At 68.5% G+C, this 41,817-nt stretch carries 36 protein-coding genes and 5 pseudogenes; 11 read left to right on the top strand and 30 right to left on the bottom strand.

The features are described 5' to 3' along the window. Positions 1 to 180: 180 nt before the first annotated feature. From P3T27_RS39030 to P3T27_RS39020, 3 genes are read left to right on the top strand one after another with little or no spacing between them, the layout of a single operon-like run. A complete protein-coding gene (locus P3T27_RS39030) occupies positions 181 to 1,188 on the top strand; it encodes an IS21 family transposase (protein ID WP_280686097.1) in 1,008 nt (335 codons plus the stop codon). Beyond that, entirely contained in the window at positions 1,185 to 1,994 is an 810-nt protein-coding gene (gene istB / locus P3T27_RS39025) for an IS21-like element helper ATPase IstB (protein ID WP_280686096.1), read from the top strand. The genes P3T27_RS39030 and istB overlap by 4 nt, the downstream gene beginning before the upstream one ends. Continuing rightward, positions 1,984 to 2,622, top strand: a complete 639-nt coding sequence (locus P3T27_RS39020; protein ID WP_280686095.1) for a hypothetical protein — start codon at positions 1,984 to 1,986, stop codon at positions 2,620 to 2,622. Before istB ends, P3T27_RS39020 begins: the two co-directional genes overlap by 11 nt. A gap of 58 nt (positions 2,623 to 2,680) precedes the next feature. On the opposite strand, the gene P3T27_RS39015 is transcribed toward P3T27_RS39020, so the two are convergent. From P3T27_RS39015 to P3T27_RS38985, 7 genes and pseudogenes are all read right to left on the bottom strand, one after another. Further along, positions 2,681 to 3,181, bottom strand: coding sequence for a diadenosine tetraphosphate hydrolase (locus tag P3T27_RS39015; protein ID WP_280686094.1), 501 nt, complete (start codon positions 3,179 to 3,181; stop codon positions 2,681 to 2,683). Between the two features lie 1,748 nt (positions 3,182 to 4,929). Then, positions 4,930 to 5,694, bottom strand: a complete 765-nt coding sequence (locus P3T27_RS39010; protein ID WP_280686093.1) for a hypothetical protein — start codon at positions 5,692 to 5,694, stop codon at positions 4,930 to 4,932. Between the two features lie 42 nt (positions 5,695 to 5,736). Then, positions 5,737 to 6,996, bottom strand: a complete 1,260-nt coding sequence (locus P3T27_RS39005; RefSeq protein ID WP_280686092.1) for an IS110 family transposase — start codon at positions 6,994 to 6,996, stop codon at positions 5,737 to 5,739. Positions 6,997 to 7,154: 158 nt separating this feature from the next. After that, positions 7,155 to 7,694 carry a hypothetical protein gene (locus tag P3T27_RS39000; RefSeq protein ID WP_280686091.1) on the bottom strand — a complete coding sequence of 180 codons (540 nt, stop codon included), beginning with the start codon at positions 7,692 to 7,694 and terminating at the stop codon, positions 7,155 to 7,157. A gap of 70 nt (positions 7,695 to 7,764) precedes the next feature. Next, positions 7,765 to 8,706 (bottom strand): annotated as a pseudogene (locus P3T27_RS38995) (IS701 family transposase); the annotation flags it as partial. Continuing rightward, positions 8,686 to 10,364 (bottom strand): annotated as a pseudogene (locus P3T27_RS38990) (ISAzo13 family transposase); the annotation flags it as partial. The pseudogenes P3T27_RS38990 and P3T27_RS38995, both read right to left, overlap by 21 nt. A 52-nt stretch (positions 10,365 to 10,416) precedes the next feature. Next, positions 10,417 to 10,737 (bottom strand): annotated as a pseudogene (locus P3T27_RS38985) (transposase); the annotation flags it as partial. A 576-nt stretch (positions 10,738 to 11,313) separates the two neighbouring features. Here P3T27_RS38985 and P3T27_RS38980 point away from each other — a divergent pair. The 4 genes and pseudogenes from P3T27_RS38980 to P3T27_RS38965 form a co-directional block, all read left to right on the top strand. Continuing rightward, positions 11,314 to 11,535: pseudogene (locus P3T27_RS38980) on the top strand (IS6 family transposase); the annotation flags it as partial. A gap of 66 nt (positions 11,536 to 11,601) precedes the next feature. Continuing rightward, a complete protein-coding gene (locus P3T27_RS38975; protein WP_280686090.1) occupies positions 11,602 to 11,892 on the top strand; it encodes a hypothetical protein in 291 nt (96 codons plus the stop codon). Between the two features lie 144 nt (positions 11,893 to 12,036). Then, on the top strand, positions 12,037 to 12,612 hold the full coding sequence (locus P3T27_RS38970; protein ID WP_280686089.1) for a TetR/AcrR family transcriptional regulator: 576 nt from the start codon (positions 12,037 to 12,039) through the stop codon (positions 12,610 to 12,612). Between the two features lie 83 nt (positions 12,613 to 12,695). Next, positions 12,696 to 13,481, top strand: coding sequence for an SDR family oxidoreductase (locus P3T27_RS38965; RefSeq protein ID WP_280686088.1), 786 nt, complete (start codon positions 12,696 to 12,698; stop codon positions 13,479 to 13,481). A gap of 624 nt (positions 13,482 to 14,105) precedes the next feature. Here P3T27_RS38965 and P3T27_RS38960 read toward each other — a convergent pair. The 4 genes from P3T27_RS38960 to P3T27_RS38945 all read right to left on the bottom strand — a co-directional run bounded on the left by P3T27_RS38960 (position 14,106) and on the right by P3T27_RS38945 (position 17,663). After that, the gene (locus tag P3T27_RS38960) at positions 14,106 to 14,597 is read right to left on the bottom strand and encodes a hypothetical protein (protein WP_280686087.1); all 492 of its coding nucleotides are present in this window, start codon (positions 14,595 to 14,597) and stop codon (positions 14,106 to 14,108) included. Between the two features lie 265 nt (positions 14,598 to 14,862). Continuing rightward, positions 14,863 to 16,125: an MFS transporter gene (locus P3T27_RS38955; RefSeq protein WP_280686086.1), complete on the bottom strand. Its 1,263-nt coding sequence runs from the start codon at positions 16,123 to 16,125 to the stop codon at positions 14,863 to 14,865. 2 nt (positions 16,126 to 16,127) lie between these two features. Continuing rightward, complete coding sequence (locus P3T27_RS38950; protein ID WP_280686085.1) at positions 16,128 to 16,739, bottom strand: helix-turn-helix domain-containing protein; 612 nt, start codon at positions 16,737 to 16,739, stop codon at positions 16,128 to 16,130. 264 nt (positions 16,740 to 17,003) lie between these two features. Further along, a complete protein-coding gene (locus P3T27_RS38945) occupies positions 17,004 to 17,663 on the bottom strand; it encodes an MFS transporter (RefSeq protein ID WP_280686084.1) in 660 nt (219 codons plus the stop codon). Between the two features lie 82 nt (positions 17,664 to 17,745). Between P3T27_RS38945 and P3T27_RS38940 the strand changes: the two genes are divergently transcribed. Next, a complete protein-coding gene (locus P3T27_RS38940; RefSeq protein ID WP_280686083.1) occupies positions 17,746 to 18,465 on the top strand; it encodes an IS6 family transposase in 720 nt (239 codons plus the stop codon). 173 nt (positions 18,466 to 18,638) lie between these two features. Here P3T27_RS38940 and P3T27_RS38935 read toward each other — a convergent pair whose 3' ends face one another. Together P3T27_RS38935 and P3T27_RS38930 are read right to left on the bottom strand one after the other, a co-directional pair. Continuing rightward, on the bottom strand, positions 18,639 to 19,343 hold the full coding sequence (locus P3T27_RS38935) for a DUF6461 domain-containing protein (protein WP_280686082.1): 705 nt from the start codon (positions 19,341 to 19,343) through the stop codon (positions 18,639 to 18,641). 61 nt (positions 19,344 to 19,404) lie between these two features. After that, the gene (locus tag P3T27_RS38930; protein ID WP_280686081.1) at positions 19,405 to 20,250 is read right to left on the bottom strand and encodes a hypothetical protein; all 846 of its coding nucleotides are present in this window, start codon (positions 20,248 to 20,250) and stop codon (positions 19,405 to 19,407) included. Here P3T27_RS38930 and P3T27_RS38925 point away from each other — a divergent pair. Both P3T27_RS38925 and P3T27_RS38920 read left to right on the top strand, forming a co-directional pair. After that, complete coding sequence (locus P3T27_RS38925; RefSeq protein WP_280686080.1) at positions 20,234 to 20,812, top strand: hypothetical protein; 579 nt, start codon at positions 20,234 to 20,236, stop codon at positions 20,810 to 20,812. The two genes, P3T27_RS38930 and P3T27_RS38925, sit on opposite strands and share 17 nt — an antisense overlap. Before the next feature lie 285 nt (positions 20,813 to 21,097). Continuing rightward, entirely contained in the window at positions 21,098 to 21,817 is a 720-nt protein-coding gene (locus P3T27_RS38920; protein ID WP_280686079.1) for an IS6 family transposase, read from the top strand. Positions 21,818 to 22,280: 463 nt separating this feature from the next. On the opposite strand, the gene alr is transcribed toward P3T27_RS38920, so the two are convergent. From alr to P3T27_RS38895, 5 genes are all read right to left on the bottom strand, one after another. Beyond that, positions 22,281 to 23,357: an alanine racemase gene (alr, locus tag P3T27_RS38915; RefSeq protein ID WP_280686078.1), complete on the bottom strand. Its 1,077-nt coding sequence runs from the start codon at positions 23,355 to 23,357 to the stop codon at positions 22,281 to 22,283. A gap of 61 nt (positions 23,358 to 23,418) precedes the next feature. After that, on the bottom strand, positions 23,419 to 24,654 hold the full coding sequence (locus tag P3T27_RS38910) for an MFS transporter (protein WP_280686077.1): 1,236 nt from the start codon (positions 24,652 to 24,654) through the stop codon (positions 23,419 to 23,421). A 35-nt stretch (positions 24,655 to 24,689) separates the two neighbouring features. Next, positions 24,690 to 25,460, bottom strand: a complete 771-nt coding sequence (locus tag P3T27_RS38905; RefSeq protein WP_280686076.1) for an alpha/beta fold hydrolase — start codon at positions 25,458 to 25,460, stop codon at positions 24,690 to 24,692. A 10-nt stretch (positions 25,461 to 25,470) separates the two neighbouring features. Further along, positions 25,471 to 25,692 carry a phosphopantetheine-binding protein gene (locus tag P3T27_RS38900; protein ID WP_280686075.1) on the bottom strand — a complete coding sequence of 74 codons (222 nt, stop codon included), beginning with the start codon at positions 25,690 to 25,692 and terminating at the stop codon, positions 25,471 to 25,473. Between the two features lie 12 nt (positions 25,693 to 25,704). Continuing rightward, entirely contained in the window at positions 25,705 to 26,007 is a 303-nt protein-coding gene (locus tag P3T27_RS38895; protein WP_280686074.1) for a hypothetical protein, read from the bottom strand. 6 nt (positions 26,008 to 26,013) lie between these two features. On the opposite strand from P3T27_RS38895, the gene P3T27_RS38890 reads away from it, so the two are divergent. Continuing rightward, positions 26,014 to 26,580 (top strand): hypothetical protein, encoded by a 567-nt coding sequence (locus tag P3T27_RS38890; RefSeq protein WP_280686073.1) that lies wholly within the window; start codon positions 26,014 to 26,016, stop codon positions 26,578 to 26,580. A gap of 68 nt (positions 26,581 to 26,648) precedes the next feature. On the opposite strand, the gene P3T27_RS38885 is transcribed toward P3T27_RS38890, so the two are convergent. The 12 genes and pseudogenes from P3T27_RS38885 to P3T27_RS38830 form a co-directional block, all read right to left on the bottom strand. Then, positions 26,649 to 27,500 carry a hypothetical protein gene (locus P3T27_RS38885; RefSeq protein ID WP_280686072.1) on the bottom strand — a complete coding sequence of 284 codons (852 nt, stop codon included), beginning with the start codon at positions 27,498 to 27,500 and terminating at the stop codon, positions 26,649 to 26,651. 50 nt (positions 27,501 to 27,550) lie between these two features. Beyond that, positions 27,551 to 28,186 carry a 3'-5' exonuclease gene (locus P3T27_RS38880; protein WP_280686071.1) on the bottom strand — a complete coding sequence of 212 codons (636 nt, stop codon included), beginning with the start codon at positions 28,184 to 28,186 and terminating at the stop codon, positions 27,551 to 27,553. 209 nt (positions 28,187 to 28,395) lie between these two features. Then, a pseudogene (locus tag P3T27_RS38875) lies at positions 28,396 to 29,737 on the bottom strand (ISL3 family transposase). Positions 29,738 to 29,777: 40 nt separating this feature from the next. Further along, entirely contained in the window at positions 29,778 to 30,116 is a 339-nt protein-coding gene (locus tag P3T27_RS38870; RefSeq protein WP_280686070.1) for a hypothetical protein, read from the bottom strand. A 211-nt stretch (positions 30,117 to 30,327) separates the two neighbouring features. Then, the gene (locus tag P3T27_RS38865) at positions 30,328 to 30,777 is read right to left on the bottom strand and encodes a hypothetical protein (protein WP_280686069.1); all 450 of its coding nucleotides are present in this window, start codon (positions 30,775 to 30,777) and stop codon (positions 30,328 to 30,330) included. 64 nt (positions 30,778 to 30,841) lie between these two features. Beyond that, positions 30,842 to 34,972 carry a GDSL-type esterase/lipase family protein gene (locus P3T27_RS38860; protein ID WP_280686068.1) on the bottom strand — a complete coding sequence of 1,377 codons (4,131 nt, stop codon included), beginning with the start codon at positions 34,970 to 34,972 and terminating at the stop codon, positions 30,842 to 30,844. A gap of 148 nt (positions 34,973 to 35,120) precedes the next feature. Continuing rightward, positions 35,121 to 36,344: an ABC transporter permease gene (locus P3T27_RS38855; protein WP_280686067.1), complete on the bottom strand. Its 1,224-nt coding sequence runs from the start codon at positions 36,342 to 36,344 to the stop codon at positions 35,121 to 35,123. After that, positions 36,341 to 37,015: an ABC transporter ATP-binding protein gene (locus P3T27_RS38850; RefSeq protein WP_280686066.1), complete on the bottom strand. Its 675-nt coding sequence runs from the start codon at positions 37,013 to 37,015 to the stop codon at positions 36,341 to 36,343. The genes P3T27_RS38855 and P3T27_RS38850 overlap by 4 nt, the downstream gene beginning before the upstream one ends. Further along, positions 37,012 to 38,232, bottom strand: a complete 1,221-nt coding sequence (locus tag P3T27_RS38845) for a peptidoglycan-binding protein (RefSeq protein WP_280686065.1) — start codon at positions 38,230 to 38,232, stop codon at positions 37,012 to 37,014. Before P3T27_RS38845 ends, P3T27_RS38850 begins: the two co-directional genes overlap by 4 nt. Before the next feature lie 132 nt (positions 38,233 to 38,364). Then, positions 38,365 to 39,051: a hypothetical protein gene (locus P3T27_RS38840; RefSeq protein ID WP_280686064.1), complete on the bottom strand. Its 687-nt coding sequence runs from the start codon at positions 39,049 to 39,051 to the stop codon at positions 38,365 to 38,367. A 309-nt stretch (positions 39,052 to 39,360) separates the two neighbouring features. Then, positions 39,361 to 39,840 (bottom strand): hypothetical protein, encoded by a 480-nt coding sequence (locus P3T27_RS38835; RefSeq protein ID WP_280686063.1) that lies wholly within the window; start codon positions 39,838 to 39,840, stop codon positions 39,361 to 39,363. Between the two features lie 446 nt (positions 39,841 to 40,286). Then, a complete protein-coding gene (locus P3T27_RS38830; protein WP_280686062.1) occupies positions 40,287 to 41,450 on the bottom strand; it encodes an ISAs1 family transposase in 1,164 nt (387 codons plus the stop codon). Positions 41,451 to 41,817: the final 367 nt, after the last annotated feature.

Genomic DNA, 41,817 nt, shown 5'->3' with positions numbered 1-41,817 from the left:
CGGTGATCATGAAGCGTAGAGAACTCCATGATCGGGCGAACCGTGCCTGCCCTGCTACTGCCGATTAGCTCGGCACCTACTGGCGGACGCCCTTACTCGACGTTCACGGAGGCGCTTCGCCGCTACCAGGTGCGGCCGCACTGCGAGCCGTGCCAGGCGTCGAAGGGCCGGGACCGGGCCGTGATCGCGCACCCGCCCGGGGAGGAGATCCAGTTCGACTGGGTCGAGCTGCCCGACCCGCCAGCCGGCTGGGGTGTCGGCGCGCACGCCCACTTGCTGGTCGGCGCGCTCGCGCATTCGGGCCGGTGGCGGGCGGTGCTGGCGGACTCGGAGGACTTCCCGCACCTGATCCAGGCCCTCGATGCGGTGCTGCGCAAGCTCGGCGGGACCGCGAGGCGCTGGCGCTTCGACCGGATGGCGACGGTCTGCTACCCGTCGAGCGGGCAGGTCACCCCGGCGTTCGCCGGGGTCGCGAAGTTCTACGGGGTCCAGGTCGCGATCTGCCCGCCACGGCGGGGCAACCGCAAGGGCGTGGTGGAGAAGGCCAACCACAGTGCCGCGCAACGGTGGTGGCGAACGGTCCCGGACGCCCTGACCGTCGAGCAGGCCCAGTCCGGCGTCGACAAGCTCGCCATCCGGATGGACGACCGCCGCCGCAACGTGGACGGGATGAAGGTGACAGTTGCCGAACTCGCTGCTGCTGAACCGATGTTGGACCTTCCGACGCTGCCGTTCCCCGCCGATCTGGAGGCCACCCGGACGGTCAGCCCGCAGGCCCTGGTCTCCTTCGAGGGCAACCTCTACTCGGTCCCGCCTGGGATGCCGGGGATGCAGGTCATCGTCCGACACCGGCTCGGCGAAGACTACCTCCACATCGTCACCGCCGGCCGGGCGGTGGTCGCCCGCCACCAGCTCGCGCCGCGCGGCGCCGGGCGGACGATCCGCGACGCGGGCCACGTGATCGCGCTGGAGCGGGCGGTCCTCGCACAGGTCAGCGACCGGGCGCCCTGCAAGACCAAGACTCGTCGCCCGCTGTCCGCCGCGGCGCTCGCGGAAGCCGACCGACTACGGGGCCAGGCCGCCGGCGCGAACCCGGCCGAGCGGGTCGTGATCAACCTCGACACCTATGCCGCCGTGGCCGACCGGCTGCGGACCGCTCCGACACCTGAGGAGGAACTCGGCAAGTGAGCACCCCACCCACGCAGATGAGTGAAGCGCGCCGCTATTCGCAGCTGCGGGCCCACCTGTCCTACCTGAAGCTCAACGACGCGTTCGACGCCCTCCCGCGGGTGCTGGACCAGGCCCGCTCCGAGAACCTGTCGATGACCGCCGCCCTGGAGCGGCTGCTGGAGATCGAGGTCGAGGCCACCGAGGCCCGGCGCCTGGCGGCCCGGGAAAGGTTCGCCTGTCTCCCGGAGCCCTGGACGTTGTCGGACTTCGACTTCTCCGCCCAGCCCGGCGTCGACGAGAAGCTGATCCGCGACCTGGCCACCCTCCGCTTCCTCGACGACGCATCGAACGTGCTGTTCGTCGGCCCGCCCGGGGTCGGCAAGACCATGCTGTCGGTCGCGCTCGGCCGCGCGGCGGTCGACGCGGGCCACCGCGTCTACTTCACCACCGCGGCCGAGCTGGCGGCCAAGTGCCACAAGGCCGCGCTGGAGGGCCGCTGGAAGACCTGCATGCGCTTCTTCGCAGGCCCCCGGCTTTTGATCATCGACGAGCTCGGCTACCTGCCGCTGCCCGAGGACGGCGCCTCGGCGCTCTTCCAGGTGATCAACCAGAGGTATCTGAAGTCGAGCACGATCCTGAGCACCAACGTCGGCATCGCCGACTGGGCCTCGGCCTTCGGCGACGCGACCGTCGCTGCCGCGATGCTGGACCGCCTCCTGCACCGGGCAGCCGTCGTCGGCATCGACGGCCCCTCCTACCGGCTCCGCCACCACCAGGGCCACGCCGACAACCTTCGCCAGGGAGTGAACGCCCGTGTCTCCTGAACTCGGCACCATCAACGACGAGTTGGAGCGGACCTGCCCCGAGTGCGGGATCGGCTTCACCGTCGAGTCCCCGGCCAGCCGCCGCAAGTACTGCTCGCCGACCTGCCGCGAGCGCGGCACCGCGCACCTGCCCAAACTGCGGAACTGCCCGCAGTGCCGCAAGGAATTCACCACCGACCTGAGCCGGAAGAGGAAGTTCTGCTCGCCCGAGTGCCGGACCGCCTCGCGCCGCAGCGAGGCCCACATGGAAACCCGGACCTGCCCCGTCTGCGAGAACCCCTTCCAGGCTGGGAAGACCGTCCGCACCGTCTACTGCTCGATGGTCTGCCGCCGCGAAGCCGAGCACCGCCGCGACCAGGCCCTGGACGAGGAACGGGCCCGCCGGCTCGGCCAGGCTCCACCACCCGCACCGCCGGCCCGGGTCGAACTCCCCCCGCCGCCTCCGGCCCGCCCTGCCCCGCGGCAGCCCGCAGCGGCGCGCGATCCGTTGGAGCCGACCGCGACCCGGGACTGCCCGCACTGCCAACGACCGATCACCATCGTCGCGTTGCTGGCCACTCCCGAGGCCGCGCGGCCGACGATGCCCCACCTCCGCACCGACGTCATCCCGCTGCGGAGGACCCCTTGAACTGAATCACCGATCGTCAACGAGGGGCGACCGTTGGGTCGTCCCTCGTTGACGTGTCTCATCCCGCGCTCTCTGGCATGGCAGCCAGCTCGGACAGCACATCGAGCTCGTGGCCAATCGCCTCGCGCAAGGCGTCATGCTGCGGTCCGAGCGCGCTTGCGGGATCGCGCCAGTTCTCCGCGGGATACAGCCACACCGGGCGACGGACGAGATCCGGACTTTCCCACTCGAACCGGGGCCACACATGCGCGTGCAGGAAGACGTCGGTATTGCCGAGGATCTCCAGGTTCACTCGCCGGAACTCCGGGTCCAGACGCCGACAGGCCCGCTCCACGGCCTCACCCAGCCGATCCATGTCCGCCAGGAAGGCCATTCGCTTGCTCTGCGGAAGATCGGACAGGCGCTCCACGCCGGGCTCGTCAACCAGCAGAACCGAATACCCCGGCAGGAACTGCACGTCGCCGATCACCGCGAAGCCGGCGTCAAGCCGCCGGAGCACAGTGGGGTTCGCGCCGTTCAGGGCGCTGCCGATCCTGTCGTCCCGCCAATTGTCAATCATGAGAGCGCACCCTACACACGCGTGATCAAGCAGGACTCAGCCGATCGCTCCCGATGGCGGGCGCTCGTCGCTCCCCATATTCCCCACTCCGTTCAAAGCCGGACGAAGTGAGGTGAACAGCAGCGTTGGCCAAAATCGACCAGCCTCATCAACGGACACGGCTGCCGGGGCGAGGTCGGCGGTGGGTGGGGCCTGCCCGGCCTCATCAACCGTGCCCGGCAGCGCCAGCTCCGCCAGCGCCCGGTCATACACCACCGGATCCACTCGACCACGCCCAGGCCGAACCCCCTGCAGAACACGGCCGGCCCGCCGTTCCCGCTGGACCGCCCGGTGGAGCGTCCCCAACGACGGCACCGACCCCGCCGACCCCCGCCCCCGAGTCGCTCCCTGCCCGTGCGGTCAGCTCCCGGTGCAGCGCCGCCACGTTCCCACCCAACTCGGAAAGCCGGGCCCACAACTCGTCCGTGACCGTGAAGGCGTCGCGTCGCGGGGCCTCTTCCACACGGCCCGACTTCCGGGCCTCGGCCAGCCACCGCCACACCGTGCGCACCGACACCCCAGCCGACTCGGCCGCGATCCGCGCGTGCACCGACGACAACTGCCCCGTCTCATCCAGCACGAGCAGACGACCCACCACCACCCGCCGTATCAACGCCCGCTCCCCCGACCGGGACACCAACGGTTTCCCACTGGCCACGGAAACCGGAGAAACCTCCCGCGGACGACGGGACGACGTGGACACGGAATCGGCGGTCATGGACACCAGCCCACTGGCCCACCAGGACGATGCGCACAGGAATGGGCGTCCTCGTGTCAGCCACCCACCAGTCGTGGTAGACGCAAACCGCACACTGCGACAGCAACTTGGTCAACCTATGGCAGCCAAGACTCCGACACCATCACGCAAAAGCCCAGCCCAGCGATCCCTCACCCCCAAACCGCCCGCTGCCGCACAACCCGCTGACACCACCCCACCCACTCACACGCCGTTCCAAGCCGCCCAGGAAATCCCACTCGGCGTCAACGGATCAATTCCCGGAGCAGCAACACCAAACCGAACACCACCGGGCCAGGACGGCGGCCAGGCCGCAGCCGCGGGCAGCACGGCAGCAGGCACGGCGGCGAGCGGCCTGGCGGCCGACCAGGACAGCGGCCAGGGCGCAGCAGCAGGGACCGGCACCAGGCGACGCGGGCGAGCGGCGGGGAACCGCCGAGGCCGGCAGACCGGCCCAGGCCGGTGCAACACGGCACGGCAGCGGCCTGGCCCGTCAAACCGAACGCCAGGCCACCACGCGCCCCCGATCCGATCGAATACAGATCGCCCCAAGAAGCCAATCCAGAAAACAGAATTCCGGAACATCTGGAGAAATTCACACCCGAATACACGGCCGAGACACCCAAACCACCTCAGCCAGCAGGCCGACACGGCACTCGACCCCACCGGCCATCACACATAGTCACCATCTCGGCCCCGATACCAACCCGCAGACTCCCACGCTGGTCCACCAGAATGGTCTAGACAAATCGCGTGCTAGGTGCGGTTTGGAGCTTTTTAGGGGGATTTAGCCCCACCGAACTCAGTACAGGTCACACCCACCCTCGCACGACGCCCCACCGCCGCCTTATCCGCTCCCAGTACACCTGACCAACACTCAGCACAACTGACCAACCGCAGACACCTCACGGTGCCAAGCCGTCAAGTCCGGGCCTGTGGGTGCGGGCTCGGTGTTCGAACGCCTCGCCGGCGATCAGGGGGTGTCCGTGGTGTGGCGACGGGCGAAGTCCCACGGTGCGTTCGCGGCCTCGTACTCCGAGGCGATGCCAAAGACGCTTCCGCAACCCGGGCACTCCGCCCGGCCGAACAGGTGCGTGAGGCCCCAGGCGAGCCTTGTCTGTTCGTCCCGTTCAGCCAGCTCATGCAGCATCCTCCCGACGCCGGTCAGCGCGTCTGCCGTGGCCGGCCGCAGCGGGATCCGGTGGACGTCCCCCAGGTCCCAGTCCCGGATCGAGGAGTAACAGCCGTAGTCGCCGATCGCGATCGTCACGGCTGCGCGGCAGTGCGGGCAGGCGACGGTGTAGAAGGAGTCGGTGAAGTCGTCCAGAGTCTCGAACCACAGGGGCTGGCGATCGAAGGCGAGTATCGCCTGCAGCAAACCGAGATAGGTTCGACTGTCCTGGCCGGGTGCCAAGCGCGCGGTGGCCAGGTCCCGCAGCCGTGCCAGGGTCGGCTCCTGGCGGGCCACCTCTTCGTCGGCGCCGTGGTGGTCTTGGAGCAGGCCGCCCGCTATGGCGCCGGCCAGGTCAAGCGCCCAGTCTCCGGAGGCGGTGGTCTCGGCGATGTCCGCCAGCTGCGGCAGCGCGGCAATGCTCGCTGAGGAGATCGTCCCCTGATGGCACAAGCGCCCCCAGAGTCGGTCGATCGCGTCCTGATCACGATCGGCTGCCCGTTCCAGAAGACCGGGTATCGCAGCCGCCGCGCCGTAGACATCGTGCAGAGTGGACCAGTCGATCATCGGGCGATTCAAGCACGCTGCGGACGGCCACCGTGGATCCGGCTACGCCGCTGCTACAGCGAGCTCCTGCGGGGCCGGGAAGGCGATCTGCTCGTCGAACAGCTGGCGGTTCTTCAGGCAGTGGTGGAGCTGGCCGAGCATGCGGTTGAACAGGTTACGCTGGGCGGCGGCGTGCCAGTCTCCGTGGTCGTCGCGCCGGCGCCGGTAGTGGGCCTTGGCGCCGGGTGAGGCGGTGAGGGCGGAGAACGCCCATAGGTAGCCGGCATGGTTGAGCCGGTCGTTCTTGACCCATCGCCGGGTGATGCTCGACTTCTTGCCCGAGGCCCTGGTGACGGGTGAAGCGCCGGCGTAGGCCTTGAGGCCGCGGGCATCGGCGAAGCGCTGGCGATCGTCGCCGATCTCGGCCAGGACTCGGGCGCCGAGCTGAGTGCCGAGGCCCGGGAAACTGAGGATGATCTCGGAATCCGGGTGCTGCGGGAACGTCTCTTCGACGGCCTGGGCGAGGTCGTCGGAAGCGGTGCATGCGGCCGTGAGCTGGGCCAGGATTGCGAGCGCCTGCCGGCCGAGGGCATCCTCGACCAGAGCGGACTGGTGGGCCCAGTCGGCGCGGAAGATCTCACGAAGCCGCTCGGCCTCGGCCTCGATGCCACGCTTGCGGCCGGCCCGCTTGAGGGCTGCGGTGATCTGAGCGCGGGTCAGACTCGCGGCCTTGGCCGGAGTGGGGGCGATCTTGAGCAGTTCGCGGGCCTCAGGTCGGCATAGGCCGCCTTCCCACTTGGTGAAGGCGTCCAGGGCTGCCGGGTAGTACTCGCGGAGCAGGGAACGGAGCTGGTTGGCGAGCTGTTGGCGGTTCCAGACGGCGTCTTGCTGGGCGCGGGCGAGGACGGCGCGCGCTAGATCGCTGTCCTCGGGCAGCGGCCGGTGTGCGTGCATGTCGGTGCGCAGGATGTTCGCCAGGACCAGGGCGTCGCCGGGGTCCGACTTCTTGCGGGAGACGGCGTGGCGGTCGCGGTAGCGGGCGGCGGCCATCGGGTTGATCGCGAATACCTTCCGCCTGCCGGTCCGAAGGACCGCAACCAGCAGGCCGCGGGAGGTCTCGATCGCGACCGGGATCGGGCTCTCCTCGGTGTCGCCGTACTCGGCGAGCAGGTCCAGCAGGATCTTGTAGCCGGCCGCGTCGTCGGTGATGTGCCGCTTGGCCAGCAGTTGGCCGGTGTCGTCGACCAGGGCGACGTCGTGTGTTCGCTCGGCCCAGTAGATTCCGCAGTAGATCAAGTCGTTTCCTCCCCAGAGCGCGGACATTTGTGCTGGTCACGAGCACATGCGGGCCACGCAGCGACCTAATTCCAGGACTCGGCCGCTTGACCGGTCCGCCACCTCACTAGTACTCCAGCCGTAGATCGTGATCTCGCAGTGTCTGCCACTACCGCGGTCGTGCCGCCGCGCGCAGTGCTCGATCCTCAGGGCCCATAGACGAGATCCGTACCGCCGCTGGCTTCAATCAGCCAGGACAGCGAACCGCTGCCGAACGGCCAGCCGGTGGTGGCCACCTGCACCCAGCCGCCCGACTCATCGGTTCCCGCGTGCCACCACCACCAGCTGCGATCGTCACCCATCCCTTCCTCGGTCGGGTCGAAGTAGTACAGCCATCCCGAGAGCGTCCACGGCCCCTGATCGACAGCCGCTCTCTGCTCCGGCGTCATCGCCCGCCACTGCCGTAGCCATGCCTCGGCATCGAAAGGCTCACCATGCTCCGGCTCCGCGGGTTCGGGCGCGCACCGCTGGATGAACCACGCCGGCAGCAGCTGCGGCCAGCGCTCAAAAGCAGGCCAGTCACCCACCTGCTCGACCACGCCCGTCAACACCGCACGCGCATTGGAGATGACCTGAGCCGGATCCTCGGCGGTGAACCGGACACGTACGAGGAACGGACGCGGCTGGTCGTCCTCAGCTCCCGGCTCGGATCGAAGGCGCTGCAGCTCGCCCATCGTGATTTCCACGGTGAAGAAGTGTGCACCAGCACCGGCCTGGCCGCACCTCAATACCGCCAGAACCCGGGGACCACGATCTCTACGGCTGGGCACCTGCTTGTCGTCGGTAGTGAGAGGCACGGGCGCGGGCTTGGTGCCGTCGTCGCCAGCGTGACCAGCGAAGTCGGTGCGCGAGGTCGTGAAGCGGGCTGATCAGCGCCGCGAACAGGTGCTGGATCTCGTTGCCGGTCAAGGGGATCAGGCCGTCGGGGGCGGGCCGGTCGCGGCGTTCGGTGGCTGCGGTGACGGCGAGGAACGCGTGGGCCAGCATGGCGAGGGTGACCCAGCGGTGCCAGGAGGTCCAGCGGCGGACCTGGTGCTCGTCCAGGCCGGCCAGGCCCTTGCCGGCCTGGAACGTCTCCTCCACCGTCCAGCGCCGCCCGGCCACCCGCACCAGCTCGGACATCGGCACCGGGCAGGGTGAGAAGCAGCGGTAGAAGGCGAGTTCGCCGGTGCGGCGGTTGCGGCGGACCAGCAGGCACCATTGGCCGACGCGACCAGTCGGGTTGTGGATGTCGATCTGTGCCCAGTCGTAGTACCGCTCGCCCTTCGCGCCCGCTCCGGCCGACAGCCGCTGCCAGGCCGGGATCCGCGCGGCCAGGGCCTTCGCCTGGAACTTCCCGGCTCGCGTGACGACGGGGTGGGTGCTGGAGACGGCCAGGACGTAGCCAGTCCGGCGGTCTTCCAGGGCGGCCCGCAGGTGAGGGTTGTCGCCGTAGACCTCGTCGCCCGCAACCCAGCGCGAGGGGGTTCCCGCTTCCAGGGCCCGGAGGATCATGCGCGCGGCGAGTTGGGGCTTGGTCGCGAACACCAGACCGTCCGGGATGCCCGCGCTCCGGCAGCGGTCCGGGTCCTCGGTCCAGGAGCGCGGCACATACAGGGCCCGGTCGATCGCAGCGTGTCCGCGGGCGGCCGAGTACACGAGATAGACGGCGACCTGGGCGTTCTCGATGCGGCCGGGGGCTTGTTGCTGAATAACTGTCAAGTTTGATCTCCCTCGTGGCCCGCCTCGGACAAGCGGGCTCGGAGCTGTTCCAGGGTGCGGGCGGGTGGTCTGGGCAGTGGGGTGACCACGACGCGGTGCAGGTCCAGGAGCCGGTGGCCGTCTTGGAACTGGTTAGAGAGGTTGGTGCGGCCGACTTCCAACAGCTGGGCCAGGAACGTGCTGGTGATCGCCCTGCGGCGGCGTAACAGCGCCGCCAAGAGCCGGTGGTAGTGGTCCAGGCTGCTGGTCTGCGGGTGGAGATAGCTGCGCGGACGGTGAAAGCGCCGCTGGAAGGCCGCCTCGGCCAGAGCATCCCAGTACGGCTCCGAGGCTGCCACCAGGCGTTCGAAGTCAGTCCGCGGCATGCCGGTCAGGGCTGGATCGCTGAGCATCGCGGTCAAGGCCGGGTCAATCCGCCGGGCGGCCGCCGGTTCCTCTGGGGGCCGAGGTGGAACGGGGGCCAGGCTGTAGTTCCAGTCGCCATGGAACGCATCGGGCGTGATCGGCAGGGCCTGGAACTCGGCGGGGGTGACGACGACGCCCAGTGGGTAGTGGCCCGCGTCCAGCTCGGCGCCGATGGTCAGCCCGCTCCGGGTGGTCGTCGCGGCGATGGTCTCGATGACGACCTCATAGCTGGTCAGTGGTCGACCCCGCCAGTTCGCGGTGATGTGGCAGAACATCCTGTGTTCTATTTTGTTCCATTTCGACGTTCCGGGCGGAAAGTGGCAGACCGTGATCTCCAGGCCGCTCTCCAAGGCGAAGGCGGCCAGGTGCTTCTTCCAGGTCCAGCGCCGGGGATCGTTCGAGCCGCCGGCATCGGCGGTGATCAGCAACCGAGTGGCCTGGGGGTGGTGCACCTGTCCGCGATTCCGCCACCAGCGGCGTATGGACTCGACCGCGAACTCGGCGGTGTCGTGGTCAGTCCCGACGTTGACCCAGCCGGTATTGGTCGCGATGTCGTAGATCCCGTAGGGAATGGCAACCGGCTGGTCGCTGGTGGTGAAGGTGTGGCAGTCAACTCTGATCGGGTCCTTGGCCGGCCGCCAGGTGCGGCCGGGACGGTCGCGGCTGCCGAGCCATTCCTTGGCTTTGGTGTCGACGCTGATCACCGGCTGCCGGTCGTCGAGGAAGGTGGCGGCCGTGGCGTTCAGGTGGGCGAACTGGGCGTCGCGGTCCGGGTGGCTGGCGCCTTCGGTGGTCTTGACGGTGCCCTGCAGGCTGTAGCCCAGGCCGTGCAGCAGGCGCCCGACAGATGCGGCGCTGACCCTGTGGCCCTGCGACGTGAGAGTCGACGCCAGGGCACGCAGCGACAGGGTGGTCCACCGCAACGGGGAGACGGGGTCGCCCCTGGTGTGCGGCTCGATCAACGCCTCCAGAGCCGGAAGCAGGCCGGGGTCGGTGACCGTCAACGGCTTGCGTCCGGCACCCGGAGCCCGGACCCTCCTCACCGGCGGCGGGTCTCCTGCCAGTTCTGTGACGCCGCGCGAGACGGTCGAGGCGCTGGTTCCGGAGGCAGTAGCCACCAGGGTGATCCCACCGTGACCGATCGCCTCAGCCTCGCTGGCCAGGTAAAGCCGACGGCGGCGCTCATCGAGATGCGGCAGGATCCGATCGAACTTGGCCCGTAACACGGTGACGGGCGGACGCACAGTCATGGTCCACCCTCCCACCAACTCCGCCTGAGCAAGCACTAATTGAAATACAAGCCCCGGCCGTGCCGGTGTACTGGCGCTGGACCCCGACGGTCGCCGTGCCCTTCTTCAGATCGCCCGTCTCGTCGACCACGAGCACTGCCTCCGTGTCGTGCAGGTGCTCGACCACGTAGGCGCGTATGTCGTCACGGACCGCGTCGGCGTCCCACTTCGCGCGGTGAAGCAGGTGCTGCATCCCGTCCGGGGTGGCGTCCCCCGCATGCTCGGCCAGGGTCCAACAGTTCTTCCGCGGCAGGTCCGACAGCAGCCCAAGCACCAACGCCGTTGCCCGGCGGCGCGGTTCGACCCGCGCGAACCGACCTCCGATACGGCCCATCAGCTGGTCGAACATCGACCGCCACCGGGCAGGTACTACGCTGTGGCCCGCGGCCACCGCCTGATCTTCGTTTGTCCACACAACTCACGATGATCAACGGTGGCCGCAGCCGTCTCCGCGCCAGCCCTGACCAGCAAGATCACGATCTACGGCTGGAGTACTAGCCGTTCGTGGCACCAGCGCACCGCACGGGCCTCGGTCTCAGCGGGAGCTTGAAACGGCTCGGGCGTTACAAGAGGTCACCATGTGGCGGGCTCGCACCACCAACACCAACGAGTGATCAAGTAGCAGGTGTCGACGGTGGTGGCGGCCGCGAGACGCCGGACAGTGCCGATCTCCGGTGAGGCGTCGAGGCCTGGTCAGAGAAAGGCATCCATCCGGCGTCCATGCAGCCGCCACCATCGAACAGGTCCGGCCCCAGCTACGGGTCGCACCGATCCGCTATCAACGAATTAGGTCAGAGCGCTCACAGGCACCCCCATCGCCCCAGGGAGCCCACGCACAGGAACCAGCGACCCACCTGATAACCCCAGCTCAGACACACCCCGCCTGACCACAACCAACGAGCGCGGACACGAGAACAGCCACCAGCCCACCAGGCAACGCGAACGCGCCATGAAGGGCTTCCGCTCCGCCGGCGCGGCCCAACGGTTCCTGTCCGCGTTCAGCGGCATCTCACCCCACTTCCGACCCCGCCGCCACCTGATGGCCGCCACCGGCTACCGAGCCGAGATGACCGTCCGCTTCGCGATCTGGGAGCAGGTCACCGGAGCCGCCAACCCGCCCACCGCGGCCTGAACACACAGCTGCAACCCGGCCCCACCACACCCCGACACACCCTCAGGCACTCTCGCACCCAACAACGTGACAACGTCGGCCGCCGAGCTGGAGAGCGCGCCGGGCCCGGACGGGTACCCGGTCGAGGCGTGGCGGGCGCTGGTTGCCCAGGGGCACGGCCTGGCCCAGGAGCGGCTGGTCGCGCACCGCGAGCTCGGGCTGCTCGCTCTTCGGGTGGTACCCGGCTACGTCGCCGAGCGGGACGCCGAGGAGGTCCTACACGTCCTGGGCGAGGAGATCGGCAGCAGCGCCGAGGAGTTGCTCGCGTGCCGCCGGTACGCGCTGACCGGCGACGCGCGGGCAACCGAACGGTTCTGATTGTCCTCTGACAGGCGATCTCGGCCGTTTGCCAGGTGATCTTGACGGCACGATCGCGGCTCGCGCGGCGGCCGATCCCCGGGCGGCGCCAGCCCGGGACACGATTATTTGACCCACAGGTCAAATAATCACTACGGTAGCGGCATGGGCAGGCCGAAGAGCTTCGAACCGGACGTGGTGATCGCGCAGGCGATGGAGACGTTCTGGACCAAGGGCTATGCCGGCACTTCCCCGGCCGACCTCGCCGAGGCGACCGGGGTGGCCAAGGGCAGCCTGTATCACTCCTTCGGATCCAAGCGTGAGTTGTTCGCCATGGCGTTGGACCTCTATGGCCGGACGGGCTCGGAGGTGACCGAGGAGTTCCTCTCGCGGCCGGGCACCGCCAAGGAGCGCATCCGCGCGTACTTCGTGCTGCTCGTGGACATGGACCTGGACGGGCCGGCCCGTCGCGGCTGCCTGGCCCAAAACACGGTCGAGGAGTTCGGCGGGCGGGACGAGGAGGCCACCCGCGCGGTGCACCGCATCGAGGAACGCATGATCGGGCTGTTCGCCGCCCGCATCGAGCAGGGGCAGCGGGACGGTGACGTCGACCGGGACGTCGACGCCAGGGCCCAGGCGCTGTTTCTCCAGGCCATCCTTGCGGGGCTGCGGGTCATGGCCAAGACGTTCGACCGGCCGGTTCTGTATCAGATCATCGACACGGCTCTGGCAGGCCCCTGAGGCGCGACGTCTCGGGCGGCGACTTTTTGCGCCCTGATTTTAGACCTTAAGTTCAAGAATTAGTCATTCAAGAGGGGGAGATCATGGATCTCGGCATCAGTGGGAAGACCGCTCTGGTCACCGGAGCGAGTCGCGGCATCGGCCTCGCGATCGCTCGGATCCTGGCCGCGGAGGGGGTCCGGGTGGTGGGTGCCGCCCGAACCGTCACGCCCGAGCTGGAGAAGGTCGCCGTCGCGGCCGTGTCCGTCGACCTGAGCACCCGCGACGGAGCGCGGTCGGTCATCGACCAGGCGCTCGCCGCGGTCGGCGGAATCGACTTCCTCGTCAACAACGTCGGCGGCGACACGGGGAATCTGTCCCTCGACGGGTTCCTGGACGTCGATGACGAGCAGTGGCAGACGATCTTCGACCTCAACCTGTTCAGCGCGGTGTGGACCACCAAGGCGGCGTTGCCGAGCATTCTGGAACGCAAGGGCGCGATCGTGAACATCTCCTCGATCAACGCGCGCATGCCCACCGGCGCGCCGGTCGGCTACGCGGAGGCCAAGGCCGCGCTGAACCAGTTCGGGAAGCGGCTCAGCGAGGAACTGGCGCCGCGCGGGGTCCGCGTGAACACCGTCTCCCCGGGCCCCACGGCCACTCCGGTGTGGACCGACCCGGACGGCTTCGGCGGCAAGGTGGCCGCCGCGTCCGGGGTGGGCCACAGCGACCTGCTCACGGCCCTGCCAGGGCAGTTCGGCATCGCCTCAGGACGTCTCACCGAACCCGAGGAGGTGGCGGACCTGGTCGCATTCCTGCTGTCCGGCCGTGCCGCCAACATCCACGGCGCCGACCACGTCATCGACGGCGGCACCCTCAAGGCCGTCTGACAGGGCTGCGGCGGGCCGCTCAGCGCAGTCGGCAGGGGTTCTGTCGACTACACGGGTCAAGAACGCGGGGGTTCCGACTCAGAAGCCTGAGTCGGACCCCCGACGGGGTGCGGTGGTCGCGGATGGTGATGTGTCCGCCGATGTCGTGCGCCTTGGCGTCGGCCAGGTCGGGTGGGATGAAGGCGGTCAGGTCGGTGGTGATGGCAGCATTCGGGCCCAGGTAGGCGGGGTCGAGGTGGAAGGCGATGCGGGTGCCAGCCCCCGGCCGCGCGGGTACCGGCCGGGCTGGGGCGGTGGGTGTGGTGCCGTCGAGCTGCTGGCGCAGGGGTCCGGGCCAGCGGTTTCGGCGCGCGGAGCAGGGCGGCGGCAGCGGGGACGGTGGGCGCGGCCGGACGGCGGCGACGTCGGCGCCTGGCCTGAGGTGTCGTCATGCCGAAGGCTCTGCCCGCCCCGCCCCGCGGCCGATCCCGGCCGCCACCCGTACGGAGTACGGAACCCGGGGTGCAACAGCGCGTTGCACCCCGGGTTTCCCAGGGGTTCGTGCAAGTCAGGACCGCAACGCGGGGCTTGGCCGAAGGCCTTCGTGTTGCGTGTGTTGCGCCCCGTGTTGCACCCGCCAGCGGGTCAGGTTCGGCGCCACCATGGGCGGCTGCGCTTTGCCTCGGCCTCGGCGGCTTCAACGGCGGCCCGCTCGCGCTCGGCCTCCTCTCGGGCCTTCTGGTCGGCGTCAGCCTGGCGGCAGCCGGCGCACAGCCCGTCGTCGTTCCAGCCCCGTTCCTTCTCCTCCCACCGCTCATCCGAGAACGGCGCCGAGCAGCGGCGACAGGCCGGACGGCGCCTCTCCCGCTCCGCCGTCTCCAGCGCCCGGCGGGCCCGATCCGCCGCCGCCCGCTCGACGGCCAGCAGTTCGGCGACGTCCACATCCGTGTCGCCGAGATAGCGATTCAGGGACGCGACCAGACGACGCAGGGAGTCCAGGTCGAGCTTGTCCTCGCGCCCGAGATTGAGCAGCACATCGGCCTGCGTCGTGCCGCCCACCCGCCGATTCGTGGCCAGCTGCACGTACCGCACGACGCTGCCGTCCTTGTTCCGGCGCTGGGTCTTCCGCACGTACATGCCCGCATGATGCTCCATCAGGCCAGGCCACAGCAGCAGAACCCATGAACTCGCTTGTCCGCAGGACGATCCCGCTCCAGACCACTCAAATCACGCTGACCTGCGAAGACATCCGATCACGCCCGGTCGTGTGCCCGCCAACTGTCGAAGCCGGGTTTCGCAGAGCTCATCAGCCATGCTCAGCCTCGGCGGACACCGCCCTCTCCTACCAGGCCGTCAAGCTACATAACCCCACCCACGGAAGCGACAGGGGAGCCCGAAATCCTTAACTACCCGGCCTTGGGGGAAGGTCCGTCGGCGTCCCTTCGCCGGGCTCTTGCGCCATCCGCGCGGTAACTACTGGTTCGATCAGCCGGTGGGTGGTGCGGGTGGCCAGGTAGAGCGCCGAGGCGACCATCAGGATCCCCATCACCGCGAGCAAGACTCGGTAATCCAGCAGTGCGATCAAAGCCGCGCCAACGGCGATGGCCGCAGTCTGCGGTACTCCTATCAGCACGTTCAACGCGGCATCGGTCCGGCCCATCAGAGAGGGGGGCGTGCGCCGCTGGAAAAGGGTCATGACGCCCGCAACGATCAGAGGCAGGCTGGCACCGATGAGCATGACGCCCGGCGCGACCGCCAGGAGAGATGGGGCTGCACTCAGGAGGAATCCTGCGGCAGCGCAGGTCAGGCCGAGCACCACGGTCCGCCTTTCCCCTACGCGTCGCATGAGCACTGCGGCGGCCACCCCAGCCGCTATCGCACCTGCACCCTGCAATGAGCCGAGGACGCCGAGGAAGGTCGGCGGACGGTGCAGACCTGCGTCGACGACTGCGAAGAGGACTGACTCGCAGAATCCGAAGGCACCAACGGCGAGAACCGCGGCGACGGTGAACTGGCGCAAAGCGGGAGTCCGCGCGATGTAACGGAAGCCAGCGGCGATCTGGCCGCCAGTTTCCTCTTGCTGATCCGACTGCGGGCGATCCTCCCGCTGCCGGATCAGTGCAATGAGCAGGGCTGCGAGAGCGAAGGTCACCGCGTCGCCTACCACCAACGACTCCAGGCCGAATGCCGACAGCACACCTGCACCCAGGAGAGGCGCAATCAGACGCAGGCCTTGCAGCAGGGTCTGCAGGAGGCCGTTAGCATCGCCCAAGTGCTCCGGTGGGATCATTGTCTGGGTGAGCGCAGTGATGGCCGAACTGGTGACGCCGTTGGCCAGCCCGTACAGAGTCATGACGACGTGACAAATCCAGACGCCATGGCGATCGTGCACCAAAAGCAGCGGCAAGACCAGCACCACGGATACCAGATTCAGGACGATCAGCAAGGGCCGGCGACGCAATCGGTCCACCAGGGCGCCGCCCAGGGGAGCGCCCAGGGTACCGAGGATGAAGGCAAAGAAGGTCAGGCCCGCGGCGGAACTGCTGCCAGTGAGTTCCTTGACCCGGATACCGAGGGCAATCCACAAGGCGTTGCTCCCAGTCATGTCGATCACCCTGGCAAGGACCAGCAGGCGGACGTCGCGGGAAGCAAGTAGGGCACGCACGGTCAGTCCTCCAGGGGGCGCAGGGCGTCGGCGGGGAAAGTAAACTGGATCAGTTCCATCGGGATGGCGCCCTCTGGGCGCAGTGACGGATCTTCGAGCCGCTCGCGGTAGCGCAAGAGAGTGGCAGTCAGCTCCGTCTTGAAGGACTCTGCTTCTTCCAGAGTGAGGTAGAAGATCGACTCAGCAGAGCTGGTGATCTTGTTCCAGTGCTCGGGGAAATCGGATCGCATGGCGCCGATTTTGCAGAGCCGTTCCAGCCATGAGTCCCACAGCACCGTGCTGAGCACAGCAGTGGCGATCGTGGTTTCGGGGTCGCCTGCGCGATCGGAATCCTCGATGGTGAAGCCGATGTGGGCACGCCGCCAGGGGCGACTGCGGCCAGTGCCGCCCCCCGCCTCCTCGACGAAGCCGTACTTGGCCAGGGTGCGCAGATGGAAGGCGCAGTTCGTCGGGGACTCACCCACCATCTGTGCCGCTTCGGTCGCAGTCAGCGGCTCGCGCCGACCCAGGGCTTCGAGCAGGGCTAGACGAGTGGGGTGGGCGACAGCCCGCATGGCCTTTGGGTCAGTGAGCCTGCGGTGCTCGCGTGGAGAGGGGCCATCTTCGAAAGGCATGTTTCGAAACTATACGCTCGAAATATGTCTCTTGAAAGCTGCGAGTGTCAACTCCCACCGCTCCGACGGGGAACCGGCATCAACCCGGCGACGTTCAGTGTCTGTCTGACATCCCTGTTCGTGCGTTCTGGGCGTGCGGATGCTGGAGGTTATGGCCTCTGGCGGGGCGTGTCGGCGGCCGTGGCAAAGTCAGGGGTGCGGCCAGTTGAGTCCCGGCTGATGGCCGCCAGAAATCCAGATGGATGGCCGTCGGACCTGCGGTGGTCACTCGGCCTGGTCGGGCAGGGTGCGCATCCGGACCACGGGCACCCACAGCAGCGGCAGGACGCTCAGCACGCCGCCGATGACCGCCAGCCAGAGTGCCGGGCGCAGACCGATCCAGGTGCCGAGCGCGCCGGCGACGAGCGCGCCGGCGGTGCGCACGCCGTTGATGAGGTTGAGGTAGGCGCCCTGTACCCGGGACCGGTAGTGGTCCGGGGTCAGCGCCTGCTGGATCGAGGAGCCGGCGATGTCACAGAGCATCAGTCCCATGCCGGACAGGAGCTCGGCCACCACGACCAGGCCGAAGGCGATCCACTTGTCCTGGGTCCCGAACGGGACCAGGGCGAGCGCACCGGGGAAGACGACCGAGCCGACGATGAACGTCATGCCGATGCCGATGCGCTTGCTGAACCAGCCGGTGACGAACGAACCGAGCAGCGCGCCGATGGCGCCCGGCCCGAGGGTGACCCCGATCATCCCGGGCGTCAGGGCGAGCTCACGCGAGATGAAGAGCAGGAACAGCGTGAAGTAGACGGTGTAGAAGAGGTTGAGGAGGCCACCCGAGAAGAACTTGGCCCTCAGCACGGACGTCCGGAGCACGAAGCACAGGCCGTCCATGATGTGCGAGTCCGAGGTCTTCTTCGTGGGCTCCGGTTCCTGCACCGATATGGACCGCAGCGGTGCTGTCACGTTGATCGGTGAGTGAGATGATCTTCGGGTTAGTCGTGGCCGGGAAGGGCCTGTCGTGGAGAGCGCTTCGCCGGCGTACAGGGGCCACCGGTACCCGGTGGAGATCATCGCGCACTGCGTGTGGCTGTACTTCCGGCTCCCGCTCAGCTTCCGCGAGGTCGAGGAGCTGATGCTCCAACGCGGTGTCGTCGTCTCCCACGAGACGATCCGCCGCTGGTGCCTGAAGTTCGGGCAGGCCTACGCCGACGGGCTGCGTCGCCGCCGGCCGCGCTCCGGTGACAAATGGCATCTCGACGAGGTCTTCGTCGAGATCAACGGCGAGCGGCGGTACCTGTGGCGGGCCGTCGACCGGCACGGCGACGCCCTGGACATCCTGGTCCAGTCGAAGCGGGACACGAGGGCCGCCAAGCGGTTCCTGGCCAGGCTCATGAAGAAGCGGAGCCGTGTGCCGCGGGTGCTGGTCACGGACAAGCTCAAGAGCTACGGCGTCGCCCACCGCGAGCTCATGACCTCGGTCGAGCACCGCTCGCACAAGGGCTTGAACAACCGCGCCGAGAACTCCCACCAGCCCACCCGCCGGCGCGAGCGGGCCATGAAGGGCTTCCGCTCACCCGGCGCCGCCCAACGGTTCCCGTCCGCGTTCAGCGGCATCTCAGCCCATTTCCGGCCCCGACGCCATCTTCTGACCGCCGCCCGGCACCGCCTCGAGACGACCCTCCGCTCCACCATCCGGGATCACGTCACCGAGACCACCGGCCTGCCCACCGCACCCTGAGCCAGGCGCCCCACCCAGCACCCCACGCACCCCGGCACACCCTCAGCCCGACACGCGCGCATCAACGTGACAGCGTCAGCAGGAGGCCGTCGAGCGCGCCGCCCGACGAGTTGGGCACGGGCGGCGCTCGCCGACATGGTGGCTCCGTACCTACGGGTCCGCCACTGGGCGACTCAGCCCAATGTCCAGCCGTCCCGGAGGTTTTCGGCTTCCTCAGTGCTCTGCATAACGTCGAGGGTTCCGATGAATTGGCCGAGGTCAGCGAGCGGTGCGCTGCAGCCGGGAGGTGGGGGTGTCAGGGCGAGTGATTCGCGCCGGGCGTCGGGCATGTAGGCGGTCTGAAGCGGCCCTGTGAGCGTCTCCCACAGGATCTCGATGCCGGCATACCGGGCGACGGCACGCAAGGCCGCCCCCGTCATGGAGGACGCCTGTGGGTTCGGCAGTTCGGCACGGACGGCGTCGTAGAGCTCATAAGGTCCGCTGCCCTGGGGCGGATGGTGTTGGCCGGGCTCGAAGCACTCGAGTTGTCGGCCGTTCCCCAAGCGTTCGACCACGGTCATACCGACCGCGTAGAACAGGCGCACGACCTCGCTGTGCTCGCACAGCCGGGCCAGCACACCAGGCTTCGCCCCCTCCGCCTCCCGGTCCTCGAAACAGAAGGTCCACCCACCAAGCTGTCCTACCCTCAACAGCGCACCGGCCGCCATCGGATACAACGTTCCCGCCTCCGCGGCCGATAGCAGCCGCGCCCGCTCCGCATCCGCACCGTAGGCAGCGACCACCTCCCCCACCGACAGACCCCGCACCAGGTTCAGACAAAACGTGGGCATCAGATCGCTCTGCGCCCACTCCCACCACACCGGTACACGATCGACCACAGGTTCCTCCTCAAAGGAAGGGCTGCGCCCCGGGAACGCTCCGGGGCGCAGCCGCTCGGTATCAGGACGTGACGCTGACGACGAACTTCTCGGCGTCCAGGACGCGGTCGGTCTGCACGAAGCTGCCGTATTTGCCGCCCGCCGCCGAGTTCTGGGTGAGGGGGACGTGGCCGCGGACGCAGGGCTCGTACTTGGTGACGTCGGGTCGGCCCTTCACCGAGTAGAACATCCACTGCCCGTTCTCGAGCTGCGGGACGATGTCCGCGCATCCGGTATGGCCGCCCTGGTAGGTCCCGGCGAACGGGTACTCATCGCAGGAATCGTCAGTGACGGCAGCCACAGGGCTGAACGTTCCGTCTTCGCACGTTACGCGGCGATTGGCCTTCGCGAGATCCTCGCCCTTCATACGCTGCAGCGGATTATCCGTGGCGCCCCAGTGGTCGGACATGTTCTGGATCGCCCAGGCATAGGTGGCGGCAGCGGCGCCGTACTGACTCAACGGCAGCACGAGGTTGGCCCGTATATCCGGGTAGACGCACCCGGGGTACTGCCCGACGGCGTTGTCACAGCGGATCAAACGGCCGTTGGACCAGTTGGCGTTCGGCTGGGTCGGCTGCACGCCGGCCATGGTGACGAACATGTGGTACTTGGTTGTGATCTTGTCGTCGATGCTTCCCGCCGGCAGGTTCTCGGAGTAGGTGACCTGGCCGGAGACCTGCTCGCCGATCCCGAGCGAGCGCTGGCCCGCCCACGGGGTGGGGGCGGTGGCTGTGCACTGTGAGTCGCAGGTCACGTCGAATCCGACGTCGAGCCGGGTGACGTCACCGGTCGCCGACTCCAGCTTGACCGTCACCAGCTCGTTCCAGGTCGTCGAGGTGGCGTTGAGCGTCATGCTGGTGGTGACCACCAGCACTCCGGTACCAACAACGGCGCCCTTGTCGTTCCAGTGGGTGAAGGTGGTCCTCGCCTCCCTCAGGCAGGAAGAGAACCGCTGGTACCACCAGGAACCCGCCCCCGCCAGGCTGCAGACTCCCTCACCGGCTGCGACGGCAGCCTTCGAGGCGGGCTTCTCAGTCCCCTGCGCGGGCGGAGCCGGTTCCACGGCCAGACAGGACCTGCCCTGCGGGCCCGTCCTCGAGGGGGCAGCCGGAGGGCAGCTGTCCGTCGAGGCGTTGAACGGGGCGGACACCGAGGTCTGCTTCATCCCGATCGTCGCGGCACTGAGCGTGCCGACCAGACTCCCGCGCGGCGACGCCTGGGAGGAAGCCGCCGAGGACGGCGAGGCCATCGACACCTGCCCACCGGCAATCACGAGGACCGACAACGCCCCGGCCGCCACCGATCTCATCCACCGGCCTGCATGTAAAGCCATCACTGAATTCCTGATCCCTTCATACCCGGGAAACTCGCCGCAGTCGGGCGCCGAGAGTGCTCACGTCGAACTGACTGGCCGTCGTGATCAGACGTAGGCACACAGTTGCACGGCCACCGGACTCCGCCGGTTCAATCGGCCATGCATTTCCGGCCACCAAGACGCCCTCGCCGAAGTGCTGCTCGCCGACCTCGCCGACGACGACGAGGCGCTGCGGGGGAGGGCCGTAGCTGGCGGCTGCGGACCAGAGATCGGGCAGGTCGATCGCGGCGGCCGGACATGCTGAGCGCAGCACAGTCACCGGGGCTGAGCGAGAGGTGCTGTCACGTTGATCGGTGAGTGAGATGATCTTCGGGTTGGTCGTGGCTGGGAAGGGCCTGTCGTGGAGAGCGCTTCGCCGTCGTACAGGGGCCACCGGTACCCGGTGGAGATCATCGCGCACTGCGTGTGGCTGTACTTCCGGTTCCCGCTCAGCTTCCGCGAGGTCGAGGAGCTGATGCTCCAACGCGGTGTCGTCGTCTCCCACGAGACGATCCGCCGCTGGTGCCTGAAGTTCGGGCAGGCCTACGCCGACGGGCTGCGCCGCCGCCGGCCGCGCTCCGGTGACAAATGGCATCTCGACGAGGTCTTCGTCGAGATCAACGGCGAGCGGCGGTACCTGTGGCGGGCCGTCGACCAGCACGGCGACGTCCTGGACATCCTGGTCCGGTCGAAGCGGGACACGAGGGCCGCCAAGCGGTTCCTGGCCAGGCTCATGAAGAAGCGGAGCCGTGTGCCGCGGGTGCTGGTCACGGACAAGCTCAAGAGCTACGGCGTCGCCCACCGCGAGCTCATGACCTCGGTCGAGCACCGCTCGCACAAGGGCTTGAACAACCGCGCCGAGAACTCCCACCAGCCCACCCGCCGGCGCGAGCGGGCCATGAAGGGCTTCCGCTCACCCGGCGCCGCCCAACGGTTCCCGTCCGCGTTCAGCGGCATCTCACCCCACTTCCGACCCCGACGCCACCTGATGGCCGCCACCGGCTACCGAGCCGAGATGACCGTCCGCTTCACCATCTGGGAGCAGGTCACCGGAGCCACCAGCCCGCCCACCACGGCCTGAACACACAGTTGCAACCCGGCCCCACCACACCCCGACACACCCTCAGGCACTCTCGCACCCAACAACGTGACAACGCCCTCTCAGCCGAGGGAGTCGATCGCCCGGGAGATCAGGGTCCGCGCCGACGCGCCGTACACGGCGAAGTCCTTCGAGCCGGACGAGCTGGAGCAGATCTCCCCCGGGCGCTCAAGGGCTTCTACCGCAAGGGCCGGTTGATGCCGATGAACGACAGGAACTCCACTAACTCGCCGGGCAGTTCGATCGCCACAGCACGCTCTCCCGGGACAACGGCCAAAGCGATCCGCCCATAGTGCACACGCTGCCGCCGGTAGGGCTGAACGCGCAATCCCGCACCCTCGTAGACGGGTTCAGCCCGTCCAGGGTCGGGCGCCGACCGCCGGCACGGTCTGCCGGTTGACGTGCGGGCGATCGAAGTAGGTGGCGACCTCGCAGGGGGTGGTGCTCATGGGGCGAGGGCCCATTCGTGGATGGTGGGGTCGCCGTCCGACTCGCTGCCGATGAGGACCACCTCCTCCCCCTCCTCCACTTTCTCGTCGCCACAGTTGACGATCATCTGGTCCATGCAGATGCGTCCGACGACGGGGTAGCGCCGGCCGCGGATGGAGACCGCGAGGCGTCCGCTGAGGGAGCGCGGGATTCCGTCTGCGTAGCCGACCGGGATCAGGGCCAGGTTGAGCGCGCTCGGCGCGACCCAGTCGTGTTCGTAGGAGACGCCCTGACCGGCTTCGACCCGCTTGGTCAGCGCGACGTGGCTGGTGACCCGCATGGCGGGCCGGAGGTCGAAGCTGTGGCGCTCGGTGTACGGCAGCAGGCCGTAGAGGGCCGAGCCGGTCCGGATCATGTCGAGGTGGAGGTCGGGCCTGGTGAGCGCCGACAGTGATCCGGCGAGGTGGCGTCGGACGTCGAGGCCGGTGTCGACGGCCTGCCGCCAGGCGTCGTCGAGCAGCCTCGCCTGGTCGTCCAGCGTGTGGTGGCCCGGGACTTCGCCGTGGGAGAGGTGCGACCACACCGAGACCACCTCGATCAGGCCCTGGCTCTGGGCGGCCTTGGCGGCACCCAGCAGGGCCGCCGAGTGCTGGAGCGCCGCCCCGCCGCGGGCGAGCCCGGTGTCGAACTCCAGGTGGACCCTGGCCGGGCGTCCGGTGCTTCGTCCGGCGTCGACCGCAAGAGCCAGGGTGCGGGCGGACTGCACCGAGACGTCCACGCCGGTCGCCGTGGCCAGGCGCATGCTCTCCGCCGAGTTGTGCAGCCAGGCGAGGATCGGGGCGTCGAGGCCGGCCCGGCGCAGTTCGAGTGCTTCGGCCGTGGTGCACACGCCGAGCCAGGTCGCCCCGGCGTCGAGCGCCGCGCGGGCGACGTCGATCGCGCCGTGCCCGTAGGCGTCGGCCTTGACGACGGCCATCACGGCGGTGGCGGGCCGGCTGACGGCCTGTCGGACGACGCGCGTGTTGTGCGCGACGGCCGACAGGTCCACCAGCACATTGAGGTAGCGACGCGGAACGATCGACCGAACCTCCATAGTCAAATCCATTCGTAGCGGTCGGCGGACTGCTGTTCTCCCTTCGCCGCGTCACGGGTGCTCAGGCGGCCTCGGCCGAAACCAGCCTCGGTCGGGCCGCTTCGCGCAGCAGGAGGGTGGTGGCCACGCTGCACACTCCGGTCAGCGCGATCGCGACGCCGACCGGCACGAACTCGGCGAACACGCCGAACACCAGGGGGCCGATGCCCTGGATGCTCATGGTGGTGGTGTTCAGCAACGCGAAGCCCTGGCCCTGGAGTTCGGCGGGAACGGCTTCCAGGAAGCGCCGCTGCAGACCGAGCAGGTAGGCGGAGCCGGTGCCGGTGACGACGTAGGCGGCGGCGACCGCCGGATAGGGCAGGTCCAGGGCGAGCGTGAGCGAGGGGGTTCCCATCACCAGCAGCAGCGGCAGGACCAGCCGTTCCCGGGTGGCGGGCTCGAACGCCCGGCCGATGACGACGTCGCCGATCAGCATGCCGACCGAGGTGGCGGCCAGCAGGACGCCGGTCTGCTGGGGGCTGAACCCGCGGTGCGCGCTGTACGGGATGAGCAGGCTGCCCGCCGCGGCCAGGTAGGCGGCGGGCAGGCACTGCACCATGATCAGCTTGAGCACGCCGGGGCTGGCGACCAGCGCCGCGTTACCCCGCAGGGTCCGGCGCACGATCGACCCGCCGCCCGTCGCCGGCGCGCTCGCGTGGGGCGCCCGGGCGGGCGACAGGAACAGCCGGCTGATCGCCGCGGCGACCAGGTGCGCCCCGGCGGTGACCAGCATCGTGCGCTCCACGCCCAGCCAGACCACCAGCGTCCCGCCGGCGGCCATGCCCACCATCTGCGCGGAGACCGCGACGATGTAGGACAGCGAGCGCCCGAGGACGTAGGTGTCGCCGGTGAGGGCTTCCGCGAGGACCCTGGCCGCGGACCCGGTGGTGACCGGGGTCAGGCAGGCCACGCCGGCGACCAGGACCAGGCTGGCGGCGACCGGGAGGTGCCCGAACGCGAGCAGCAGCCCGACCGCGCACTGGAGGGCGTAGCCGGTGCTGATGAGGGTGCGCGGGGTGAACCGGTCCGCCATCGCGGCGAGGAACAGGCCGCCGGCGGCCTGCGGCAGGAAGTTGATGGTCATCGTCACCGCGGTGAGCAGCGGCGAGCCGGTCCGGTCGTACACCAGCACCGCGAGTGCCACGGCCCGCAGGGTGTCGGACATGACGCCGAGCAGTCGGCCGACGAAGACGGCACGGAACTGGACGACCGCGAAGACCTGGCCGTAGGTGGCCTTCACGGTGAAATGATCGGTCATGAGCTGGGTACCCCCGGAGCCTTCCTGGGTCGTTTCTACGGGTTGATCGCGCTGATCCGGGTGGGCAGGGTCCGCCACACCTCGGGGGTGTAGAAGTGCCCGCCGGGCAGCTGGTCGTGCCGGTAGGAGCCGAGGGCCAGCTCCTTCCACTGGGCGGGCGCGTCGGCCTCGATCACCACGTCGTCGGCGCCGGCGAGGAACTGCACCGGCATGGTGACGTCCAGGGCGCCGTTGTGGTGGAAGGTGTCGCGCACGGCGATGTCGGCGCGCATGATCTCCACCGCCATCTCCAGCAGGTCCGGGTCGCCGAGGACGTGTTCGGCGACCAGCCCGTGGGTGCGCATCCAGGTCATCAGGTCCTCGTCGGTGTCCTGGCGGGCCGGGAACATGTCGCGTGGGGTGAGGCCGCGGGCCGGGGCGTTGCACGAGGACACCACCAGGGCGTCGGGGACGGAGCTGCCCCGGGCCTCCAGCCGGGTGGCGACATCGAAGGCCATCCAACCGCCCATGCTGTGGCCGAACAGGACGTAGGGGCGGTCGCCGACTGCGGAGACGACGGTGCGGGTGGCGTCCTCGGCGAGCTCGTCCCAGGTGGTGGCGAAGTCCTCCATGAAGCGGCCGTCGCGGCCGGGGTAGCAGACCAGCGCGAGGTCCACGTCCGGTGTGACGACCTCGGCCCACGGGTGGTAGGGCCCGGTGCCGCCGCCGCAGAAGCCCAGGCAGACCAGGGTGGTGGCGGCGTCGTCGAGCTGTTTCGGTCGGATCACGGAGGTGTTCTGCCGGGCCGTCCCCAGGCGGTTGGTCATGTGTTCTCCTCTAGCGCTCGGCCGTCGCGGCCGCGCCGACGTGGGTGGCCCGGACGAACTCCGCGAAGTCCCGCAGCAGCGGCCGCCGGTAGACGTCGCGGATGGACAGGGCCGTGCCGAGCTCCTTCTTGACCCGGGCCACGACGCGGATCGCCATCAGCGAGTGGGCGCCGAGGGCGAAGAAGTCGTCGTCGGCGAAGACCCGGTCCCGGCCGAGGACGTCCGCCCACACGTCGGCGACGAGCTACTCGTACTTGCCTTCCGGCTGCCGCCCGTCGGTCCGGTCGGCGTCGGGGTCGGGGAGCCCGGCGAGGTCGATCTTGCCGTTGACGGTCAGCGGGAACGCAGCGATCGGGACGAGGCGGGCGGGGACCAGGTGGGCCGGCAGCTGTGCGGCCAGGTGCGCGCGCAGCGCGTCGAGGTCGACGTCGCCGACGCAGTACGCGACCAGGTCGTCGGCGCGGGCGACCACGACGGCGGCGCAGCCTTCGCGGTAGGCGGCGACGGCGGCCTCGATCTCGCCGGGTTCGATCCGGAAGCCGCGCACCTTGACTTGGCGGTCGGCCCGGCCGACGAACTCCAGTGCGCCGTCGGCCCGCCACCGGACTTCGTCGAGAAACTGAAGCGAGGCGCGGAACACGATGTCGGGGTCGACGGTGAAACCGGTCCCCGCCGCTGGCCCTGCCACTCCCGCCCCCTGCCCGACACCACCGCCTACGACGAGCTCCTCCCCTCCCGCCGCCGCACCGCACCGGCCGCGGCACGCGAAACACCGCCCGACCCGGCGGACCGGACCTCAGGGGTTGGCACACCGGCACCGCACGCCCGCCCGGAGGAGACGTTCGCGGCCGTAGAGGCCGAACTCCTCGCCACCGCCCAGGTACTCATCGGCGACGCTGCCTCCGGTCTATCCCACACCACCGACCGCACGCTGTGGCGACACCTGTCCGCCCACGCCCGCCAGGACGAGATGGCACTGGCCCAGGTACGCCGCGACACCGCCCACCTCGCCAGGCGCCGCCTGCGCCTCCCCAACACCCCCGAAAGCCAGCGCCTGCGCGAAGCCCTGACCGCCTACGCCACCACGTGGAGCACCACCCACAACGACAACGACGCCTGAAGCGCAGCCGGCTTCCAGGTCAACGACCGATACCACGAGCAGCGACGGCCGCCGAGACGGCCAACAGGTCACACCCGGCGGTCCCTCACCGGGTAGAGCTTCGCGTGCAGCACCCGCTCCTCCCACCACGGATCGTCTGGAGTGGAGACCAGCGCGGCCACCAGCTCGCGCTTGGTCGGGGCGGGCAGCATCAGCGGGCCCAAGTCCTTTGCGGCGCGGGCCTGTACGCACTCGGGGCACTCCAGCCGGTCCGGCCGGGCCTTCTCCCGCAGCTCCAGCTTCGAGCCCTCCTTCCCGCCGATCGAGCCCCGGCACGTCCAGCACGGGCGCAGCGCGGCGTTGGCCGTGCGGGCGGCCTCCAGCTGCTCTTCGGCTTCCCGTTCCAGCCGCTCGTTGCGGTCGTGGTGGCAGGTCCAGCAGCGGCCGCCGGGGCGGCGGGTCCACTCGACCTGTCCCTGGCGGCCGTACTCCCAGGTGGTCTCCTCCTCGGGAACGTCGCCGCAGTCGATGCAGACCAGGGAGTCCATCAGCTCCTGGTGGGCCTGGTGCTCCTCGTCCTCGCGGGCGGCCTGGCGCAGGTCGTAGGCAGCCCGGTTGTTCGGGTTCTCCAGCGCCTCGACGAGGGAGTACCGGCCCGAGCGGCCGAAGCGCCACCAGATGGGCCCGAGCGGCCCGTGCTCGGCCAGCAGCTCAAGGGTGGTCGCGACGATGGGCACGGCGTCGTCGTACTCGCGCCACCCGTCCTCGTTGTAGTCGCGGACCTCCCTGCACCACCGGCCGCGCCAGCAGTCGGCGGACAGGTCCGCGACGGCCTGCTGCCGGTTGGCCAGCGCGACCGGTCCGGCACCGGTGACGACCAGCGCGACCGGCGGGTACCCGGGCCGGGTGTGGCCGGGCCAGGTACGGCGCCACCAGTGCACCGCCCGATCGGCCGGCTCGTAGTTGGAGCGGGCCGGGTCCGCCCGCTTGGTCAGGTCTCTTCCTTGGGAAAAAGGCGCCGTACCATCTCGATCACGAAGGCTGAGGGCCCATGGGATATCCAGTATCCGTTCTTGGTCTCGTACCCGGGGCCGACAATCATGGTCACGGTCGATTCGGCACGGGTGAGGGCGACGTAGAAGGTGCGCCTTTGCTCCTCGAGCTCCGCTTCCGTGGGCTTCCGCCATCTGTTCCCGCCGCCGGGGACATCGCGCGGAATGAGGCCTTGCACGAGGCCGGGCAGGATCACCGTGTCGAACTCTCGGCCCTTGGCCGCGTGGTAGGTGGCGAGCAAGACTTTCCCGACGACTTCCTCGCCGCGCGCGAGGTCCTGCAGCACAAGATCCTTGGACTGGCACAGACCGGCCAGGGCGGCGAGGCTGCTCGTGTTGTCCTGGTCAGGGTGCCCTGCGGCTACCTCGTCGAGAGCCAGGCCGACGCGCAACTGCTCCAGCCAGGCGAGGGCCGGGGCGTCGGCGGGGTAGAGCTCCGCGGGGTCGAGGCACTGTTGCAGAGCCCTGGGTAGGAGAAGTCGTGAGGGAGGAGAGGCGAGCTGGGCCTCGGTGCGCAGTGTGGTGAGGGCGCGTGCGAGGGAGGCAAGGGGCGGCGCTTGCGCACGGCGCAGCATGTCGGCACGTTCGCGCGGGCCCGGTCGACCAACTGCCCGATCAACTGGTCGTCCAGCAGGTCCGCCGACAGCTCGACCGGCCGGACCTCTTCAACCGCCTCGATAGAAGCAGTCACGTCGCTCATCAGGTGTTCTTCCTTGATCGGGAGTTACACCGAAGACCGGGCTCTTACAGGATTTTCGTAGCCGGTGATCATTCGGGTCGGGCGTCAGCTGAGCAGGATGCGCTGTCGTAGGAGGGAGTGTCCGGCGCGGCCGTATGTCTGCCTCTTGATCAGCTTGATCTTGTTGTTGACGCCCTCGGTGCGGCCGTTGTGCCAGGGCAGGGTGAGGGCGGCGTCGACGGCTGCGCGGTCGCGCTCGAGGCCGGTGGCGTAGGAGTGCAGAAAGGGCAGCTCCGCTGCCCGGATCTGGGCGATCCAGCCGGTCAACGCCTCTGGTGGCGTGGTTGGCCTCGACCCGCCCCTGGGTGATGTAGCGGACCAGGAGGTTCGCGCTGCCGGTGTAGCCCAGCTCCTTGATCTCGCGCAGAAGGTGGGTGACGGGCACCGCTGGGTCCTCGGCCCGACGTCGGCGCAGGTGGTCGCGGTAAGGGTCGACCAGGGTCGGTCGGTACTGCGGTGTCCGGACCATGCGCTCGGGCTCGCTGTGGCGGGCGTATCGCTTGACGGTGTTCAGGGACAGGCCCAGCCGGCGGGAGCATTCCAGCAGGCCGACCCCGGCATCCAACAGCTGGTGGACCTGCTGCCACCGCTCGCGGGTGGTCTGTGCGCGCATGCCCTCCCGCAGTGGCGGGCCGGCCTTGGCCCAGCACGCGCTGTGGGCGCCGACCTCCTTCAACACCGCCTCGGCCAGGCCGTGCCACAGGTGCCAGCGATCGCAGACCTGCACGATCCTCGGGTCGGCGTCCGTGGTGGCCTGGGCGAAGCCTCCGGCCCCATCCCGGCAGACGACCTCGATGCCGGGGTGGGCCTTCAGCCAGGCGGTGACCGTCTCCCTCTTCCGGTCCGGCAGTACCTCGATGCGCTCGCCGGTGGCGGCGTCGGTCAGGATCGTGGCGTAGCGGTGGCCCTTGCACAGGGCGAACTCGTCGATGCCCAGCACTCGCGGGGCCGGTCGGGCGGGCAGCGTGATGCGCATCAGGCAGTTCAGCACGCTCGCCCAGGACAGCATGTGGTGCAGCACGCCCAGCAGGTGGGCTCCGGCCGATCCGGCCAGCGCCACGGCGACCGCATCGACCACCTTCTGCAGGGCTGGAGTGCGCCGCTGGTAACGCCGGGTCAGCCCCGCGACCTGCTCGACGAAGGTGACCTTCTTACAGGCGGGGTTCTCGCAGTACAGGCGGCGCACCGATAAGTCGATCACGACCGCACGGCCGCCCACCGCCTCATCCGCGACATGCCGCACATACCGCGAGTGCACCCAATCCGACGCCTGCCCGCACCCCGGACACGCCGCCGAGGCGTCATCTCTGGTCCGGGCCGTGATCCGCAGCAGGTCCCCGCTGGCCTCCACGCGCTCGACCTGTACCGCGGCCAGCTGCGGCAGCAGGTCCCCCACCACGACAACACAAGCTGCCAGCCTGCCACCATCAACAAGCCGACACAACAGGCAAGTTGACACGACCACCGGCTACGAAAATCTTGTAAGAGCCGAAGACCGTACAGACCCGACGGTGAGGCCGAGAGGTCAATTCTCTTATGTAGAACGCTATATGTGCGCGACTCGCGGTGACCGGGTCGACGTTCTCCCGTTCGCACATCAGCAGATACTCGGCCAGCCCGCGAGTGTAGGCATCGATCGTTCTCGGCGCCCGACCGAGATCAGTCCAGATCTGCAGCCACGCCGCCGCCTGTTCGTGCCGGCCCAGCACCGGCCACTTCTCCATCAGCACCGGCCACTTCTCCATCAGCACCGTCGCGCCGCTCAAGCCATCTCCCAAGTCCGTGGTTGCACCGGAGAGACATGATCACCCCGGCAGATTCCACGTAACTTTTAAGCTGATCAAGAGGCAGACATACGGCCGCGCCGGACACTCCCTCCTACGACAGCGCATCCTGCTCAGCTGACGCCCGACCCGAATGATCACCGGCTACGAAAATCTTGTAAGAGCCAGTCGCTGGACAGACCCGGCGTGTGCCTCATTCCACGGCAAGGATTTCGCCGTGGTTCGTCGTGGTGCGCAGCTGGGTGCACGGGATGGCGTTGACCTGGTCTGTGATGGTTCCGTCTGTGCGGAAGAGGGTGATGTGAAGGCAGGCATCTGTCATGGAGGCGCTTCTGCCGCCGGGGTATGTAGCTGTGGCTTGGATGTCGACCACGACGGAAGTGCCTTCTTTGGCTGCGGTGACGAGGGTTACCTGTGTGCCGCGTTCGAGTTCCTCGAGTGATGCGATTGTCTGGGGTCCTGCCGTGAAGGCGGGAGGGAGTTTGGCGGCGTAACGGTGGGCGCTCGCTTCTGCGTCTGCCGTCGCCTGCTTGCGGCGGTCATCGATCTGGGAGCGTTGGTGGGCTGCGCTGATCGCGAAGGCAGCCACGGCCAGTGCCAGGAGCACGGTGAGGATGGCCAGTCCTCGACGAAGGAGTTTCATTCAGGGCTTTCCGGGAAGGCCGGGGCCCTGTGCGGGCCCCGGCCGGGTGGGTTGGTGGGATCGGTCAATAGCGTGTGCTGATCAGCGCGCTTGCCAGGGCGGACGCGTACAGCTTCGTTCCGGTGTTGTTCGGGTGGTAGCTCTCCATGCTCGCGCACACCCAGTTCATGGGGTTGGGCGAGGCAGGGCAGGAGAAGTCGCCACCGGGTTTGGTGGAAGGTGCGGCCACGAAGTCGTTGATGGCCGCGCCGGTCTTGCTGCACACGCCGTGGTGGTAGAACTCGGTCATCGGCGAGTAGAAGGTGACGGGCACGGGGTTGTCAGCGCTCTGAAGCTCGGCGGCGAGCTTCTTCTGGTCGTCCCTCATGTAGTCCGCCCAGCCGTTCACTTTGATCGCCGAGTCTCCGAGCATCACCGAGCACCCGACGGTCATGTCTCCCACCTCGAAGAGTTCGGGGTAGCCGAGTAGGACGATCTTGGCGTTTGGCGCCTTGTCGTGGATGTGCTGCAGCAGGCCCTTGAGCCAGCCCATGGTCTTGTCGATCTGCCCCTTGACGCTCGCATCCGAGGGGCAGCTGAGCATGACGCAGCCTTGCACGGTGTCAGCGAAGCCTGAGTCGTTTCCGCCGGCAGTCAGTGTGACCAGAGTGGTGTTCGTGTCGAGGAAGCCGGACGACAGCTGCGGGACTTCGTGATGCTGTCCGATCATGCCCCAGACGGGGTTGCCGTCCTTGTCGGTACTGCCCGTCGTGTCCATCTGCGAGGTGACGGCGCCAGAGCAAGCGGTGCTGTGGTAATCGAGGCTGGTGTCGAAGGTGTCGGCCATGCTGCCGATGGTGGCGGGCCTGCTAGGGATAGCGGTTTGCCGGATCCAGGAGTTCTGGCTGCGGCGGCACGCGTTCCAGGATCGGCCCGGTGAGGTCTGCTTCTGCTGGTCGGCGTACGGGCCCATGTCGGTGCCATAGATGTACGGCTGGGCGCCTTCACCGGAGGAGTAGGAGTCGCCCATCTGGACGACGAAGTCCTTCGGCTTTGCGGCCAGCGGCTGGAAGGCGGCGGCATCCCATGCAACGTCCTCCACGGCGTCGCCGTCTGGTGTGTAGTTGGACAGCTCGACCCCCTGGAAGTCATTCCCGTCAGTGAATTCGAAGACGCCGAGGCTGACCCAGTGGTTGCTGTTGGAGACGACGTTGAGGATGCGGTTCTGTGTCTGCCCGTTCCCGATGTGGACCGTGTAGATCGCCTGCTGGGTCTCGGATCCGGTGTCGGGGAGGTGGACGAAGACCCTGGTCCACCCGTTCGACCGCTGGTTGAGCTTCCAGGTGCCGGTGATCGCCATGGTGCCGTGCGCGTCCGGGGGCACCATCAGCTCGTTTGACACACTGGTGACAGAGTTGGCGGCGCTGCGGGTGTGGGCGTACCAGAAGTGCGCGCCGTAGCCTCCGCCGACCTGGTGCAGGTCGGCCTTGGCCTCGTAGTGGTTGGCTTGATCTGCGTCGAAGCGGAAGCTGAGGGTCCCGGCGTTGTTCCAGGTCCGGCTGCAGCCGTCGCGCATAGGCGGCGCCTGGCCGGACACCGAGTCGACGACCAGTGCGCCGGCAGGCGGTGCGGCACAGTCAGGGGCGCCGGTGTTGCCGTTGCCCAGTTCCATGCGCAGGGTCTTGTACGTCATGTACTCGTGACCGCAGTCGCCCTTGCAGGTTTTCCAGGTGGCCGAGCTGTGGAACCAGTACGGCGGGTCGCAGCTCGGGCCGAGGTGGTCGATCTCGCAGCGCGGGGGGTTCTTGACGTCGCAGTTGTTGAGGATGTTGCAGAACGTTTCAAAACCGGGCTTGATCGCGGTGCGGTCGGTCTCCTGGGTCCACCAGGCCTGCGAGTAGCCGGCGGTGTTGCCCTTGTCGAGGTTGCCGTTGGCGTCGTAGGAGCGGCCGGTGTCGATCGGCCAGGCGGCCCAGCCGAGAACCTTCTCCTGGTAGGGCCAGTACTGGGGGTGGGCGGCGTCGGCGTAGTGGTTGTGGTCCAGGAACGGAAGGCGGTCCGGCTGGTAGATGGGGTTGACCGGATTGTTGAGGTAGCCGAGGCCCCATTGGGTGAGCGGTGCGGCGGGGTTGTACTTGTTGAGGCCCGAGTTGTAGGCCCAGGCGGCGGTGAACCAGTTCTCGATGGCCGACGGATCGTCGTCGTTGATCTTCATCGGGTTGGGCAGGCCTGGATCGTGGAGCTCGTTCCACTTCTCGGTCAGGGTCTTGGCCGCGGCGGCGATGTTGGAGGTGTAGTCCAGTGCGACGGCTTTCTGCTTGTCGTAGGGCCAGACCACGTCGCCGGTGCGCAGTCCGGTGGGGCCGTGCATGCCGTCGGTCTGCTGGCCGATCCCGTACCCGCAGTCGACCTTGTCCCAGTTGATCTGCCACACGTCCTGCGGGCGGTTCGGGTCGATCTTGGTGGGGTGGCCGTAGAAGCCGCCGGTGAGGGGGTTGCCGGTCTGGCCCGGCAGTGCGCCGCCTTCGGCCTGCCAGAGGTTGGACTCCTGGGCGAGGATCCCGAGGAGGACCTGCGGCGGAATGTGGGCGCTTGGGGCGCCGGTCAGGGTGGGCAGCGGGAACATGGCCTGTGGGTCGACGGTGCCCAGTCCGTCCTGGGCCCGCCAGCCGCCCTGGCGGACCCACTTGGCGGTCAGCTGACCGCGCACCGCCATGTCGACGGCCCACTCGACCTGGTTCGGGGTCGGCTGGTAGGCCTGCTGAGTGGGGTCGTTGCGGGGTACGGAGCAGGTGCGGTCCTGATCGACCGTGTCGTTCCCGTTCTCGGCGTTGGCGCGGGGTTGGGCGAGGGCACGGGGCTGGGCACCGGTCGGAGTGGCCGGAGCGGCGCCCAGAGCGGGGGAGACAGGAGCACCTGGTGCAGCGTTGTTCTTGTCCGGGGCAACGCTGAACGTCAGCTTCTTGCCGGTGGCCGGCACCTCGGCCTGAACCTGGACCCGGGCCTTGCCGTCGGCGTCGCCGTCCTGGGGAGCGGCCTGGAGCGGGTTCGCGGCGAGGCCGCGGACGGCGCCCGAAACGGCCTCATCGACGGCGATAGCGCCCTTGGTGGATACCTCGGCAGCGACAGGAACGGACAGCGCCTGCACCGTGTTCGGTAGCGCTGCGACCTTCTCGGGCCTGCCGGTGACGAACAGCTTGCCGGCGGTCCCGGACTGCAGACCGACCTCTCCGGATTTGCCCTCTGCGAGGGTAGCGACGTGGCCGTCGGCCAGGCGTTTGACCGCGGCGGATTCGCCCTCATGGTCGACGAAGGCGATTCCGCCGTCGGCGTCCGGGTGCACGGCGCTCGCCGCTCCAGAGGTGGTCGCCAGTTCGCTGGCACGGCCGGCGTCGTCGATACGGCTGAGCTTGGCAGCAAGCGCACCGACCAGACCGTCCCGGGTCGGTACGGCCGACGTGACCTGCCCGTCGACCTTTACCGTCCTCACCACCTTCCCGGCCGCTGCGTCGACGGTCAGCAGCCGGGTCTCACCGAGATCGGTATCCCCGTTCTGGGTGAGCACGGCCGTCTCGTCCGTGCCGCATCCCGGGTCGAAGTACGCGAGCGATACCGTCTCGGAGAACTTGTTCACCGCCCCGGACTTGAGGTCGACGACAGCCGCGAATCCACCGCGCTGCATCAACTCCGGCTTGTTGACGAACTGCCTGGGTGCATACACCACGACCGCCCGCTGACCCGAGCCGGTCACACAGGAATTGCCAATCCACAGGTCCGTGCTGAAGCCGGGCTCGGACAGCGTGGCGACCGTCCGCCACTGGTAGGCCTGTCCGCTGTCGGCGGCCAGGACGTGCAGGCCGGAGCTGTCCCCAGAGAGCGTCACCGCCCGGTCATCCGAACTGCGCCAGTCCTTGGGGAGCGAGGCGTCCGGATCGAGCACCTTGGAGGGTGCCGGCGGCGAAGTGGGCTGGGAGCCGGGAGCGGGGGCCTGCTGCCCCGGCGTCGGTGCGTTGGGTATGGCGCTCGCGGGTGTCGCGAGGGCCAAACTCGGCAGCAGCGCGAACGCTGTCGCCAAGATGGCCTTGCGTGGTCGAAGGACCATGGAACCCCCCTGATTCTCGTGTTGACGTAGCAGGTGTGGGCATAGCTTTGGCCATGCCCATGTCATGCGCCGACTTCGGCGCATAACGGCCGCACGCATGACGGCGGTTGACACACGTGCTGTCATCTGTCATGCGCCCGAAATCTGACGCCGGTGAAACCTCGGCCTACCCTCGCCGCGTGGGCGGCGGTCAACTCTCGACGGCCCACTGCCCCACGGACCGCCGCGGCCAGGGCGCGGCCCCCGGCCAGTTGCCCACGTGCTATCGCCGCAGGGCCTCAGCTGGCTGAATTCTGGACGCTCTCCATGCGGGGTAGGCCCCGGCCAGCAGCCCGGTGGCCAGGCCCAGGAGTGGGGCGGTGGCGATGGTGGCCGGGTGCAGCACCGGCGTCCACTGTTTGGCGGCCGCGACGGCGACGATGGTCACGGTGCCGAGGGATGCGCCGACCAGGCCGCCGAGCAGGCCGAGCGCCATGGATTCGGCGAGGAACTGGGTGGTGATGTGCCTTGCTCTGGCACCCAGTGCACGGCGCAGGCCGATCTCGCCGCTGCGTTCCAGGACGGCGACCAGGGTGGTGTTGGCGATCCCGACCGCGCCGATCACCAGGCAGACGGCGGCGAGAAGCAGGAACAGCTGTCCGAGGTCGTTCTCCACGCCTGAGCGCAGGCTGCGCGGGTCGGGTGGCGGGGTGGCACGAAGGTAGTCGGGGTGGTCGGGGCGCAGGGCGACTGGCGCTTCCGCGGCGATCTGCGCGGCCGCGCCGAGTTGGGTGGTGATGAGCATCTTCGCCCGGTCATCGGTGGGCGGCCCCCACAGCTCCTCGGCGGTGGTGCGCGGGACGATCACAGACGAGAGCAGGTCCGGTCGGCGTTGGACGTCGGCGAGGATGCCGATGACGGCGAAGGGCGAGCTGCCGATGAACACGGCGGGCTGGTTGCGCAGGTCGGTGATGCCCAGGCGGGCGGCGGTGGCGGCGCCGAGAACGGCGACGTGCTCACGGTGCTGGTCGTGGAACTCGTCGTAGCTGCGTCCCTGTTGGAGGGTCGGCCCGGCTGCGCGCAGGGCGCCGGCGGAGGCTGCGGTCAGCTGGGCCTGGCGATCGGAGGTGGTGTAGATGGCGCCGGGCGGACCGCTGGCGATGTCCTGCCCGGGCTGAAGCCGCACGTGCCAGGAAACGCCGGCTGCGGTCACACCGTGAAGTCTCTGTACCTGTGCGTCTGCGTCGGAGGGGAAGGCCGGGCCTGCCTGGCCGGGGACATCGGGCGCGATATCGTCGACGGTGACCTCGGTCGCGGTCAGCTCGCTGAAACGGGCGTCGATCTGGGACGCCGCTGTACTGGTCAGACCGGTAACGGCGATCAGAGCACCGACGCCGAGGACCGTGCCGACGGCGGTGAGCGCAGAGCGGGCCGGGCGCTGCATGATGCCGGCCACGGCCTCGGAGGCGAGGTCGCGCAATGACATGCGGGAGCGGGGAAGTTTCATGCCAGCACCTCACCGTCGCGGATGGTGATCGTCCGCTGACCGCGGCGGGCTACCTCAAGATCGTGGGTGATGACGACAACGGTCATGCCGTCGTGGTGCAGGCCGTCGAGTAGATCGAGAACGGAGGCGGCGGTCTGGGAGTCGAGGTTGCCGGTCGGTTCGTCGCACAGCAGCAGCGACGGTTCCGCCGCGAGTGCCCTGGCGATCGCGACTCGCTGGCGCTCGCCGCCAGAGAGCCGGGTGGGCAGCGCGTCCAGCCGGTGGCCCAGGCCGACGCGGCGAAGTGCCTGTTCCGCTCGCTGTTTGCGTGTTCCGCGCGGGGTCCGCTGGTAGACCATGGCCAGTTCGACGTTCTCGCGGGCGGTGCGGTGGGAGAGCAAGTGGAAGGACTGGAAGACGAACCCGATGCGCATGCCGCGCAGCGCGGTGCGTTCGGCGTCCGTGACCGCCGCGGTGTCGATGCCGTCCAGCAGGTAGCTGCCGGAGGTCGGTTGGTCCAGGAGGCCGATGATGTTGAGGAAGGTGGACTTGCCCGCTCCGGAGGGGCCGACGATTGTGATGTACTCGCCGCGTTGGACGGTCAGGTCACACGGACGCAGCGCGGCCACTTCTGGCGGCCCCGGGTAGGTCAGCCCGGCTTGGCGGAGTTCGATGACCGGTGGTGCGCTCATGGGGTGTTACCCACCACGACCTTGTCCCCGGGAGCCAGCGCCGCACCGGCTTCGGGTGTGACCGCGACGAATCCGCCGCCTGAGGGGCCGGGGCGAACCGGGACACGGCGGGTGTTCCCGCCGGGACCGATCACGCTCACGCTGGTCTGGCCGTCCGCGCCGGCCGAGATGGCGGCGGACGGTACGGCGAGGACCGGTCCGTCGGAGGAGGAGGCGGTGACGGATATCCGTACCTCCTTGCCGGCGAGCTCTGCGGGCAACGGATTGGTGGGTGTTACGCGCAGCAGATAGCCTGCGGCCGGCCCCGGTTGGTCCCCCTTGCCTGCCGGTGGTGCATCGGTGATCGCCTGGACCGTGGCGGGTACCTTCAACCCGCTCTCCTCGGAGAGGATCTCGGCTTGCTGACCGGCCTTCAGCAGGGCTTTCTCCCGTGCTGACACCTCGGCCACCACGATGGGGTCGCCGGTGGAGACTGTCAGCAACTTGTCGCTCGGGGCCTTGCCAACGGTGGCCGTGACCGTGTCGGCCCGCACGGGCAGGGCGTTCAGGAACACCACTTCCGACATCGGCACGGTTACGACGGTCTGAGGCTCGGGAGGGGCGGCCGGTGTGCCGGTTGGCGTCGCCTTCCCGTCGGCGCCCTTGTCGCCGATGCCCGGCGGGGCGGTCTTCGCAGCGCCTGCCTTGTCGTCAGATGCGCTTGCGGCGACCCGGGTGGGGCTGTAGCCGATCGACTTGTAGAGCGCGAGCACCGCCCGCTCCGTGCCCGCCCCGAACACTCCGGAGACGTCCGGCGCGGTGCGATACCCGAGTGCGGCCAGGGCCTTCTGGAGCTGTGCGACGTCCTCGCCCTTGGCCCCGTTCTGCAGGTCGCGGTAGGCGGGCAGCGCCCCGGCGAGGGTGAACACCGGGCGACCGGAGATCTCGAACAGTACCTTGCCGTAGGCGATCTGATCTCCGGCTTTGACTTTGACCTTGGTGACCACTGGGCGGGAGCCTGGTGCCCCCGCAGACGCCGGTACGGAAATCTCGGCGGTGGACGCCGCGGCGACCTTTCCCCGGGTGACCAGCGTGTCCGCGATCACCCTCTGCTCCACCTGGGCGGTCAATGTGTCCGGGGCGGGCGCGGCGGTCTCCGCCGCCACCTGCGCTGGTGACTTCAGCAGTGCGGCGGCCCCCGCGCCCGCCGCACCCACCAAAACCGAACCGATGATCACGACGGCCAGCCACCCGCGCCGACGAGCGCCGGACCGGCCACGTCGACCGCCGGGCTTCGAAGGCCCCTGATCAGGTTCCGGAACGTCGACTGCGGCGGGATCTGGAGAACTGCTGGATGCCATCGTCCGCCCCTAGCGCTTGCCGGCCAGGACTGCGTTCACGTTTTTCATCGCCGAGTCCAGCTTGGCCCGTCCACCTTGCAGGGCCTGGGCATTCTTCTCCAGGGCGGCCTTCTGCAGGCGCACCTCGGCCTCGTACCAGACCAGTGCCACGTTGGTGCGGCTTCGGCAGTTGAGATCGGCCAGAGCGGTGTCGATCTCGGCCTTGGTCACGTCGCGGGCGAACTTCGGGTCGTCCACGGCGTCGAGCGGCTCGCGGTAGTTGTAGCCGCTCTCCTTCATACACGTCGACCACTGCGTGAACGCCGCGGCGACTTCCGGTTCCTTCTCGGCTTTGGTGAAAGCATCATTGGCAAGCTGCTCAGCGAGTTGGAAACCCGACTGGGAATCGCCGATCTTCTGCTTGCTCTGCTGGCCACAACCGTTTTCAGCCGCAGTTGCGGCACCTCCGGAGCGCCCGGCGATCGCGGCCTCCACTGCCGCGTCGTGTGCCGCCTTCTCCGCGGCGTCAGGGTGGTAGCCCCTCTTGCCTACCAGTGCGGCATCGTGGATTCCGTACCGCAGGTCGGTGAGAGTCTTGGGTCCCATCTTGGGCAGTTCCGGCGCAGGATTCCAGCTGCCATACCCTGCCTTGTGCATACAGTCTTCGGTGAGCGCGCTCATGGCCCGGCCGAGCTGGCTCTGCTCGTCGTCGGTCATGAGGTATGCCTCCAACGGAAGCTTCCACGTCGCGGGATTCGCACGGTCAAAATCTGCCGGCCGGGATTGCGTTGCAGCCGGCGCAACGGAATGGGGGGCGGAACTTGGGCGGGCCCCCGAAGGCGACGATTCGTGCGAGCACCCGGCGGCCGAAGCGCACGCCAGAGCGGCGCCCAGCGCAGCCAAAACTCGTCGACCAATCAGCATGATGGATTCCTGATATTTCACTTGAATGCGCGAGAAGTTATGACTGAGTACGCGGGCCGCGGTGTTGCGCTGGGCGGCAATGCCGCCCAGCGCAACAGCTGGTCAACTCCGCCAGTCGAAGGAGGCGTTGTTGTTGTACGTTTCCTTCAGCTGGAACCAGCTGGACATCGGAGTGAGCGTGTCTCGGGCGCCCTGGCACCAGCTTCTGAAGAAGATGACAGCGTTGTACCGGGTATCGCGGTTCTGCGCGGAGGCGGCATTGTTCTTTACGCCCTGGCCGGATCCGTTGCCCTGGTCGGGGCAGAAGGAGAGGGGCTCCGGATTGGTGTGCGGGTCATCGCCCCCGTACGGCTCATCGGCGAAGTTGTTGACACCGGACCCGAAGTTCCGGTGTGACCCGGAATATGAGGAGTTGTACCAGAGAGTGAAATTGAAACGGCTCTCGGTCTGGGCGTTGCACGCGTCCGGGCTCTGGTGGTTGTCCGCGCCGTTCGCATGCGCAGCGGGAGCCGAGAGAACTCCGATCGCCAACGCGGCCGCGGTTCCGGCAAGGGTCGTACGAAGAGATCGCGATATTGCCATGATGTTTCCCCCTTCATGGTGTGCGGATATGCTTCGCAGTCCATGGAAATGGACAGATTAATCCCTTGGGGAGAATATGTCCGTACATGGCGGCAGAGTCCCGCCAAAGCCCCCTGCGGTAGATGTCGCCATTTCAACCCCCCGGAAGAAATCCTCATCGATTAGAGCACGTCCAGATCGGGCAAAGTGGCCATTTCGGCACTTTGCTTTGTAACGATCAGGTCTCTTTTGAAATGGACTGGCCAGGTTATCTTCCATAGGGATGCGGCCTGCCCGTCGATTGACTGGGGTGGAAGGTAGGCAAACCAGCTGATCAGAGGGTGCGTGAACGGCAGGGCCGTTGCGAAGTCGTGAGTGTGCTGGCAGGGCGATGCCCAGGAGGTCGATCTTGATGGTCAGGCCGCCGTGGACAGGGGCGCGTCTTTCTCGCGGATTGTCTGGGTTGATCACGTGATGCCCAGGGTGGTGAGCGGTCGATTGGTGTCGCGCGCGTGGTGGCGGAGTCCAGCGGCGATGTTGTCGCAGCCCGTCAGCCGGAGGGCACCGATGGCCAGGTTCCGCAGTGTGGCCATCGCGCGGGGAGCGTTGCCGGTGCGAACACGGGAGGCGTCCTCGGCAAAGGTGACGTCCCTGACATAGTGGACCTTGTTCTCGATGCCCCGGTGTTCCCGCACGCGACGGGCGATCTCGGGCACCGTGGCCTGCTGCATGGTCAGGCTGGTGACCGCGTAGAGGCGTTCAATGGTGACCTTTCCGGTGCGCACGAGCCGTCGACGGCGGATGATCTGCACCGCCTGCTCGGCGTGGGGGAAGGGGAGCCGGGTGACGGTGGCCGCCTTCATTCGCCGGATCTCGTCTCGGCCGTGTGAGGTGGCGCGGGTCTTGTCCATCAGCGGCACGTTCTTCCAGGGCAGGCTCTTGAGCTGGGCGTGCAGGGTGGGGTGGTTGCCCTTGACCAGGGCGATGTAGTGGGCGTGCCTGTCCTCGACGAGGAAGCGGGCGTGCTCGACCTGGGTGTGCATCGCATCGAACGTGACCACCCCGTCGGCCAGGTCGAGCGGGGCGAGCAGAGGCCGGAAGGCGGTGATCTCGTTGCTCTTTACATCCACCTCACGCTGGGCGAGGACCAGGCCCTGGCTGTTCATCGCGGCCAGGATGTGGACCTGGGTGCCATCGGCGCGTTGGGCTCCGCGCACGGTCTTGCCGTCCACGGCCACGGCCGCTCGCCGGCTGGAGGCGTCGGTCCGGTCGGCTGTGCGGCCACGCTCGGCGAGCCAGGCGCCGATGGCCGCGTCCAGCGCGTCGCCGTCGACGCGCTGGAGCACCCGGCGCGTTGTGGCCTCGGTCGGAGCGATCGGCCCGGTGTCCGGGTTCCGGCAGGTGCCGCCGAGCCGGAACAGTACCGTGGGCGGGGCATCGGCGGCCCATTCCGCGATCGCCGCCAGCGACTTGGCCCCGGCAAGGACCGCGCAGGTGGCCAGGGCCAGGACGAAGACCAGTGGGTGGCGCCGGCCCCGGGGACCGCGCGGATCGGGAACGGCGGCCAGGCGGGCCAGCAGCCCGGGGCGCTCGTCCGGCGTGGGCGGTGCGGCATCGGCGAGTTGACTCAAGCTGGCGGGGATGTGCGCTGATGAGCAGGCAGGCACGGTCTTCCGTCGTGGTGATCAGGGATTCGACACCTCATGATCACTGGAAGCCGTGCCCGCCTGCGTCCCGGACCCGGGTAACCACCGCTACTACCTGATCACTCATCAACCTGGGCGCTTGACGAGAACGACGCCACCCTGCTCTCGCTGCGCCGGCTGACACCCCACAAGGTGTCATCGCCTGGCGTGTCGGGCGACGTTCACGGGTGAGCCGTGAGTGTCAGCCCCGGCAGCTATAAGGGCGTCCGCCAGTAGGTGCCGAGCTAATCGGCAGTAGCAGGGCAGGCACGGTTCGCCCGATCATGGAGTTCTCTACGCTTCATGATCACCG

Source organism: Kitasatospora sp. MAA19 (assembly GCF_029894125.1).
Classification (GTDB): Bacteria; Actinomycetota; Actinomycetes; order Streptomycetales; family Streptomycetaceae; genus Kitasatospora.
Note: the sequence above shows the minus strand (reverse complement) of the source record. Positions and strands in the feature narration are given on the sequence as shown.

Excerpts from the sequence above, each read along its gene's own strand:
- P3T27_RS39015 (WP_280686094.1), bottom strand. The coding sequence starts at position 3,181 with ATGATTGACAATTGGCGGGACGACAGGATCGGCAGCGCCCTGAACGGC.
- P3T27_RS39010 (WP_280686093.1), bottom strand. The coding sequence starts at position 5,694 with ATGATCGACTGGTCCACTCTGCACGATGTCTACGGCGCGGCGGCTGCG.
- P3T27_RS39005 (WP_280686092.1), bottom strand. The coding sequence starts at position 6,996 with ATGTCCGCGCTCTGGGGAGGAAACGACTTGATCTACTGCGGAATCTAC.
- P3T27_RS38970 (WP_280686089.1), top strand. The coding sequence starts at position 12,037 with ATGGGCAGGCCGAAGAGCTTCGAACCGGACGTGGTGATCGCGCAGGCG.
- P3T27_RS38965 (WP_280686088.1), top strand. The coding sequence starts at position 12,696 with ATGGATCTCGGCATCAGTGGGAAGACCGCTCTGGTCACCGGAGCGAGT.
- P3T27_RS38960 (WP_280686087.1), bottom strand. The coding sequence starts at position 14,597 with ATGTACGTGCGGAAGACCCAGCGCCGGAACAAGGACGGCAGCGTCGTG.
- P3T27_RS38950 (WP_280686085.1), bottom strand. The coding sequence starts at position 16,739 with ATGCCTTTCGAAGATGGCCCCTCTCCACGCGAGCACCGCAGGCTCACT.
- P3T27_RS38925 (WP_280686080.1), top strand. The coding sequence starts at position 20,234 with ATGCTGGTGGTGACCACCAGCACTCCGGTACCAACAACGGCGCCCTTG.
- alr (WP_280686078.1), bottom strand. The coding sequence starts at position 23,357 with ATGGAGGTTCGGTCGATCGTTCCGCGTCGCTACCTCAATGTGCTGGTG.
- P3T27_RS38910 (WP_280686077.1), bottom strand. The coding sequence starts at position 24,654 with ATGACCGATCATTTCACCGTGAAGGCCACCTACGGCCAGGTCTTCGCG.
- P3T27_RS38905 (WP_280686076.1), bottom strand. The coding sequence starts at position 25,460 with ATGACCAACCGCCTGGGGACGGCCCGGCAGAACACCTCCGTGATCCGA.
- P3T27_RS38880 (WP_280686071.1), bottom strand. The coding sequence starts at position 28,186 with ATGCTGCGCCGTGCGCAAGCGCCGCCCCTTGCCTCCCTCGCACGCGCC.
- P3T27_RS38865 (WP_280686069.1), bottom strand. The coding sequence starts at position 30,777 with ATGAAACTCCTTCGTCGAGGACTGGCCATCCTCACCGTGCTCCTGGCA.
- P3T27_RS38855 (WP_280686067.1), bottom strand. The coding sequence starts at position 36,344 with ATGAAACTTCCCCGCTCCCGCATGTCATTGCGCGACCTCGCCTCCGAG.
- P3T27_RS38850 (WP_280686066.1), bottom strand. The coding sequence starts at position 37,015 with ATGAGCGCACCACCGGTCATCGAACTCCGCCAAGCCGGGCTGACCTAC.
- P3T27_RS38840 (WP_280686064.1), bottom strand. The coding sequence starts at position 39,051 with ATGACCGACGACGAGCAGAGCCAGCTCGGCCGGGCCATGAGCGCGCTC.
- P3T27_RS38835 (WP_280686063.1), bottom strand. The coding sequence starts at position 39,840 with ATGGCAATATCGCGATCTCTTCGTACGACCCTTGCCGGAACCGCGGCC.